Raw genomic sequence first — 56,687 nt, 5'->3', positions numbered from 1 at the left:
TGGCGCGTTCATAGAGGTCGGCGATTTCCGCCAGCCCCGTCATCGGCCAGAGCAGGCGCTGGGTCAGGAAGACGAGCAGGCCATAGGCGCCGACCTGCATCTGCCCCGTCAGCGTCAGCCAGCCGCCGATCAGGAAGGTGGCGAGGAAGCCGGACAGGATCGCCATGCGGATGATCGGGATGAAAGCCGAGGAGACGCGGATCGCCGCCCGGTTCGCCTCGACATAACCGAGGCTTTCCCTCGTCAGCGCCGCCGTCTCACGCACTTCCGCGCCAAAGGCGCGGATGGTCTGGAGGCCCTGCAGGTTGGTGGTGAGCCGTGCGCCGAGGCCGCCGGCGCGTGCGCGCACCGCGTCGTAACGCGCCTGTGCGCGGCGCTGGAACCAGAAGGCGCCAGCAATGATCGCCGGCACCGGCGTAAAGGCGATGACCGCTATCAGCGGGCTGACGATGAAGAAGACCGCGCCGACGAGAATGACGGCGGCAAAGGTCTGGATCAGCTCGTTGGCGCCGCGATCGAGGAACCGTTCGAGCTGGTTGATGTCGTCGTTCAGCACCGCGACGAGATCGCCGGAGCGGTTTTCTTCGTAAAAACTCGTCGGCAGGTGCTGGGCGTGGTCATAACAGAGGATACGCAGGCGGTGCTGCACGTCCTGCGCCAGGCCGCGCCAGAGGACCTGGTAAAAATATTCGAAGAGTGATTCGCCAAACCAGATCAGAAAGGTCGCGATACCGAGCAGGGTGAGCTGCTGCACAGGATCGGTGATGCCGATCTGCGCCACGAAGGAATCCTTGCCGCGCACCACCACGTCGAGCGCGGTGCCGATCAGGATTTCCGGCATGACGTCGAAGATCTTGTTGATGACCGACGAGGCGACCGCTCGCACCACGCGGCCCTTTTCCTCGCTGACAAGCGACAGCAACACCCGGAGCGGATGACGTTGGCCGGAGGAGAGCGGGGCAGAAACTGGCGAGGCAGTCATGGGATCGGAACCTGTTTTTGGGGGGCGTAGCGCGCCCGAACGCCAGAGCTGGCGACGTTCACGCCTCTAGCCGGGAGAACCGGCGCTTGCAATCTCTTAATCCTGTTCGCCAAAGAAGCGCCGCCCAAAGCCTGCCTTAACGTCACCTTAAGGTTGCCCGCGCCTTGATCGGCGCGAAAGGGCGGATGACGCCGCCCGGCATCGCCCGAACCATGTGCGGGTGCAGCGTTTCAGCCCTTTGCGACGGATGACCGGAATGAGCCCAGCAACCATCACCTCCTCCGCCAATGCCTCGGCCCCGCTCGCCGTGCAGGTCGTGCGCCAGTACATCCCGAACCGCGGCGGGCTGGAGGATGTTGTCGCACAGCTTTCCCGCCAGCTTTTGTCGCGCGGCTTTCGCGTGCGGGTCGTCACGCTCGACCGGCTGTTTTCCGCTCCGGACAAGGCCCTGCCCGCCCGCGAGATGATCGACGGCGTCGAGGTCGTGCGCATTCCCTTCTCCGGCAGCACGCGGTATCCGATCGCGCCAAAAGTCTTCCGCCATCTCGCTGACGCCGACCTCGTGCATGTGCATGCGATCGACTTCTTCTACGATGCGCTGGCTTGGGGCTGGCTCCTGCATCGCAAGCCGCTCGTCGCCACCACCCATGGCGGCTTCTTCCACACGGCGAAGTTCTCCGGCCTCAAGACGCTGTGGTTCAACACGACGACCCGTTTTTCCTCCTTCGCCTATCGCCGGATCATCGGGTGCAGCGCGCAGGATACCCGCACGTTCCAGCGCATCGCCGGCCGCCGTGTCACCCGCATCGACAACGGTGCCGACACGCAGAAATTCGCCGATGCGGGCGCGCGCGAACCGCGCCGCCGGCTGATCACGATCGGTCGCTTCTCCGTCAACAAGCGCCTTGACCGGCTGATGGACGCCATGGTGCCGCTGGTGGCTGATAATCCCGAATGGCATCTGGAGATCGCCGGCGTGCCGGGCGATCATTCCGGAGACGATCTTGCCGCCATGGTGCGCGCCCGCGGGCTCGAGAAGAATGTCGATGTGCATGTCGGCCTGTCGAACGGCGCCGTGCGCCACCTGATCGGCGATACCTCGCTGTTTGTCTCGGCCTCGGAATATGAAGGTTTTGGCCTTGTCGCCATCGAGGCGATGACGGCGGGGCTGGTGCCGGTGCTGCACCCGAACGTCGCCTATACGGACCTTGCGGCCAGCCACCCCGAAATCCGGCTTTGCGATTTTGCCGATGCACGGCTTGCCGCCGAAGGTCTTGGCGATGCCTATACGATGCTTTCGCGCGACCCGGCCGGCTATCGCCGCGCCGCAATCGACGCGGCTGCGGCCTATTCGTGGGACCGGGTGGCGGATCGCTATGTCGACGTCTATCGTGCCGCCCTTGGCGACGGCCGGCGCGAGGAACCACGTGGCTTGCTCACGGAGCGGACCGGCGCCTGAGCCGAACGGAGACAGGCATGCGATCCTCATCCCGGAGCGGAACACTCTTTCGACTGGTGGCAGCCATGGTGGCCTTTTCGGTTCCCCTCCAGGCGAGTGCGGGATGCCTGCGCGGCATCAATCTCGCCGGCGCCGAATTCGGCGAAGGACGTGGGACCTACAACAAGGACTATGCCTACCCTTCGGAAAAGACGATCGCCTATTTCGCCGGCAAGGGCTTCAATGCCGTACGGCTGCCCTTCAAGTGGGAGCGGTTGCAACCGCGGCTCGGCCGCGGCTTCGACAAGGCGGAAAGGAAGCGGCTTGCCGAAACGGTCAAGGCGCTGCGCGGTGCCGGCATGACCGTCATCCTCGACCCGCACAACTACGCCTATTACGGCGACAAGCAGATCGGCTCGACCGAGGTGCCCAACAGCGCCTTTGCCGATTTCTGGAAGCGCCTTGCGGAGGACTACAAGGATGACGACGGCGTGCAGTTCGGCCTGATGAACGAGCCGCACGACGTGCCGGCCGACCAATGGCTCGCCTCCGCCAATGCGGCCATCGCCGGAATTCGCGAAACGGGTGCCAAAAACCTCATCCTGATCCCCGGCACGATCTGGACCGGTGCGCACAGCTGGGAGGACGACCGGCCGGGCGGCGCGAACGGCGCCGTCATGCTCGGTATCGAGGATCCTGCCGACAACAATGCCTACGAGGTCCACCAATATCTCGACAAGGATTTTTCCGGCACGACCGACACCTGCGAACGGGCGGATGACGCGGTCGGTGCTCTCCAGCATTTCACCGATTGGCTGAAGCGCAACGGCAAGCGCGGCTTTCTCGGTGAGTTCGGTGCATCGGCCAATCCCGCCTGCCTGGACGGGCTAACCCGCATGACGGCGCTGATCGGCAAGGAAGCGGATGTCTGGACCGGCTGGACCTACTGGGCGGCGGGTGACTGGTGGCCGGCGACGGAACCGCTCAACATCCAGCCGACCGCCGAGGGCGACCGGCCGCAGCTCGCAGCCCTCGTTTCAGGCGGCAACCTGCCGGCCCGGCCCGGCAGCTGCCTTGCGCTTCGCCGCTAGAAGCGTCGCCAGTTCCTTGCCATGGTCGAAGGCATTGGAACTGCCGAGGATGAACCACATCAATGCGGCCGTCTTGATCGAATAGAACGAATCGCTGATCAGCATCAGAAGCAGCATGTAGACGATGACCATCGAGTGGAATTTCCACGCCTTCGCATGGGCGACCGGTGCATGCACGAACAGGCTCCAGAGCATGATGAAGCCAAAGAGGCCGAACGCCACCAGCGAATAGGCAAGGCCTGAATCCGAGACGAACTGGCTGGTCGTTTCGATGCCGAGTACGACGCCGATCGTCAGCTGCGTCAGGATATGCGCCGTCACCGCAAAACGCCCGGCAAGATCGTTCGGCCCGCCACCCTCCACCGAGGTCACGCCATAGACCGCCAGCACCGCCAGAAGCAAGAAGGGCAGCACGCTCCAGACGATGCGCGGCAGGAGCTGGTAGAACGGATAGAGCAGCGTGATGAGCACGCAGGTGTAGAGGCCGAAACGCGCATCCGCCAGCGCCACCACAGTGAAGGCGAGCAGGAAGGTGAGCCAGCGCCCCTTGAAGGCCCGGCCGCGAAACAGCGCCCAAGAATAGATGATCACCGCGAAATTGCCCATGGAAACCGGCTCCAGGAACACCGAGGAGACGCGGTGCTGGCCGAGGAAAGGCAGGATGGTGCGCGCTTCCGGGCGCTGGCCGGAGATGAACAGGCCCTTGGTCTGGCCGAAGGTCTGGTCGAGCGTCACGGAACCACGCGCGAGGTAGTACCCGATCACGTTGAAATATTCGAGGAAGGTTTCGAGGAAGAGATATTCGAACAGGCCGAAGACGACGACGATGACGGCGCTTGCCACCACCAGCCGGTCGCAGAGTTTGAGGTCGGCGATGCGCCGGCCCATGAAATAGAACACCAGCGGGATCAGGATGTCGCGGATCGGCTTCGGGTTGACCGCGCCGCCGCGCAGCATGAACAGGAAGACCATGTAGGTGAAGAACACGGCGAGGAAGATGTAGAGGCCGGACTTGCGCGTCATCGCGGCGATGAAGGTGCAGCCGACGATCGCCAGTTCGGCGAGCATCACATGGCTGTCGGCCACGCCCATGATGCGCGTGTTGACGAAGGCGAGGAACGGATTGAACACCAGCGCGCCGAGCACGGTGATGATCGCGAGAAACCGGTAGAGCCGCATGGCGAGCGGCATGCCGCCGTCCGCCGTGTCGGGCGCCGGCACGGCATGGTGGACGAAACCGCCGGAGCCGGAATGTCCTGCATAGGCCTGCCGCGCCGCCATCTCGCTCTCCTCAGGCGGCCCGGTCGCCGATAAGGATATTGCCGACCAGCTTGTCGCGCCAAGGCGCGATTTCAGCGATGAGCGCCGACAGCGCCTCGCTGCCCGTTGCACCGATGGCGGAAACCACCAGGATGCCGTCGACATGGCGCAGCACGGCGGGAAGGATCGCCTCGGCCGGCGTGCCGCAGCAGTCGATGATCGTGAAATCGACAGCCTCGTCACGGAAGGACGTGCTGACGCGGGCGGACGAGAGGGCCGCGACCTTGCGCAGCCCGCCGGAGCCGAGGCGGCGGAAATGCAGCATGTCTTCCAGCGTCTGGGCGTGGCCACGCGAATGCCGCTCGCCGGAGGGCCGTGCGAAATCGGTGCGGATCTTCACCGAACCGGCGGCGCGCAGCGGGCTCTGCGCCACGCGGCGAAGCTCGCCGTCGGAAAACAGCACGTCCTGGCCGAGCACCTGCAATTCGCGGGCGATGCCGAGGGCGGCATTGTCGTAACTGGCATTGCCGGCGGAGAGTACGGCGATGGTGACCGGTACGCCCGGCTCGAACTGGGCGTCGAGCAGGTGTGCCGCGCGCGTCAGGCCGGAGACGCGCGGTGTCGCATCGTGCCGTGCCGCCTCGCGGCCGAACGGCACCACGCGGGCGAACTTGTCGCTCCAGCGGCTTTCACTGCGGCCGGCATTCTCGTTTTCGATGACGGCGATGACGGGTGCGCCGGTCTTCGTGACGAGGTCCTTTTCCGAACGCACGGTGCCGCCGAACAGCTCGCGCACCACGGCAAGCGCCGCACCGGCAGCCGTGCCGAAGAGAATGGCGGCGATGAGCACCAGCAGTTTTGGCGCCTGGATGGCCTTGCCGGATGGTGTGGCGGCCGAGATGATTCGCGAATTGCCGTTGCCGAGACCCTGCTGGCGGCTCAGTTCCTCGGCGCGCGTCAGGAACGACCGATAGACGGTGTCGATCGCGTCGGCCTCGCTGATGAGCTGCGCCAGGCGGTAACGGACGTTGCCATTGTCGCCCGTCGCCGTCGACTGTTCATCGAAACGTCTCTGCACCGAGGCGAGGTTCGTCTGCGCCCGCTGATAGGTGTTGGCCGAGAGCTGGCGAATGCGCACGAGCTCTTTTTCGATCGCGCCACGGATGCTGGCGATCTGCGAGCGCACGGCCTTCATCTGCGGGTGGCCGTTGCCGAGATTGGCCGAAAGCTCCGCCTGACGGTCGAGCATCTGCGAATAGCGGCTGCGCAGCCCCGTCAGCGCGGTGGATTGCAGCGCTTCCGGAATGGCGCCCGATTCGACGTCGGACATGTTGAGCTGTTGCGCCTGGTCATAGGCCGTCTTCTGCTGTTCGACCTGCTGGCGGGCGGCGATCAACTGCTGATTGAGCGCGGCAAGCTGCTGGTCGGCGATGAGCCCCTGCTCACCGGTCGTCAACAGGCCGTTCTCGCCCCGGAAGTTTTCCACCTTGGCGCGGGCATCGAGCACGCGTTGGCGCAGCTCTTCCGTCTGCTCCTCGATGGTCTTGGAGGTGCGCAGGTTGACGTCGAGACGCGACGTGTCGGCGATGCGCAGGTAGCTCTCGGCGATGGCGTTGGCGATCTTCGCGGCCATTTCGCTGTCGCGGTGCTTCATCTGGATGGTGAAAACGAAGGTGTCGCCGTTGCGGGCGACCAGCAGGTTTTCCAGGATGGCATCGACGGCACCGTCCGTCGCGTCACCCGTCGGCGGCTTGCGCCCGAGGATCTTCGAGACCAGGCCACCGCCCCCACCCGTGAGATACGGATCCTTCTCGAGATCGAGGCGCTTGACGACGTCGCGCAGCACTTCACGCGACTGGAACAGGAAAAGCTGGCTGCCGATCAGCTGCTGCATGTTCATCGTGCCGCCGGTATCGGTACCGACGACGGGGCCGCGCTGGATATCGACGAAAACCTCCGCCGTGGAGCGATAGAACGGCTTCTGCGTCATCACGAAGCCGAGTGCGAGCACGGCACAGGCAAGCGCGCAGAGAATCACATAGTGAATTCTCTTCAGCACAATTCCCGGCAACTGAAAAATATCTATGTCCATGGAACGCCTGAACGGCCGCCTCTGGCAACCAGCCTGCTGCAATGATGCTCTGCCACGACGCAATGGCTACGCGATGGCTAGGTCGCACAGTCTCAGGATATGGTTAACAAAGCCTCAACTTTGCCGGTGCGTATCAGCACGAGACAGCTGCAATCGCGCGCAACCCATTGAAAAACAAGCGCCGGTCAGACTTTCTTCAGCGCGCTGCGTAAAACAGCGTCCCGCACCCGGCCAGGTTGCCGAAGCGCTTCACCGAATCTTATCCATGTCCCTTCAGCCGATCTTATCAACCGTCGGTTATGTCTTGCAGGAAGAATACGACGACGGCCCGCTGTCCGGCCGTGAACGACAAACAAAGCGATGGAGAACAACATGAAGCAGAAGATCCGTGACATTCTGGGCAAACACGGCGGTCTCCCGGTGCCGGTCGAGACGTTGGCCGACGATGCCGATCTCTATGCGGCGGGCCTGTCGTCCTTCGCCTCCGTACAGGTGATGCTCGGCCTCGAGGAGGCCTTCGACGTCGAGTTTCCCGACAATCTCCTGAACCGCAAGTCCTTCCAGAGCATCGCCGCAATCACGCGGGCGGTCGAAGGTCTGACCGGCAGCGCGGAGGCGGCCGAATGACCATGACCGTCGGTACGAGCTTCGCGGAACGCGCTCAGCGCGTGTCCGCCGTGGCCGCAGTGCATGCCGACGACGTGGACGCCAAAGGCCGTTTCCCCCGGGAAGCTGTCGATGCGATGATCGCTGAACGGCTGCTCTCCATCCAGATCCCCAAAAGCCTCGGTGGCGAGGATGCCTCGGTCTCCGAGATCGCGGAAGCCTGCTCGCTGCTCGGCCAGAGCTGCTCGGCCGCCGCCATGGTCTTCGCCATGCACCACATCAAGCTGTCGAGCCTCGTCTCGCACGGCGCGGGTGATACTTGGCATTCGGCCTTCATGCGCCGGGTTTCCGACGAACAGCTGCTGCTTGCCTCTGCGACGACTGAAGGCGGTATCGGCGGCAATCTGCGCAACAGCATCTGCGCCATCGAGGTCGACGGCGACACCTGCCGCCTCACCAAGGACGCGACCGTCATCTCCTACGGCGCGCATGCCGACGCGATCCTCATCACGTCGCGGGCGCATGCCGACGCCGCCTCGACCGACCAGGTCATGACCGTCTTCACCAGGGACCAGTACACGCTGGAGCAGACCCATGTCTGGGATACGCTCGGCATGCGCGGCACCTGCTCGGACGGCTGGCTGTTCAAGGGCGAAGCGCCGAAGGAACAGATCCTTCCCAAACCCTTCGCCGAGATCGCCGCCCAGTCGATGCTCGCCACCTCGCACCTGCTGTGGAGCGCTGTCTGGTACGGCATCGCCGTCAACGCGGTTTCCCGCGCTCAGGCCTTCGTACGAGCCGCCGCGCGCAAGAGCCCCGGTGTCGCACCGCCCGGCGCACTGCGCCTCGCGGAAGCCTCGAACCTGCTGCAGCTCGTCAAGTCGAACACCATCGCCGGTCTTCGCGAATACGAGGCCGCCAAGGCGGATCCGGACAAGCTGTCCTCGATGGGCTTTGCGGTCGCGATGAACAACGTGAAGATCGCCTCCTCGGAAACGATCCTCGCCATCATCAACCAGGCGATGCTGATCGTCGGCATCATGGGCTACAAGAACGGCACGCCGTTCAGCATCGGCCGGCACCTGCGCGATGCCCATTCCGCCCAGCTGATGATTTCCAACGACCGCATCCTCGGCAACACGTCAAACCTCCTGCTTGTCCACAAGCAGGACACCAGCCTGATCGGGTGACACCATGGATATGCAGACCTCCCTTCTCGACAGGCTCTTCGATTCGGGCCTGCTCATCGATACCGGCGTCGAAGGCCTCTATGGCCGCAGCGGCGCCTTCGAGGATGTCATCGCCCGCTTCGAGCGGCTGATCGACGTCTATGGCGGCCCCGACGGCGCGGAAGCCATGCGCTTTCCGCCCGGCATGAACCGCGCGCATTTCGAGACCTCCGGCTACATGAAGAGCTTTCCGCAGCTCGCCGGCACCGTGCACGCCTTCTGCGGCGCCGATCTCGACCATATGAGCCTGCTGCAATGCATGGAAGTCGGTGGCGACTGGACGAAGGACCAGAAGGCGACCGACATCGTGCTGACGCCGGCGGCCTGCTATCCGCTCTACCCGACGATCGCCAAGCGCGGCCGCCTGCCGGCCAAGGGCGGTCTCTACGACCTGCAGTCCTACTGCTTCCGCCATGAGCCCTCCAACGACCCGGCCCGCCAGCAGCTTTTCCGCATGCGCGAATATGTCTGCATGGGCACGCAGGAGCATGTGACCGAGTTTCGCCAGACCTGGATGGACCGCGGCCTGGAGATGATGGCCAAGGTCGGCCTCGACGTGACGATGGACGTGGCGAACGACCCGTTCTTCGGCCGCGCCGGCCGCATGATGGCCAACAACCAGCGTGACCAGAACCTCAAGTTCGAACTGCTCATTCCGGTGACGTCTGCCGCCAAGCCGACCGCCTGCATGAGCTTCAACTACCACCAGGACGCCTTTGGCACGAAGTGGGGGCTGAACCTCGAAAACGGCGACGTCGCGCACACCGCCTGCGTCGGCTTCGGCCTGGAGCGCATCGCGCTCGCGCTCTTTGCCCGCCACGGCATGGATATTGCGACCTGGCCGGCGGATGTCCGCAAGGTTCTGGGATATCAGGACTGAGCATGGCTGCCGTCTTCGCCGGGGCCAATCCCGAGACCTATAGGCCGCACGCGCTGCACGATGCGGAGCGCATGTGGCCGGAGACGAATTGTTACGTCGACCTCTGGATCGAGGTGCTGAATGCGTTCGGCACTCACCCGGAGGCGATGCTCGGCTTTTCGCTGACCCAGGATTTCGAGGGCGACCAGTTCACCTTCTTCAAGGTGCCGCTGGAAGACCTCGAAACGCTCTACGGCATCCGCGCGACGGAACTCGCCATCTTCGACAAGCTGGAAAGCCACGTCGCGACCCAGATCGCGCGCGGCCGCCTCTGCCTCGTCGAGATGGACAGTTTTTACATGCCGGACACCCGCGGCGTCGCCTACCGTCAGGAGCACGGCAAGACGACGGTCGCGATCAACCGGCTGGATCTCGAAAACAAGCAGCTCGACTATTTCCACAATGCCGGCTTCTTCCGGCTGGCAGGCGAGGATTTCGACGGCCTGTTCCAGCTGAACAACGGCCCGGACGATCTGCCCTTCCTGCCCTATACGGAATTCGCCAAGTTCCCGGAAAAGCGGGCCGACGAAGCGCATCTGCGCCGTGAGGCAAAACGCCTGCTCGCCTTCCATTTCGGCCGGCGTCCAACGGAAAACCCGGTTGCGGCCTTCGCGAAGGTGTTTCCAAAGCAGGTCGAGGCCGTGGCGGAGCGCCCCTTCGGCTTCTTCCACAAATATGCCTTCAACACGCTGCGCCAGCTCGGTGCCAATTTCGAGCTGGCCGGAAGCCATCTCGACTGGCTGGGCCTTGATGGCGGCGATGCCGCGCGAAAAATTTCGGAGACGGCGAAGTCCGTGCAGTTCCTGCTCGCCCGCGCGGTAACGCGCCGGAAATTCGATCCGCTGGCGACGGCGCTCGACCCGGCGATCGAGGCATGGGATACTTTGATGTCGAGCCTTGCTGCCCGCATCGACTGAAGGAAGACGGAATGTCCGAGATCGGAAAGGCGCTTTCCACCGGCTGGCGCATGGCCCTGACAGCGGCCAACGCCGCCGCTGACCCCGCCGCGCTGCAAGACCTTTCCGATGTCCTCGATGCCCCCGTGCCCGGCACGGTTGCCGGCGCCCTCGAACGCGCCGGCCGCTTCGACCGCACCGCGCCCGAACCGCTCGACCATCTCGACGCCTGGTACGTGCTCGACCTCTCGGGTGACGAGCCGGGTGACGCCGTGCTGCATTTCGATGGTCTCGCGACGATCACCGAGATCTGGTGGAACGGGGCGCTTGTGCTTTCCTCCGACAGCATGTTCGTGCGCCATGCGCTTCCCGTCACGCTCACTGGTAACGACCGGCTCGCCCTCTGCTTCCGTGCACTGAAACCGCATCTCGAAAAACGCGGTCCCCGTGCCCGCTGGCGGCCGCAGATGATCACGCCGCAGGGCCTGCGCCTCGTGCGCACCACGCTGCTTGGCCGCATGCCGGGCTGGTGCCCGGAGGTTCATGCCGCCGGCCCCTGGCGGCCGGTGCGCCTGTCGCGGCCGACGCCCGCTATTGCCTCCGATATCCGTCTCTCCGCACGCCTTCACGAAAACGGCAAGGGCCAGTTGGAGATCGGCTTCACGCTCGATGGCGCCACGGCGCCTATGGTGGAATGCGCCGGCGTTGCCGTCGAAGCGATCGCGAACGGAGAGCGCAGTTTCAGCGCCAGCCTCACCATTCCCGACGTCGAAGCCTGGTGGCCGCGCACGCATGGCACGCCGGCTCTGCACGATATCTCGCTCGTGGTGGATGGCGTGCGGCAAAAGCTCGGCCGCACCGGTTTTCGCCGCATCGAGATCGACCGCGGCGCGGACGGCCGGGATTTTGCGCTGCGCGTCAACGGCACCAAAATCTTCTGCCGCGGCGCCGTCTGGACCACTGCCGATATCGTCGACCTGCCGGGCACGCGCGACCGCTACGCGCCGCTGCTGAAACTTGCTGCCGACGCCAACATGAACATGCTGCGCATCGGTGGCACGATGGTCTATGAGACGCCGGATTTCTTCGCGTTGTGCGACGAATTCGGCCTGATGGTCTGGCAGGATTTCCAGTTCGCCAATTTTGATTACCCGGCGAACGATCCGGCCTTTGTCGAAAATGTCCGCACCGAGGTCGCGCAGTTCCTCGACGCGACCGCCGCCTCGCCGTCGCTTGCCGTGCTCTGCGGCGGCAGTGAGATCGACCAGCAGGCGGCGATGCTCGGCCTGCCGGAAACGGCCTGGGCCGGGCCGCTGACGCTCGACATCCTGCCCGCCCTCGTCGCGGCGCACCGCCCGGATGTGCCCTATGTCGAAAATTCGCCTGTTGGTGGGGCGATGCCCTTCTCGCCCAATGTCGGCGTCACGCACTATTACGGCGTCGGCGCTTACTGCCGGCCGCTGGAGGATGCGCGTCGCGCCGAGGTGCGCTTTGCCACCGAAAGCCTTGCCTTTGCCAACGTGCCGGAACAGCAGACGCTCGATGCGCACCTGCCGGTACCGCCTGTGCATGATCCGCGCTGGAAGGCGCGTGTTCCGCGCGACCGCGGTGCCTCCTGGGACTTCGAGGATGTGCGCGACCACTATCTCGGCCTGCTTTACGGCCACGACCCGGCGCGTCTGCGGCGCGAGGAGCCTGCCCGCTATCTCGATCTTTCCCGCGCTGTCGTCGCCGAGGTGATGGAGGCCACCTTTGCCGAATGGCGCCGCGAAAAATCCACCTGCAACGGCGCGCTCGTCTGGACGTTTCAGGACCTGCTGCCAGGCGCCGGCTGGGGTATCGTGGATGCCACGGGCCTGCCGAAATCCGCCTGGCATGCGTTGCGCCGCGCCTTCCGGCCGGTGCAGGTCATGCTGTCCGACGAGGGCACGAACGGGCTCGACGTGCACGCGATCAACGACAGCGCACGCGAACAATCCCTGACGCTGGAGCTCTCCTGCCTGCGGCACGGCCGCCAGCCGGTCGTCAGCGGCCGGCGGGAGATCACGCTCGCCCCGCATTCGGCGCAGACCATGCCAGCAACGGCACTGTTTGGCGCCTTCTTCGACACGACCTATGCCTTCCGTTTCGGCCCGCCCTCCCATGACGTGACGGTCGGCCGGCTGATCGATGCGGCGGGAACGGTTGTCGCCGATGCCTTCCATTTTCCGCGCGGCCGGGCGGAGGCGATGACCTCCCCGGCGATCAGCGCCACACTCCTCGAAAGCCTTGAAGGCTGGAGCCTCGAGCTTTCAACGGACCGTTTCGCCCAGTCCGTCGCAATCGACGTCGACGGTTTTCTGCCCTCGGACAACTGGTTCCATCTGGCACCGGGTGGCGTGAAGACCATCCGGCTTATGCCGCTCACCGGTGCCGATTCAACTAAAAAACCCTCCGGCACGGTCGGTGGTGTCGGCGTCGAGGCCCTGCTTTCGTTCTGAAAAATCAGCCGATCTTGAGGGCAGCTTTCAGCAGCAGCGCGCGATAGGCAGCCTGGGCGTGCGGCGGCGAGAGATTGTGATCCGCATCGGGGATCATCTCGACCGCCACGTTGTGATAGCCATCCAGCCCGGTGCGGCCGAAATCGAGCTTTAGCCGCTCCAACCCGACGTCACCCTCGCTATAGACCAGCAGCACGGGCACCTCGCGTTTCGCAAGCAGGCGGAAATCCGCCTGCGTATCGCCCCGCAACCGGCCGAAGCGGGAGAAACGACCGAGCGTGCGGGGTGCGATGACGGCAAGGCGGCGCGCGATCTGCACGCCGACATTGGCCGCCGCGCGACGCAGGTCGATATCCCCGGAAATCAGACGCCGGAAGGTGGCGGGGTCGAAGGCGCGCTGGCGATAATCGTCGAGAGAGCGCGGATTGGCCCTGAGCGCCTCGTCGACGGACATGTCCGGATCCCAGCGGAAGGTGAAGGGATTGACCGACACGACGCCGGCCGCGCGTTCGTCCGTGACGGCGGCGCGGAAGGCAAGATAGGCGCCGCTGCACCGGCCCGAAAGAAGGACTGGCGCGAGATCACGCGACACGAGAAAATCCATCGCCGCCCGCACGTCGGCAAGCTGCGTCTCGCTGTACTGCACCTGTTCGGGCGCGTTTGGTGCTGGCGGGCTGTCGGCGACATTGGCGGCATCGAAGCGCAGGGACACGATACCGTGCTGCGCGAGATAGCGGGCGGTCTCCGTCGTGCCCCGCGCCCAGCCGGCCTGCCGGTCGTAAGCGGTGCCGAGCAGCAACACGGTCGCGCCATGGCGCTGCCCCCGCGGGCCGCAAAGCGTTCCAAACAGCCGGTTGTTCTCGCCGAAACGCAACGGCTCTTCGACGAAGCCATCGCCCGTCAGCAGCGCCGAAGCGACGTGGTCCGTCGCGGCCCGCGCGCGTCCACTCGCCTTGGCCACGCCGGCGATCCAATGGACAACGCCATCGATGACCGCTTGCGGTTGATGCGCCAATGTGGGGTTGGAGACGAGATCGTCGTAGCCGGCGTAGTCCATGCTGGCGACGACGGTGCCGAGGCTGGAAAGATGAGCGGCAATGGCCGCATCCTTTTCGCGGGCGGGTCGCGCTACCACCAGGGCTTTTGCAAACGGCAGCGCATCCAGCCGGTCGATGCTGAGGCTCTTGACGGCTTCGGCGACCTGTTCCGGCATGACCAGCCCGGCGACGGCGACGCGGCCGGCAATGCGCTGCTCCGATCGCAGGCCGAGGCCCTCATCCACCATCTTCGACCAGGCGGCCAGTTCGCGCAGATAGAAGCGGCCGCTGACCACCGGGGCCATCAGCACGGCCGCCTCAGTATCGAGCGCCTTGCCGAGCTTTGCCGCAAGCGTCGCGCCAAGGCCGTGGCCGACCAGCACCAGGCGAGCGGCGCCGGAAAGCCGGCGCAGCTTGCGCGCGGCCGCCAGGATGGCCTGCGACCAGGTCTCGAGGCTCTGCTCGTCAGGCGTATCGAGCGCGTCGCCCGTGCCGGGATAATCGAAGCGCAGGCTGGCGACGCCGTGGGCGGCGACGCGCTCGGCGATGATCCGCCAGAGTTTTCGCGTGCACATTTCCTCAAAACCCCAGGGGCTGAGAAAGAGCACGGCGACATCCGCGGGCGGTGTGGAGGCGGCAGCGGGCGTGTAGAGGCCGACCGTGCCCTCGAAGGTCACGGGAAGGGCTGCCTCCCCGGCGCGCCAGCGGGGCGCGGGGTCATGCTGCTCGATATCGTCTTGCCTGGTCTCCCCGCGCAGCATGGTGTCTCACTCTCCGACCGGCTGGGACAGCGGCGGCGGCACCACGAGGGCGAGCAGCCGGCGCGCGATCCGGCCGGGTTTCATCGGCAGGCGCTCCAGCATCTTGTCGATGACGGCTCCATCCTCCGCCGGCACCGCCTTCAGCAGGCGCAGCAGAACCCCGTAGGCGACAGCCCCCGCCAGGATACCGACGATAACGCCGGTAAATCCGCCGATCTTTTCGGCAATCGGCCAGGCCGCAAGGCCGCAGCCGGCGGCGGCAACGCCCACCTTCAGCACGATGACCGACAGGCCGGCCGACATCGCGCCGCGGCCGACGCCCGTCAGCAGCAGTACGACCATGATGGCGAAGACGACGCCACGCACCGCCGCGGCCCCGGCACCACCGGCAACCGGCACGACGAAAAACAGGCCGATGACCATCAGGGCCGCGCCGACGCCGCTTGCCACCAGGCGGATTTTTACCCGGTCCATGGAGTAGAGATATTGCGTGACGAGCTGGCCGAAGACATAGGCCGGCGAGCCGGCGGCGAGGATCGCAACGATCAGCCCGGCCTCGGCGAAGGGTGCGCCGTAGACGGCGGTCACCAGCGGATGGGCAATGGCCGCAAGCCCGAAGCAGAGCGGGAAGGTGATATAGGCGAAACTGCGCACCACGCCATCGAAAATGCTGGCATGCACGCTGCCGCCCGATGCCTCCCGCCGCTCCGCATAGAACGGCAGCAGGCTTCCGGTCAGCTGCACGGGAAGCTGGAGCGCGAGATTGGCGAGCGACAGGGCGACGGCGTAGTAGCCGACTTCGCCGAGCGTCTGGAAATGCTGCAGGAAGAACAGTTCCGGCCGATTGAGGAAGACCGCGCTGACGGCGAATTCGAAGAACAGCACGGCGGAATTGGCCAGCAGATAACGCCGGCGATAGCCGGCATTGTCGCGGCGGACCCCGAACAGGCCGAGCGTGTAGACGAACTGCACACATTGCCCGGCAATGTAGCCGACGAGCGCGCCGGGGATGCCGTAACCGATCGCGCCCACGACGACGAAGACGAACTGGAGGAGCGAGGACAGCGCGGTGATGCGGAAGAAGGTGCCGAGGCGCTGTTCGCCGATCAGGAAATTCTTCGAGAAGGAGCCGACCGACTGGATGAACAGCAGCACCGCCGTCAAGACGATGATGCCGGTGGTGACATCGGTGCCGTAGAGCAGCTCGGTCTTGAAGGAAACGCCGAAATAGAGCGCCACGAGAATGATGGTGGAGGCGATGACCGGCAGCGCCAGATAGGCGGCAAAACCACGCCGCCCCGCATCGTCGACGCCGCGTGCCTTCAGCTGCGGCAGGAGGCGCAGCAGCAGCACGCCGGTGCCGAGTTCGGCGACGAGCGAACCCGTCGCGCCGATCCACAGGGCAAAGGCAATGGTGCCGTTGGCTTCCGGCCCGAGCAGGCGCGCGACAAGGATCGAGCAGGCGAATCCGGTCACCAGCAGCAGCATGCCCGCCGCCGCATTCATGATCGAATTGGACATGATGCCCTTGCTCATCGGCCGTTCCATTCACCGTACGCGGCCGGCGATTTTTCGCGGCCATACAGCGGGCACCCTAGGACGAAACCCTTAAGATATCGTCGTTCCGGCAGGGGCGGCGCGCCAGCCGGACCAGCGGCCGGCCAGGATTTCCCGCGAGCGGCGGGCAAGTGCGGGACGCCCCGTCAGCGTGTAGACGGCAATGCCGGCAAGCGGGCGCAGAAGATGCGGAAGGTAGTCGGTGAAACGATAGCCGTGTTTGCGCATGACATAGCCAAGGCCGGCGCCGTAGACGCGCATCTTGTGCGCGCCGTCGGGTGTTGCCGCCTGGAGGCGATCATCCGGGTGGTGGCCGGTGAGCGACGGGTCGTAGTGACCGCGGGCACCTGATGACAGCAGGTTCAAGGCGAGGTCCTGCACCTCGTAGGCCCCCCAGGGTGTGCCGGAGCCGGGGCCGATGCGATCATCGAAGCCGCCGGCCTTCTCGAAGGCGGAGCGCCGAACGAACAGCATCCATTCGATCAGCGTCGTCCAGATGTTTTCGCGCTCGATCGGGCTTGGCGAGAGTTCGAAGCGGCCCATGATGGTTTCGCCTTCGGCATTGACCGCCCGACCGCAATAGAAATCGGCCGGCACCGTCTGCGATATCGCTTCGAAACGCTGGAGAAGGTCGGCCGGATACCAGCAGTCGTCATCCGGAAAGAGCAGCCAGGTGCCCGAGGCCTTGGACGCTCCGAGATTGCGCGCCCGGCAGACACCCGCACGGTCGGTCCTGACATGCTGGATGTGGAGACGGTCCTGCCATTGCGAGACGATCGGCGCAAGGCGCTCGTCGGCATTCTGATCGACGAGGATGACTTCGAAATCACGGCGACCGAGCGCGGCAAGCGACGCAAACAGCAACTCGAGCTCGCTTGAACGGCCGAGCGTGGCGACAACCATCGATATCAGGAAAACCGGATCATCCGGAAACATGGAGAAGGCCTTGCAACAATCGATGGCGGCGGCGACCCTTCGGTCTTCTGCTCGTTCCTGCAATTTGTCTACGAAACCTTAATGCAGGATGAATGCCCCCAAGAAAGCCGTCCCATCGTGCAAATCCGCGTGGCCTATCCACGAATGCCTACAGGAAATCATCGATGATTTCCTGTAGGCGCAGCAAGCGCCTGGGTCAGAAGAAGACGTGAAGCGGCCACTGAACGGGGCGGCGCGAAGAGGAGAGGCGGCTGCCTTCGAGCGGCAGGCGGTCTTCCGTCACGGTACCTACGACCCTGTCGTCACGTTGCGCCTGCTCATCCTTCGGCTGAAAGCCGACCGGATAGAGGTTGAAGTAACCAAGCGTCACGCCACCGAGATAGATCATGCGTTGCTCCCATTCCGTTTAACGTCCCGGCAAACATCATGGCGAAATCGTGGCCGCTGTCAATAGTCTATAGAATTAGTGCTCTATTCGCCGCTTGATGCACCGGGCGTGGAAGGGATACGAGACGGGTTCACGCCAATGGAAACCGCCCCTTGTACACGCTGGACCGCACCGAGATTTTCGAGCAGGACATCCGCAAGAGCCGTTTTCTTGCGACCGCCTGCCCGCTCGACAGCGAAGCGGACGCGAAGGCGCTGCTGGCGGACCTGTCCGACCCCTCGGCGAACCACAATTGCTGGGCCTGGCGCGTCGGCCAGGCCTACCGGTTCAGCGACGATGGCGAGCCGAGCGGCACGGCGGGAAAGCCCATTCTCCAGGCAATCGACGGTCAGGCGCTCGACCGCACGCTCGTCGTGGTCACGCGCTGGTTCGGCGGCATTCTCCTGGGCAGCGGCGGGCTCATGCGCGCCTATGGCGGCACCGCGGCCGCGTGCCTGCGCGCCGCGGCCAAGACGGAATATGTGGAACGGGCGGCACTGTCCGTCTCGCTCGGCTTTTCCGATCTGGCGCTGGTCAAGGCGCGGCTTGGCGCTTTTGCCGGTCTGGTGCTGGACGAGGAGACCTATCACGAGACGGGGGCAAGGCTGTCCTTTCGCGTGCCCGCGGAGAAGGCGGAGGAGATCGGCCGGATGATCGTCGACCTCACCAGCGGGCGCGCCGAAATCGGCAATTGACGCGCACGCTGCTCGCCCGACGAAAAGAAAATCACCTTCCACTGCGCGGCGACTTCGGAGAACGGTTTGGCGCAGGCGCAGCGAACCGCCGAACGCCTTCGTCCAACCGGCGGTAAAAGCGCAAAGATGCGCTCGTCCCCGACCCGGCAGCGACGGCGTGCCGCTATAGGCAAGCCAAATTTTTCGGTCTATCTACCGCCCGGATATATTCTCGCGGGCTTTTCGCCTGCGACCCCGCACGAGAGAGGACGAGACCCATGAGCCTGCGCATCAACGACATCGCTCCGGACTTCACCGCCGAAACCACGGCCGGCACGATCGGCTTCCATGAGTGGATCGGCGACGGCTGGGCCGTGCTCTTCTCGCACCCGAAGAACTTTACCCCGGTCTGCACCACCGAGCTTGGCGCGATGGCCGGCCTCGAAGGTGAATTCCGCAAGCGCGGCGTCAAGATCATCGGCATCTCGGTCGACCCGGTTGAAAGCCACGCCAAGTGGAAGAACGACATTCGCACCGCCACCGGCTTCGACGTCGAATATCCACTGATCGGCGACAAGGACCTCGCGGTCGCAAAGCTCTATGACATGCTGCCGGCCGGCGCGGGCGAGACCTCGGAAGGCCGCACGCCAGCCGACAATGCCACCGTGCGCTCCGTCTTCGTCATCGGCCCGGACAAGAAGATCAAGCTGATCCTCACCTACCCAATGACCACGGGCCGCAATTTCGCGGAAATCCTGCGCTCGATCGATTCGATCCAGCTCACCAGCAAGCACCAGGTGGCAACGCCCGCCAACTGGCAGCAGGGCGAGGACGTCATCATCACCGCCGCCGTCTCGAACGAAGACGCCATCGCCCGCTTCGGCGCCTTCGATACGGTGCTGCCATACCTGCGCAAGACCAAGCAGCCGGCCGCCTGATCACGACCAACCGGTGACGGGCAGGGTTTTGACGCCTTGCCCGCCCATTCAATCTGCCATCGTCTTCTCTCCATGGGGAGAAGATTCCGCCAGGCGGGGAGGGGCCTTGTTTCCCCTCAGTGCGCCTCGTCCCAATTGCGCGCGGCCCGCGCATCCACCTTCAGCGGGACTTTCATCGACAGTGCGGGCATGGAGGCATTCTCCATGGTGTCGACGATGATCGGGATCGCCTTTTCGACTTCACCATCCTCGACCTCGAAGATCAGTTCGTCGTGCACCTGAAGCAGCATGCGGGCGGACAGGCCGGCGGCAGCGAGCGCCGGTTCCATCTTGATCATGGCACGGCGGATGACGTCTGCCGCAGATCCCTGGATCGGGGCGTTGATCGAGGCGCGTTCATTGAAGGCGCGTACCGACGGGTTGGATGACTTGATTTCCGGGTAATGCGCGCGCCGGCCGAAGATCGTCTCGACATAGCCGTTCTCGCGGGCGAAGGCCTTGGTCGAATCCATGTAGTCCTTGATGCCGGGAAAACGCTCGAAATACTTCTTGATGTAGTCGCCCGCTTCAGACCGCTCGATCGACAGCTGGTTGGCAAGGCCGAAGGCCGAGATGCCGTAGATGATGCCGAAGTTGATCGCCTTGGCACGGCGGCGCACTTCGGACGGCATGCCCTCGACCGGTACGCCGAACATTTCCGACGCCGTCATCGCATGAATATCGATGCCGTCGGCAAAGGCCTGCTTCAGCTGCGGAATGTCCGCCACATGGGCCAGCACACGCAGCTCGATCTGGCTGTAGTCGGCCGAGACCAGCTTGTTGCCGGGCGTCGAGATGAAAGCCGTGCGGATCTTCCGGCCTTCCGCGGTTCGCACCGGAATGTTCTGCAGGTTCGGATCGGAAGAGGAGAGGCGGCCGGTCGTCGTCGAGGCGAGCGCGTAGGACGTGTGCACCCGCTTGGTTTCGGGATGCACGAAGCCCGGCAGCGCGTCGGTATAGGTGGATTTCAGCTTGGTGAGCTGGCGCCAGTCGACGATCTTGCGCGGCAGCGGAATGCCCTGCGCGGCCAGGTCTTCCAGCACCTGCGCGGAGGTCGACCACTGGCCGGTCTTGGTCTTCGAGGCACCGGAAAGGCCCATCTTGCCGAACAGGATGTCGCCGAGCTGTTTTGGCGAACCGATGTTGAAGCGCTCGCCGGCAAGCTCGTAGATTTCCTCTTCGAACCGGGCAGCACCCTGCGCCAGTTCGCCGGACAGGCGCGACAGCACCTGCCGGTCGATGGTGATGCCGCGCTCTTCCATGCGCGCGAGCACGGGCACGAGCGGGCGTTCCAGCCGCTCGTAGACGGTGGTCATGCGCTCGGCGGCGAGGCGCGGCTTCAGCACGTGCCAGAGGCGCAGCGTCACATCGGCATCTTCCGCCGCATAGGCCGTGGCGCGGGAAATATCGACCATGTCGAAGGTCTGCGCACCCTTGCCGGAGCCGGCGACGTCCTTGTAGGCGATCGGCTTGTGGCCGAGCCAGCGTTCCGACAGCGTGTCCATGCCATGCGTGCCGGCGCCCGCGTCGAGCGCGTAGGACATCAGCATCGTATCGTCGAAACCCGCGACGGTGATGCCGTGGCGGCGCATGACGAGGTAATCGTATTTGAGGTTCTGCGCGACCTTGAGGACCGACGGGTCCTCCAGCAGGCCTTTCAGCCGCTCGAGCGCTGCGCGGATGGGGATCTGCCCCTCGGCAATCCCACCGCCCAGGAGATCGCCGACGCCGGTCTTGTGGTTGAGCGGAACATAGCAGGCGCGGATCGTCGTGCCCGTCGGGTCCTTGGCATTGTCGGCAATCGCCAGCGAGAAGCCGCAAAGCTCGGCCTGCATGGCATCAAGCGAGGTGGTTTCCGTGTCGAAACCGACAAGGCCGGTTTCGCGCGCGGCGGCGATCCAGCGGTCGAGCGCCTCGAGGTCGCGCACCGTCTCATAGGTGGAATGGTCGATCGGGGCGGCGGAAAAACGTTCCGCGCGCGCCCTGGCAAGCGCCGAAGGCGTCGCATCGCCGTTGCCGGCGGAGGGCAGCAGCGTTGCGGCGGCCTCGGCGGCCGTCTCGTTGCCGTCCAGCACCAGCGCGGGGCCGGCCACGTCGCCCTTGTCGAGGTCCGGGCCGCGCGCTTCCGCGCCCCATTCGACCGGTACGACCGCCGGCTCGATGGCGCTGACGTCGCAGGCGCAATCCTCCGCGACACGACGTGTCAGCGTGGTGAACTCCATGGTCTTGAGGAAGGCGATCAGCTTCGGGCCGTCCTGCGGATGCAGCACAAGTTCGTCCAGCGTCGTGTCGAGCGGCGTATCCGTCTTCAGCGTGACGAGCTGGCGGGACAGCAGCACGAGCTCGCGGTTCGCCACGATGTTCTCGCGGCGTTTCACCTGCTTGATCTCCTCGGCACGGGCGAGCAGCGTGTCGAGATCGCCATACTCTTCGAGAAGCTGGGCGGCGGTCTTCGGGCCGATGCCGGGAACGCCCGGCACGTTGTCGGTCGAATCGCCCGTCAGCGACTGGAGATCGATCATCTTCTCCGGCGGCACGCCCCATTTCTCGATGACCTCGGGAATGGAGATCTGCTTGTCCTTCATGCTGTCATACATCGAGACGTTTTGCGTCACGAGCTGCATGAGGTCCTTGTCGGAGGAGACGATGGTGACGCCGGCGCCATCGGCTTCGGCGAGGCGCGCATAGGTGGCGATCAGGTCGTCGGCCTCGAACCCTTCCTTCTCGATGCAGGGAAGGTTGAAGGCGCGGGTCGCGTGGCGGATCAGGCCGAACTGCGGGATCAGGTCTTCCGGCGGCGCGGTGCGGTTCGCCTTGTACTGGTCGTAAAGCTCGTTGCGGAAGGTTTTCGACGAATAGTCGAAGATGACGGCGAAATGGGTCGGCGTCACGCCCACGTCGGTGTTGCGCGCATCCTTCAATAGCTTCCACAACATGTTGCAGAAGCCCGAGACGGCATTGACCGGCAGCCCGTCCGATTTGCGGTTGAGCGGCGGGATGGCGTGGAAGGCGCGGAAGATGAAACCGGAGCCGTCGACGAGGAAGAGATGATCACCTTTTTTCATGGGGGAATGGATAGCGCGGGCGGCTTTCCGCGTCCATCTCTCATTGAGGGTTTGCCACCCGATCAAGCGGCCGGAAAGCCTCACACGAACGTTACCAATTTGTAATTTCCGCGCGCGTTCGAATCCCTTGAAAAGCCACATTCGAACCCACAAATATTCATCAACGGCACCTGATCAAGCCGTTGTCTGGCATCCCGGCCTGTCCCCCGCCGCGCCAGACAAGGACAAAGGCCTCATCCCCCTCTCCGGGCCTTTGTCCATCATTCGAAGAAGCCGCCGCGACAAGCCTCCTGTCGTCGGCGGCTTCTCGCATTTGGGCGATTGCATCGTCTGCGATCCATTGTCTTCGGTTGCAAACCGGCATAGCTTCTCCGCCATGGACTTTGACCGGAAGGAGTCGGCCGCATACCTCGCCAATCTCCTGGCGAAGGGGGCCTCCCGCGCGTTGCAGGCGCGGGCGGACGGGGCCGGCTTTGCGCCCGGCCAGTTCCCGGTTCTGGTGGAACTGTGGAGCGGCGACGGCCTCACCCAGCGCGAACTTCTCGACCGGCTCGATATCGAACAGGCGACGATGGCCAACACGCTTGCCCGCATGCAGCGCGACGGCCTGATCTCGCGCCGCCGCCACCCGAAGGACAAGCGGGCGCAGCTGGTTTTCCTCACGGTGCGCGGCAAGGCGCTGCGCGAGGCCGCACTTGCTGCGGCGTCTGCGACCGAAGACGCTCTCTTCCAGGGTTTCCGGCAATTCGAGCGGGAGCTGTTGCTCGAATATATGCGCATGGCGCTGACCAATCTCGGCCGCGATCCGCGCGTGTGATCATCGTGGAACCGTCATACGATTTGCCCTTCCCGACGCGATCGGTCTAATGTCGCGCCGAAATTTTGATTTGCCGCATGTCGTCATCGCAAAACCGCTGACACAGCTTGGCGCAGCCTGCTTCAGGGATTCGACCATGACCAATATTCTGCCCGTCCTCGATCACGTCAGCGCCGGCATTCCGGCAAGCCTTGAGCGCCTGTTCGAGCTGGTGCGCATCAAGTCCATCTCCACCGATCCGGCCTTCAAGGCGGAATGCCGCCGCGCGGCCGAATGGCTGGTGACGGAACTGCGTTCGCTCGGCTTCGACGCGACGGTGCGCGATACGCCCGGCCATCCCATGGTCGTCGCGCATCATGACGGCGCCAAGCCCGATGCGCCGCACGTGCTGTTCTACGGCCATTATGACGTGCAGCCGGTCGATCCGCTGAATCTCTGGGATCACGACCCCTTCGAGCCGGCCGTGCGCAACACCGGCGACGGCCGCCGCATCATTACCGGTCGCGGCACTTCGGACGACAAGGGCCAGCTCCTGACCTTCGTCGAGGCCTGCCGCTCCTACAAGGAAACGGCGGGCTCGCTGCCCTGCCGCGTGACCATCCTCTTCGAAGGCGAGGAGGAATCCGGTTCGCCATCGCTGAAACCCTTCCTGGAGGCCAATGCCGCCGAACTGACGGCCGACTTCGCCCTCGTCTGCGATACCAGCATGTGGGACGCCGACACGCCGGCGATCTCGGCGGGCCTTCGCGGCCTCGTCGGCGAGGAGGTCGTCATCAAGGCAGCCGATCGCGACCTGCATTCCGGCTATTTCGGCGGTGCGGCGGCAAACCCGATCCACATCCTGTCGCGCATTCTCGCCGGCCTGCATGACGAGACCGGCCGCGTGACGCTCGACGGCTTCTACGAGGGCGTCGAGGAAACCCCGACGCAGATCAAGGCGGCCTGGGAAAAGCTCGGCAGCTCGTCCGAGAGCTTCTTGGGCGAAATCGGCCTGTCGATCCCGTCCGGCGAAAAGGGCCGCTCGGTGCTGGAATTGACCTGGGCACGGCCGACGGCGGAAGTGAACGGCATCACCGGCGGCTACACCGGCGAAGGCTTCAAGACGGTCATTGCCGCCGAAGCCTCGGCAAAGGTCTCCTTCCGCCTCGTCGGCAAGCAGGACCCGGCCAAGATCCGCGACGCCTTCCGCGCCTATGTGCGGTCTAAGATCCCGGCTGACTGCTCGGTGGCGTTCCACGCCCATGGCGGTTCGCCGGCCATCCAGCTTCCTTACGATTCGGAACTGCTCGGCAAGGCGAAGAACGCGCTTTCCGACGAATGGCCGAAGCCGGCCGTGGTCATCGGCATGGGCGGCTCCATCCCCATCGTTGGCGATTTCCAGAAGATGCTCGGCATGGAATCCTTGCTGGTCGGCTTTGCGTTGTCGGATGACCGCATCCATTCGCCGAACGAGAAATACGAGCTGCGCTCCTTCGAGAAGGGCATCCGTTCCTGGGTGCGCATTCTTTCCGCGCTCGCGGCGCGCTGACGCAGATGTGATGACAAAGTTGGTTGGCTTTAACCGAAGGGAACGGAAAAGCTGACCAACTGAATGACAAGGGCCGCATCGCGGACAGGCGATGACAGGCCCGCACGATGGGGAAGGGTTGGGATGGCATCAGGAAAGATTGCGAGACACCCTCGCAGCTCAGGCGATCGCGCGCCGGGCGCAGGGGGCAAGGCAGGATGAAGCGGCTGAAAAAATTCTTCTGGCCGCTCGTCAGCACCGCCGCGATCATTCTATCGGTCTACATCCTCTATAAGGAGCTGCGCGGTCTGTCGCTCGCCGAGTTCATGGCGAGCATCCATGCCATTCCGGTCTCCGGCTGGATCCTTGCCTGCATCGCCACGCTCGTCGCTTACGCAGCCCTCGCGGCCTACGACCATCTGGCGCTCGAGCATCTCGGCCACCGCATCTCGCTGTGGTTCATCACCATCACCTCTTTCACCACCTACGCGCTGTCGCACACGATCGGCGCGTCGGTGTTTTCCGGCGCGCTGGTGCGTTACCGCGCCTATACGTCAAAGGGACTGACCGGATCGGAGGTGGGCGTCCTCGTCGCCTTCTGCTCGTTCACCTTCGCGCTCGGCACCTTCATGCTGTTCGGCCTGGTTCTGGTGCTGGAGCCGACAATCATCGAGCGTTTTGCCGGCTTCCTACCGATCGAGGCGGCGCTGTCGACCGGCTGGCTCATTCTCGCGCTCGTGGCGCTCTACGTGGTCGGCAGCCTCGTCGGTTTCCGGCCGATCAACACGCGCTGGCTGAAGCTCGAATATCCAAAACCCTCGCTGGTCTTCCGCCAGCTGTTCATCGCGCCGATCGAGCTCATCGCGGCGGCGGCGATCATCTATTTCGTGCTGCCGGCAGAGGGCAATCCGGGTTTCTTCGTGGTGCTCGGCATCTTCCTCGCCTCCTTCTCGGTGGCGCTGCTGTCGCATGCGCCGGGAGGCATCGGCGTTCTGGAACTGGTCTTCATCGCCGGTTTGCCGGACATGGACCCGGCAACCGTGCTTGCGGCCCTTGCCGTCTTCCGGCTGTTCTACCTGATCATCCCGTTCATCATGGCGCTGGTGGTCATTCTGATCTTCGAACGGCAGCGTTTTCTTGCCCGTCCGGGCCATGGCGAAGATTGAAGGGCGGCTCGTTTTGGTTCATCTCGGGTTCAGCCGAATTCTTTCATGGTATGATCCGTCTTGATCACTGTGCAACAGTGACAATCCAAGGGAGACCGACATGAAGACAACGTTCAAGGGCGGCATTGCCGCGGCCATGGCCGTCGCCATGTTCGCCACGACATTCGTCCCGGCAGAGGCCTTCGCCATGCCGATGCCGAAGGTCGGCGCTTCTCAGTCCAGCGATATCCAGCAGGTGCAGTGGCGCGAACGTCGCGAACGTCGCGGCTGGCATGGCGGGCATCGCGGCTATCGTTATGAGCGCCACGGCTATCGCCGTCATTCGGATGGCTGGTGGTATCCGCTGGCTGCCTTCGGCGCCGGTGCGATCATCGGCGGCGCGATCGCCAATGACAGCTATTCCCGGCCGCGTTACGAAGGCATCAATCCGCGCCACACCGATTGGTGCTATGCGCGCTACCGGTCGTACCGGGACTACGACAACACGTTCCAACCCAATTATGGCGGTCGCCGTCAGTGCTACTCGCCTTACTATTGAGGCAAACCATCGGGCGGCCCAAAAGGCCGCCCGAAGTCTTTGAGGCCACAAGCGTACGTCGAGCGCCTCACGACTTGTCGCGGAAGTGATTGAGAAATTGGAGCTTTCCGTTTCCGGTTTCTTAACCACCCCTTAAATCGCCGCATTTAAGGTTCAACCGACGGCGACATTCACGAGGGCATATCCGACCGCTTATGGCAGGCAACCGCAAATCCGAGCGTATTGAGCCGTCCTTCCAGGGATCGAGAGGGCGCGACGACGACGATTTTCACGTCGGCGCGGCTGATCGCGTGGTGGGCGGCGGTGGTCGCAAGGGGCGTGGCAAGCCGCCGAAGGCCGAGCGGCCGCAGCGCGGCTCCAGGGCGCGCCGGCAATCGTCCGGCGGCGGCGTCTTCGGTTTCTTCCACAGGCTCGTCTACTGGTGCTTCGTGCTCGGCCTGTGGGGCGCCATCGGCGTCGGCGGGCTGGTGCTCTACTACGGCGCGCGCATGCCGAGCGCCACGAGCTGGTCGATCCCCGACCGGCCGCCGAACGTCAAGATCCTGGCCGTCAGCGGCGAGGCGATCGCCAATCGCGGCCTGACCGGCGGCGAGGCGCTGAACCTCGAAAACATGTCGCCCTATATTCCGCAGGCCGTCATCGCCATCGAGGATCGCCGCTTCTATTCGCATTTCGGTGTCGATCCGCTCGGCCTTGCCCGCGCGATGCTCACCAACATCACGACCGGTCGCATGGTGCAGGGCGGCTCGACGCTGACCCAGCAGCTGGCAAAAAACATGTTCCTGTCGCCGGAGCGCACGCTGGAGCGCAAGGTGCAGGAAGTGCTGCTCGCCTTCTGGCTCGAGCACAAATATTCCAAGGACCAGATCCTTGCGATGTATCTCAACCGCGTGTTCTTCGGCTCCAACTCCTATGGTGTCGAAGCCGCCTCTCGGCGTTACTTCAACAAGTCGGCGCGGGACGTGAATCTCGGCGAGGCAGCCCTTCTCGCCGGCCTGCTGAAGGCGCCGTCGCGCCTGTCGCCGGCGCGTGATCCGGAAGCGGCGGAAGCCCGCGCCCAGGTCGTGCTCGGCGCCATGCGGGAAGAAGGTTTCGTCACCGACACCGAAATTACCACCGCGATGTCGCAGACGCCAGCGCGCGCAAAAAGCTACTGGTCCGGCGCGCAGCATTATGCCGCTGACATGGTGATGGCGCAGCTTCCCGGCATGATCGGCGACGTTACCGAAGACCTCATCATCGACACGACGATCGACCTCGACCTCGAAAAGAAGGCCGACGAGACGATCTCCGCGATCATCGACAAGGAAGGCGCCAAGTCGAACGCCTCGCAGGCCGCCCTCGTCTCGATCGACGGCACGGGCGCCATCCGCGCGCTGGTCGGCGGTCGCGACTATGCGGAAAGCCAGTTCGACCGCGCCTCCAAGGCAAAGCGCCAGCCGGGTTCCGCCTTCAAGCCCTTCGTCTATGCCGCAGCGCTCGAAGCCGGCCGCTCGCCGCTTTCGGTGCGCAACGATGCGCCGGTGAAGATTGGCAAGTGGACGCCTGAGAATTACGACCAGAAATACCGCGGCGAGGTTACGCTCTCCTCCGCGCTTGCCAATTCGCTGAACACGATTGCCGCCCAGCTCGTCATGGAAGTGGGGCCAGACGAGGTGGTCAAGCTTGCGCGCCGGCTCGGCATCGAATCGGAAATGCAGTCGAATGCCTCGATCGCGCTCGGCACGTCCGAGGTGACGCTGGTCGAGCTGACGGCCGCCTATGCGCCCTTCATGAATGGCGGCTACAAGGCGACGCCGCACATCATCCGCCGCATTTCGACGGCCGAGGGCCGGGTGCTCTACGAAAACACCTACGATAATCCGCCCCGGGTGCTGGAGCCGAACATCGTTTCCATGATGAACGGCATGATGATGCGCGTCATCACCGATGGCACCGGCAAGAACGCCCGCATTCCCGGCTGGCCGGCCGCTGGAAAATCCGGCACGACGCAATCCTTCCGCGACGCGCTCTTCGTCGGCTTCACCAGCAACCTGACGACCGGCGTGTGGTTCGGCAATGACGACGGCAAGTCGATGAAGAAGGTGACGGGCGGCGGGCTTCCCGCAAAGGCCTGGAGCCAGTTCATGATCGCCGCCCATGCCGGCCTCAACCCGTCGCCGCTGTTCGGTACGGCCGGCGGCGACCAGCCGGTGGTCGAGGGAGCGCAGCCGGTGCCGGAAGAGGGCGGCGACCAGCTGTTCGACATCATCTCCCGCACGCTCGGCACCGATGGCGGCAACACCCGCGATGGTCAGGCCGTCGCCGCCGAGCAGACAGGCGCGGTGCCGCTCGACGACGGTCTCGTTCCGCCCGCCGACGTGGGCGAGCAGCGGCAGACCGGCACGCGGCGCACGACCTTGCTGGATGTGCTTCTGGGGGGCTGAGGACGTCGGCGCGATGTCACCGTTCGTCATAGGCGGCGGGCAACCCTGTTCGAGCCGCCTCTATCCCCAAGCGATAACCACGTTCGACGGCTCGATCGGATGATCCACCCACCGTCGGGATTGCCGGCGGGACGCGCGGTTGGTCGGCGCGAAAGCCGACCTACAACCGGAGGGATAGGGCGAGCGCATGGATTTCGACGGCTATCGCTGCATGCCGATAGCTCAACTGTAAAATGCCAGCGTCAGTCGATTCTTCGAAATCATTGCCACACAATCCACAGCTGCTTCAGCGGACAAGTGTGCACGCGGTTATGGTGACGGGGACAATTGGTGTTAGAAAATTGGACGGGCCTGTTGTAAGCCGTTGAATACGCGAATTTGTTCGATCTGTTTTCGCGCCGCGGCATTCTCGTTGATACCGGAGTGCAGACCGGAGGCTCGATATTTTTCGGGTCGGCGCGCCGTCTCCAGATCAGCCGCTGTGCGCCCAAGCACGCGGCGGGGCTGCAAGAATATCCGCGCAATGACGCCGCCTGATCGCACTGTTCGGCTTGACGCCCGTCGGGAACCTCACCACATTGCGCCTGCTAGACGGTTCACCCTTCTCATAGCGCTGATTTTGCGAGCTTTGCGGCCGCACGATGTCTTGCAGTCGCATAGAGTGCTCCTTATATACGCCGCAAGGCTTCGGCTCACGCTCAAGCTTTCGAGAAGACCATACCATTAGGGGCTGCCAACAGAATGCCTGAATGGGTTCCGGCAGTTCGCTTCAAGGAGAGAATGACATGGCTAAAGTAATCGGTATCGACCTCGGGACGACCAATTCCTGCGTATCCGTCATGGACGGCAAGGACGCGAAGGTCATTGAAAATGCCGAAGGCGCGCGCACGACCCCGTCGATCGTCGCCTTCAACGATGATGGCGAGCGCCTGACCGGCCAGCCGGCGAAGCGCCAGGCCGTCACCAATCCGGAAAACACCCTGTTCGCAGTGAAGCGCCTCATCGGCCGCCGCTACGACGACAAGCTCGTCGAGAAGGACAAGGGTCTCGTTCCCTACAAGATCGTCAAGGGCGACAATGGCGACGCCTGGGTCGAAGCCCACGGCACGGGTTATTCCCCGTCGCAGGTCTCCGCGATGATCCTTCAGAAGATGAAGGAAACCGCCGAATCCTATCTCGGTGAGAAGGTCACGCAGGCCGTCATCACGGTTCCCGCCTACTTCAACGACGCGCAGCGCCAGGCGACCAAGGATGCCGGCAGGATTGCTGGCCTTGAAGTTCTGCGCATCATCAACGAGCCGACGGCTGCGGCCCTCGCTTACGGCCTCGACAAGAAGGACGGCAAGACCATCGCCGTCTACGACCTTGGCGGCGGCACGTTCGACATCTCGGTGCTCGAAATCGGCGACGGCGTCTTCGAAGTGAAGTCGACCAACGGCGACACCTTCCTCGGTGGTGAAGATTTTGACATGCGCCTCGTCGAGTACCTGGCGGCCGAGTTCAAGAAGGACCAGGGCATCGACCTGAAGAACGACAAGCTCGCCCTTCAGCGCCTCAAGGAAGCTGCCGAAAAGGCCAAGATCGAACTCTCGTCCTCGCAGCAGACCGAAATCAACCTGCCGTTCATCACGGCGGACGCTTCCGGTCCGAAGCACCTGACGATGAAGCTGACCCGCGCCAAGTTCGAAGCGCTGGTCGACGACCTCATCCAGCGCACCGTCGCTCCGTGCAAGGCAGCCCTCAAGGATGCCGGCGTCACGGCGGCCGAGATCGACGAAGTCGTTCTGGTCGGCGGCATGAGCCGCATGCCGAAGGTGCAGGAAGTCGTCAAGCAGCTGTTCGGCAAGGAGCCGCACAAGGGCGTGAACCCGGATGAAGTGGTCGCCATGGGCGCCGCCATCCAGGCCGGCGTTCTGCAGGGCGACGTCAAGGACGTTCTGCTCCTCGACGTGACCCCGCTGTCGCTCGGCATCGAAACGCTGGGTGGCGTCTTCACCCGTCTGATCGAGCGCAACACGACGATCCCGACGAAGAAGAGCCAGACCTTCTCGACCGCCGAAGACAACCAGTCGGCCGTGACGATCCGCGTTTCGCAGGGCGAGCGCGAAATGGCGGCAGACAACAAGCTGCTCGGCCAGTTCGACCTCGTCGGCATTCCGCCGGCTCCGCGCGGCATGCCGCAGATCGAAGTCACCTTCGACATCGACGCCAACGGCATCGTGCAGGTTTCGGCCAAGGACAAGGGCACCGGCAAGGAACACCAGATCCGCATCCAGGCTTCTGGTGGCCTCTCCGACGCCGACATCGAGAAGATGGTGAAGGACGCCGAAGCCAACGCCGAGAACGACAAGAAGCGCCGTGAGGGCGTCGAGGCGAAGAACCAGGCCGAAAGCCTCGTGCATTCGTCGGAAAAGTCGCTCAAGGAATATGGCGACAAGGTCACGGAAGACGACCGCAAGTCCATCGAGGACGCGATTGCCGCCCTCAAGAGCGCGATCGAAGCTTCCGAGCCGGACGCAGACGACATCAAGGCCAAGACCAACACGCTCATGGAAGTGTCCATGAAGCTCGGTCAGGCGATCTATGAGGCCCAGCAGGCCGAAGAGGCTGCCTCCTCGGGTGACGCCGGCGACAACGTCGTCGATGCCGACTACGAGGAAGTCAAGGACGAGGACGACCGTAAGAAGTCGGCCTAAGCCTCTGGAATGCCGGCCGCCACAAGCGGCCGGCGCAACGGATAGCAAAAGGGCGGAAGTCAGCGCGAAGGGAACAAGGCCAAGATGATCACGCCCGTTCTAAGCGGTGACGATGTCCTGGCCTTTCCTTCGCCCCGGCTTCCGCCCTTTTGCGTGTGCGCTTTTCAAGCGCAGGCCAAGGCAAGCTTGCTCATCCATAACGACAAGACCAGTCCATGAAACGGACCTGACCGAATGGCAAAAGCTGATTTTTACGAGACGCTGGGTGTCTCCAAGACCGCCGACGAGAAGGAGCTGAAGAGCGCCTTCCGCAAGATGGCGATGAAGTATCACCCGGACAAGAATCCGGGCGATGCCACGGCCGAGCAGACGTTCAAGAACGTCAACGAGGCATACGAAACGCTGAAGGACCCGCAGAAACGCGCGGCCTACGACCGTTATGGCCACGCTGCCTTCGAGCAGGGCGGCATGGGCGGCGGTGGCGGCGGCTTCCAGGGCGGCGGCTTCTCCGACATTTTCGAAGATATCTTCGGCGAGATGATGGGCGGCGGGCGCCAGCGGCGTTCCGCCGGTGGGCGCGAGCGCGGCGGCGATCTGCGCTACAACATGGAAATCTCGCTGGAAGAGGCCTATGCCGGCAAGACCGCGCAGATCCGCGTGCCGACGTCGATCACCTGTGACGTCTGTACCGGGACCGGCGCCAAGCCCGGCACGAGCCCGAAGACCTGCGCCACCTGCCAGGGCTCCGGCCGCGTGCGGGCAGCCCAGGGCTTCTTCTCGATCGAACGCACCTGCCCGACCTGCCACGGCCGCGGCCAGACCATCAGCGACCCCTGCACCAAGTGCCACGGCCATGGCCGCGTCACGGAAGAGCGCTCGCTGTCGGTCAACATCCCGGCCGGCATCGAGGACGGCACGCGCATCCGGCTCTCCGGCGAAGGCGAGGCGGGCGCACGCGGCGGTCCTGCGGGCGATCTCTACATCTTCCTGTCGGTGAAGCCGCACGAGTTCTTCCAGCGCGACGGGGCGGATCTCTACTGCACCGTGCCGATCTCGATGACGACGGCAGCCCTTGGCGGCACGTTCGACGTGGCGACGCTCGACAGCACGAAGTCCCGTGTTACCGTGCCGGAAGGCACGCAGGCCGGAAAGCAGTTCCGGCTGAAGGGCAAGGGCATGCCGGTTCTGCGTTCCGCGCAGGTCGGTGATCTCTACATCCAGATCCAGATCGAGACGCCGCAGAAGCTGACCAAGCGCCAGCGCGAGCTGCTCAAGGAATTCGAGGAGATTTCCTCGAAGGACAACAACCCGGAATCCGCCGGTTTCTTCGCGCGGATGAAGGAGTTCTTCGAAGGCTGATCGTCTTTGGAGCATTCAAACGAAAGCCGGGGTGGAAGCACCCCGGCTTTTTTCATGCGGCGCGCAGGATGAAATTCGAAAAGCGCTTCTGCACGAAGGGCGAGACGACGAAGACCATGGCGAACACCATGATTGGCGCGATGACCGCCGTGCGCTGCCAGATCGTCCAGCCTTCGGTGAGCGGCAGGACGATATAGAGGATCGTGGTGATCAGGGGGTAGACGGGCACCAGCATGGCAAGTGCGAGGTGGAGTTTCGAAAGTTTGCGGTTTGGCGTCGAAGCGGTCATGGGAGGAGCCTTTATAGAACGGAACGTTTCGTTTATATAGAAACGAAACGTTCCGTTCAAGTGCTCGGCGTGCTAAAGCAATGAAAAAGGAAATGTCATGACCGAGGCAGACAGCAAGCCGGCACGCCGCTCGATCGGCGCCACGCGCAATCCGGACAGCCAGGCGGCCATTCTCGCGGCGGCCGAGGCCGTGCTGGTGGAAAACGGGCTCGGGGGCTTCTCTATCGAGGCGGTGGCGCGCCGCGCCCGCGCCGGCAAGCCGACGATCTATCGTTGGTGGCCCTCGCAGGCCGCGCTGCTGCTTGACGTCTATCACAGCCAGAAGCGCATCAATTTCATCTTTCCTGATAAAGGCAATGTGCGCGAAGACCTGCGCGCCTATCTTTCCGGCCTCATGCAGACGTGGCGGGAAGGTGCCAGCGGCGAACTTTTCCGCAGCGTGGTGGCCAAGGCCCAGGGCGAGCCTGCCGCACTCGCAGCCCTTTCCGCCTATATGGCGGTCCGTCGCAGCCAGAGCGGCAGGATCATCGAGAAGGCGCAGGCGCGCGGCGAGGTGCGCCCGGACGTGCAGCCTGAACTGATCACCGAAATCCTGTCGAGCTTCGCCTGGGGCCGGTTGCTGACCGAGCGGCTTGATGTCTCCGACGCGGAAATCGACGCCGTGGTCGATGCGGTTCTCTGCGGCATTGTCACAAAGCCGGCCGCCTGAGCCGGCGTCAGGCCTTGCCCGATTCCCAGCCCAGCATGGCGCGCTTGCGCGTCAGGCCCCAATGGTAGCCGGTAAGCGCCCCACTCTTGCCGAGCGCCCGGTGGCACGGCACAACGAAGGAAATGGGGTTTCGCCCGACGGCGGCGCCCACGGCGCGCGAAGCGGTCGGCTGGCCGAGCTTTTGGGCGATCGACGAATAGGTGACGGCGCAGCCCATCGGAATGCGTAGCAGCGCCTCCCAGACCCGGACCTGAAAGTCCGAGCCGATCAAAACGACGCGCAACGGTTCTTCCGCGTTCCAGCGTTCCGGATCGAAGATGCGCTCCGCATAGGGGGCCGTTGCCTCGCTGTCCTCGACATAGATGGCGTTCGGCCAGCGCGAGGACATGTCCTCGAAGGCGTCCATGCCGTCCGCCTCGTCGGTGAAGGCGAGGCCGGCAAGGCCGCGATCGGTGATCATGACGAGCGCGCCGCCGAAGGGCGAGGGGTGCAGGCCGTAGCGGATCGTAAGACCCGCGCCGCGCGCCTTCCACTCGCCGGGCGACATGGCCTCGTGCGTGACGAACAGATCGTGCAACCGGCTCGGGCCGGAGAGACCGACCTCGAAACTCGTTTCGAGCAGCGGCAGGTCCTCCTGGCGCAGCAGGCGCTTGGCGTGGTCGAGCGTCACGGCCTGCAGGAACGCCTTTGGCGAAAGCCCGGCCCAGCGGGTAAACGTCTTCTGCAACTGCGTCGGTGACTGATCGAGCCGGCCGGCAATGTCTTCCAGGCCTGGCTGGTCGCGATAATCCTCGGTGATCATCTCGATGACCCGGCGGACGGTCGCATAGTCGTCGCCCTCGGGCGTGATGTCGGTTTGCAAAGTCGCGGCAATGTTCATTGGTCTTCTCCTGTGCCGCCAGAAAAGCACGCTTGGAGCATGCTCGCCACCCGATTCCTGCCGGACTCGCTAGTAGCCGCGTTTGACCCGGGCAAGCGCGCCGGAAAAGGCGGAGGCGAAGCGTTCGCGATCGTCAAGGGGCAGGAATGTACCGACATCGGTCTCGCGGCCGTCGCCGCTGACATGCATGGCGGTGATGCCGATCTTCGGCTTGCGCGAGACAAGGAAGCGCGCCCAGAACGGATTGAAGACGTGTTCGGTCTCGCGGCCCGACGGACTGATCTTGCGGATCGAGATGTTGGTGCGCGAGAGCGACACGACCTCGCGCGCCTTTGCCGCCCGGTTGTTCAGCCAGAAGGCGCCGATCAGGATGCCGAAATCGAGGCCGAAGAACAGCATGACGGGCCAGGCGCCGGAAATCAGGAAGACGGCCATATGGGCAAGGGTGAGCGCGCCCGCGATGATGAAGAATATGCGATGCCCGTTCCGCCCCAGCGAGCGGTAGGGGTGGAGTTCCGCGGAGAAGACCGGCAGGTCGTTCATCGTCATGTCGGCGTTGCCTTGCGTCATGACTGACGATTATAGAGCATGTTGCGCAAAAGTGTGCAGCGGTTTTGCGATAACAACATGCGGCGATAGAGCATCATGGAAAACGGGACGATCAAAAAGAAGCCGAGCTCCGCCTCGCCCCGTCGCAAGGCGCCGGCGCGGCCGAAGAGCCTCTATTCGCAGGACGAGCTGAAGGAGGTTTTCCGGCGCTTCTCCATCCAGCGGCCTGAGCCGAAGGGCGAGCTGGAACACGTCAATCCCTTCACGCTGGTCGTCGCCGTGGCACTCTCCGCGCAGGCGACGGATGCCGGCGTCAACAAGGCGACGCGCGCGCTCTTTGCCATTGCCGACACGCCGGAAAAGATGCTGGCTCTCGGCGAAGAGAAGGTTCGCGACTACATCAAGACGATCGGGCTCTACCGCAACAAGGCGAAGAACGTCATCGCGCTCAGCCAGATGCTGATTGAGCGCTTCGGCGGCGAGGTGCCGCGCACGCGGGAAGAGCTCATTATGTTGCCGGGCGTTGGGCGCAAGACGGCGAATGTCGTGCTCTCCATGGCCTTCGGGCAGGCGACGATGGCGGTCGACACGCATATTTTCCGCATCGCCAACCGGCTGCTGCTGGCGCCCGGGAAAACGCCGGACGAGGTGGAGGATCGGCTGATCCGCATCATTCCCGACGAATATCTCTATCATGCGCACCACTGGCTGATCCTGCACGGGCGCTACTGTTGCAAGGCGCGCAGGCCGGAATGCGAGCACTGCGTCATCGCCGATCTCTGTCGATCGCCGGAAAAGTCCTGCGACGTGCCGGCGCCCCTGGTGGAACTGCCGGCGCAGCTCTACGGCCCTACGCCCTGACGAGACCGTCGAGCAGGTCGGCGATCGCGCTTTCATAGGTCGTGCGGTCGGCGCCGGTCTCGATGGCGATCGCCGCGCGGTCGAAGGCGGCGGAGAGCATTTCCGTCAGTGCCTGGAGTGTTGCGGTATTCGCTCCTGCTCCAAGGAAGTCCGATAGGCCTGCCTTCAGCGTCGCTTCGGCATTCTGCCGATCGATCGCAACGACGCTTTCCAGCCCGAGCACCGCCGGCGCTTCGAGCAGGAGCAGGCGTGTGCGGCCGGGCTTGATCATGGCGTCGAAATAGGCGGACGCCCCGTGCAAGAGTGCCTCCCGCGGTGATTTGCTCCGCACCGCTCTCTCTTCGATGTGGGCTGCCACGGCTTCACCTTCACGTTCGAGCACCGCGCGAAACAGCGCTTTCTTGTCCTCGAAATGATGGTAGAGCGCGCCGCGCGTCACCCCGGCCTCCGCCACAATGTCCGGCGTCGCCGTCTCTGCGTAACCCTTTTCCACGAAAAGCCGCCGCGCCGCCTCGATCAACGCGAGGCGTGTTGCCTCGGTGCGTTCCTTGTTGCTGCGAGCCATTTTCCCTCTTTACATACAAACTGCACGTATGTTAATTGATAAAAACATACAGATTGTATGTTTATTTTCACGAAAGGGAAAGAGATGAAAACGACCAGCTACTATCCCGTGATCATGACTGACGACGTGGCCGGTACCGCCGCCTTCTACGAGACCCATTTCAAATTCGAATCTCTCTTCGACAGCGGCTGGTACAACCATCTCCAGTCCAGGGAAGACGAGAAGGTGACGCTCGCCGTGCTCGACGGCGCGCATTCGACGATCCCCGCCGTCGGCCGCGGCAAGGTCTCAGGCCTGCTGTTGAACTTCGAGGTGGAGGATGTCGATGCCGTCTACGATGCCCTGCGCGCCGCGCGCCTTCCGATCCTGCTCGATCTCCGCGACGAGGATTTTGGCCAGCGCCATTTCATCACGGCCGATCCGAACGGCGTGCTGATCGACGTCATAAAGCCGATCCCGCCGAAGGGCGAGTATGTCGCGCTCTACGAAGCGTCAGTTCTGCCGCAGTGAGAAGCCCGGATCCTTGCGGCTCAAGGCCTTGTGGAGATGCACCATGAGGCCGGCGGCGAAGAGCGGCGTCAGCAGGTTGACGATCGGGACCGCGAGGAACGCGGCGATAAGCAGGCCGGCGAGAAGAACGGTGGAGGCGTGTTTGGCCCGAAACAGCCGCGCCTCCGCAGGGGTCCGGTAGCGCATCGCCGCGAACTCGAAAAATTCCCGGCCGAGCAGGTAGCCGTTGACCAGGAAGAAGGCGACGAGATTGACGCCGGGAATGAACAGCAGGAACAGTGCGATGAGGTTGCCGAGGATGACGACGCCGAGGAACTTGATCGAGCCTGCAATCGCCTGGCCGAGCGGCAATGCCGTGCCCGGTGTTTCCGTCGGGTAATCGCGCTTCTCGATGACCTCGGCGACGTCGTCGAGGAAGAAGCCGGCGATGATGGCCGTCACGGGCGCCAGCAGCAACGCGAGGCCAAGCGCCAGGCCAAGGCTTGCGATGATGCCGAAGACGAAGGTGAGCCAGCCGGCCCATTCCGGCAGGTCGGGCATGACAGCCCCTTGCAGCCATGGCCAGGCGAAGGCGACAAAACTCTCCCGCAGGCCGAACCAGATGACGACGAGGGCGAGAAGCGTGAGCCCGATGACCTTCCAGAAGACGCCGCGCGTCTCGGGAGCGAAGAGATTGCTAAGCGAGAGCCGGGCAGCGTTGAAGATCATCGGAAACTCCTGTTCGCCTACAGCGACCTTTGCGCGCCATTCATGATGCGCAAAGGCCGCTGTCGTGCTTTTTACTGCGTGCAGACCCCCGTAAATCGTTTCCGGTTTCCGGGGGTCTGCGGCAGGCATGTAGGGTGTGGAAAAGCGCCCGGCAAGGCAGGAGGTTATGGCCGCCTATTAAGCCTGCGTTAAATGACCCAACCTAGACTTTCGCGTACACGCACGACGCCGTGCGACCCAAGAAAATCAGGGAACTGTCATGCGTAATGTCCGGATCAGCAGGCTCCTGCCCGCGCTCTTCGTCCTCATGGTCGTGTTGGGTGCCCTGCAAGGCGCCGTCGCCTTCCGCTCGCTGTCGACGATGACCGGCCATATCGAGCGTATCGGCGCGGAACGCATGCCGCAGATGAGCAGCATCCTGCAGCTGAGCCACGCCTTCTCCGAGCTCAACGCGACCTATTCCGAACACCTGCTGTCGATGGACCCGGACGAGATTGGCCGCATCGAGGCGCGCATCAAGGAACGCGCCGATGCCTTTGCCGGTATGGTCGACAGCTATGGTGCCGCCAACAGCGGCGATGCGGCGACGGTAACGGAAGTCGACAGCATCAAGGCGACGCTGAAGACCTATATCGACGAGTCGGCAAAGCTCATCCAGTTTTCCGCCATCGCCGCCAAGGGGCCGGCACTGGAAGTCTACAAGGGGCCGATGCAGGCGAGTGCCGACGCGATCACCGCCTCGCTCAACGATCTCGTCGCCCGCACGCAGAAGGTCACCGAAGAGACGATCCTTGCCGCCCATAGCGAGGAAGGCTCTGCCTTCGCCCTGACCTGGGCGTCGCTTGCCGTCGCGATGGGCATCGCGATCGCCGCCATCTTCCTGGTCAACCGCCGCGTTGTGAAGCCGCTGAATGGCCTCGGGGCCGCGATGAAGCGCTTGGCCGGCGGCGATACGACCGTTACGATCCCGCACGCCGACCGCACGGACGAAATCGGCGAGATGGCCGGCACCGTTGCCATCTTCCGCGACAATGCCGCCGAGCGCCAGCGCCTGGAACGCCAGAGCGAGGACGACCGCCGCCGGGCGGACGGCGAACGCCAGGCCCGCGAGGCCGAGCGCACCCGCGACAGCGGCCGCGTGCAGGAAGCCGTCGCAAGCCTCGCCGACGCGCTCGGCAAGCTTGCTGCCGGCGACATGACGTGCCGCATCGAACAGCCGTTCGATGGTGATCTCGACCGGCTGCGCGAGGATTTCAACGCCTCGGTCTCTCGCCTCAGCGATGCGCTGCGCGAAGTCGGCGAAAATGCCCGGGCGATCGATGCCGGTGCCAGCCAGATCCGCGCCGCTGCCGATGACCTGTCGCGCCGCACCGAGCAGCAGGCCGCCTCCGTCGAGGAGACGGCCGCAGCACTCGAACAGATCACGACGACAGTCCGGGATTCGACCAAGCGGGCGGAAGAGGCGGGCGCGCTCGTCGGCCGCACCCGCTCGGGCGCCGAAAAATCCGGCGAGATCGTGCGCCGTGCCGTTGCTGCGATGCAGGAAATTGAAAAGTCCTCGAGCGAAATCACCAGCATCATCGGCGTCATCGACGACATCGCCTTCCAGACCAATCTGCTCGCCCTGAACGCGGGCGTCGAAGCGGCCCGCGCGGGCGAGGCCGGCAAGGGTTTTGCCGTCGTGGCGCAGGAAGTCCGCGAGCTTGCCCAGCGCTCGGCCAAGGCCGCCAAGGAAATCAAGACGCTGATCAACACGTCCGGCGAGCAGGTGCGCACCGGCGTGTCGCTCGTCGGCGATACGGGCCGCTCGCTCCAGACCATCGTCACCGAGGTGCAGGAGATCAACAGCCACGTGCAGGCGATCGTCGAGGCTGCGCGCGAACAATCGACCGGCCTTCAGGAAATCAACACCGCCGTCAACGCGATGGATCAGGGCACGCAGAAGAATGCCGCGATGGTCGAGGAAACGACAGCGGCAAGCCACGGCCTCGCCTCGGAAGTGCAGGCGCTGAACGCGCTGATCGGCCGCTTCAACGTCGGCGGCAGCACGGCGGCGGGCCACAGCAGGCAGGCCCCCCATCTCCACGTTGTGCCGTCCACTCCGGCGGCACCACCCATTGCCCCGGCGCCCACGCTCGTCCGCAAGTCGCCCGGCCAGTGGAACGTCAAGCCGGCCGGCAGCGGTGCGCGCCCGGTCAGTTCGCCGGCGCTCGCGCTCAGTGAAAAGCTGGCCGGAGCACTCGGCGTCCGCCAGGACAAGGGGCCGGATGGCGATTGGGAAGAGTTTTGATAAATCGGCAGGCTAAGCGCTACGCCCCGCCGTCTTCTGGCGGATAGGCGTGCGTCTCGCCGCGGAAATCGCGCACGCGGAAACAGCCGTCATCCGCCTCTTCGACGGCAAGCGAATCCGCCCTTACCTTGCCGTGTCCGCCGGGAATGTCGAGGATGTAGGTCGGCTGGCAGAGGCCGGAGACGCGGCCGCGCAGGCTTTCCACCAGTGCCCGGCCTTCGGCGAGCGTCAGGCGGAAATGCGACGTGCCGGGCGCAAGGTCGGGGTGGTGCAGGTAGTAGGGTTTGACGCGGTTCTCGACGAAGGTGCGCATCAACTCCGCCAGCACCGCCGCGTCGTCGTTGATGCCCTTCAAAAGCACCGTCTGGCTGATCATAACGATGCCGGCATCGACGATACGGGCGATGGCGTCGCGGGCATCCGGCGTGAATTCACGCGGATGGTTGGCGTGGAGCGCGACATAGGTCGTCTTGCCGGAGGCTTTCAGCGCCTCAATGAGGGCGGCATCGATGCGCGCGGGATCGACAACGGGCACGCGGGTATGGAAACGCACGATCTTCACATGCGGGATCGTCGCCAGGCGCTCCATGATGGCATGCAAGCGGCGCGGGGAGAGCACGAACGGATCGCCGCCGGTCAGGATCACCTCCCAGATTTCCGGCCGTTCGGCGATATAGGCGATGGCCGTATCGAGCGCCTTGGCGGACAGGGTGCCGAGGCCATCCGGCCCGACCATTTCGCGACGGAAGCAGAAGCGGCAATAGACCGGGCAGACATGCACCGCCTTCAGCAGCACGCGGTCGGGATAGCGGTGCACGATGCCCTCGACGGGGCTGTGCGCGAGGTCGCCGATCGGGTCGGCGCGCTCCTCCGGCAGCGTCACGAGTTCGGCGGCATCGGGGATGAATTGCCGGGCGATCGGGTCGAGCGGATCGGTGGCATCCATCAGCGAGACGAGCGGCGGCGTGACGGCGACGGCATAACGCTCGGCAACGGCGGTGGCATCGGCACGCTTCGCCTCGGCAATGAGGCCGGCGTCAACGAGTTCGGCGACCGTCGTCAGGCTGCGCGCCGCCGTCATGGCGCCGTCTCCGCAACGGGCGCCCAGATCACCTGGTCGATGCGCGCTGCCCCCGTCGCCAGCATGACCAGCCGGTCGAAGCCGAGCGCGATGCCGCTCGCCTCCGGCATGATGGCAAGGGCGGCCAAAAAGTCCTCGTCGAGCGGATAGGTTTCGCCGTAGACACGCGCCTTCTCCGCCATTTCCAGCTCGAAGCGGCGACGCTGTTCGGCGGCGTCCGTCAGTTCGCCGAAGGCGTTGGCCAGTTCGACGCCGCAGGCATAGAGTTCGAACCGTTCGGCAACGCGGCGGTCATGCGGCGCGGGGCGGGCAAGGGCGGCTTCCGCAACCGGATATTCGCACAGGATGGTGGCGCGGCCGAAGCCGAGTTCCGGCTCCACCTTCTCCACCAGCACGCGGCTGAACAGGTCCGCCCAGATGTCGTCGTCCGCAACGCGCAGGCCGGCTACCTGCATGGCCGTGGCGAGGCGCTGCCGGTCCGTCGAACCATCGGGATCGATCGAGGCGAGCAGGTCGATGCCGGCATGGCGTTGGAAGGCGTCCGCCACGGTCAGCCGCTCCGGGGTCAGGGTAGGGTCGCAGGTCGCGCCGCGGTATGTCAGCAACACAGCCCCCGCGATATCGGCGGCAAGCGCCAGCATCTCCGCGCAATCCGCCATCAGCGCGTCATAGGTTTCGCCCGCCCGGTACCATTCCAGCATGGCGAATTCCGGGTGGTGCAGCGGCCCGCGCTCGCGGTTGCGGTAGACATGGGCGAAGCAGGCGATGCGCGGCTCGCCGGCCGCCAGAATCTTCTTGCAGGCGAATTCCGGCGAGGTGTGCAGGTAGAGCGGCGTTTCGGCACCGGAATGACCGATCGCGGCGGTCTGGAAGGCGTGCAGATGCGCCTCATTGCCGGGCGAGACCTGCAGCGTCGCGGTATCCACCTCGACAAAATCGTGGCTGGCAAACCAGCCGCGCAACGCCGCCTGGATGCGGTTTCGCGCCATCAGGAACGGCCGGCGATCGGCATGGACGTCGGGCGTCCACCAGGGCGAGGGTTTTTGGCTTGTGGCGCGCATGTGACAGGTTTCTTCGGCCATACCGGCGGACAGACTGGTCTTTTGCCGGAATATAGGATAGTTGCGGCCCCGAATACGCTTTTTCAGCGTCCGGGAAGGCGTCTCAAGACGGTCCTCTACGACGCGATCCATCCACTTACAAGGAAGACTTATGGTAAAGATCATCGCCTCTTCCGTCCGCAAGGGCAATGTCCTCGAGGTCGAAGGCAAGCTCTATGTCGTGCTGACGGCGCAGAACTTCCACCCGGGCAAGGGCACGCCGGTCACCCAGGTCGACATGCGCCGCATTTCCGACGGCGTGAAGGTTTCCGAACGCTACCGCACGACCGAGCAGGTCGAGCGCGCTTTCGTCGAGGACAGCGAGCACAACTTCCTCTACCAGGACGGCGACGGCTTCCATTTCATGAACCCGCAGAGCTACGATCAGCTCACCATGTCCGTCGAGGATATCGGCGACCTGAAGGCCTATCTGCAGGAAGGCATGACGGTCGTGCTGTCGGTTTACGAAGGCGTGGCGATCGCCATCGACCTGCCGCGCCACGTCACGCTCGAGATCATGGAGACCGAGCCGGTCGTCAAGGGCCAGACCGCATCGTCCTCCTACAAGCCGGCGATCCTGTCGAACGGCATCCGCACGCTGGTACCGCCGCACATCTCGGCCGGCACGCGCGTCGTCATCGCGACGGAAGACGGTTCCTACGTGGAACGCGCCAAGGATTGATTTGCCGAACGGCAAATTTTCAAGCCGCCTGCCGGAAACGGTGAGGCGGCTTTTTTCTTTCAACTTGCGGAAAATCCGTTAAGACCAAACCCCGGCTCTTACTAACGGATACGGGAATCCCGCATGACCAAATTCGACGTGCTGACGGTTGGCAACGCCATCGTCGACATCATTGCGCGCTGCGACGAAAACTTCATCACGGACAATGGCATCATCAAGGGCGCGATTAACCTCATCGACGCCGAGCGCGCCGAACTGCTCTATTCCCGCATGGGCCCGGCGCTCGAAGCCTCCGGCGGCAGCGCCGGCAACACCGCTTCCGGTGTCGCGAGCTTCGGTGGCCGCGCCGCCTATTTCGGCAAGATCGCCAAGGATCAGCTCGGCGATATCTTCATCCACGACATCCGCGCCCAGGGCGTGCATTTCGAAACGAAGCCGCTGGCCGGCCCGCCGCCGACCGCCCGCTCGATGATTTTCGTCACGCCCGACGGCGAGCGCTCGATGAACACCTATCTCGGCGCCTGCGTCGAGCTCGGCCCGGAAGACGTCGAAGAAGATGTCGTGGCCGAAGCCAAGGTCACCTATTTCGAGGGTTATCTGTGGGATCCGCCGCGTGCCAAGGATGCGATCCGTGAATGCGCCCGCATCGCGCATGCCCATGGCCGCGAAGTCTCGATGACGCTCTCCGACAGTTTCTGCGTGCACCGCTACCGCAGCGAATTCCTGGATCTCATGCGCTCCGGCACGATCGACATCGTGTTCGCCAACAAGGCGGAAGCCTTGGCGCTCTATGAGACCGAGGATTTCGAGGAGGCGCTGACGCGCATCGCTCAGGATTGCCGCCTGGCCGCCGTGACGATGAGCGAGGAAGGTTCGGTCATCCTGACGAAGGGCGAGCGCACCAAGGTGGAGGCGATCAGCATTCCGAGCGTCGTCGATACGACGGGTGCTGGCGATCTCTATGCCGCCGGCTTCCTCTACGGCTACACGGCCGGGCGCACGCTTGCCGATTGCGGCAAGCTCGGCAGCCTTGCCGCCGGCCTGGTCATCCAGCAGGTCGGACCCCGTCCGCTGCTGTCGCTGGCGGACGAGGCGAAGAAGGTCGGCCTTATTTAAAGGCCTCGCCCGGATAGGCGCCCCAGATCTCGTTCTGCGAGACCCAGCCCGCCGTGCCGTCCACTTCGGCACGGCACCAGTCGCCGTTGCATTCGCCGACCTTGACGACGACGCCAGGCTGGATTTTGGCGATGAGCGTCGAGTTCGGCATGCCTTCGCGGCGCATGTTCACATAGATGTCTTCGCCCTTGCCGCGCATCCATGGCGCGGTCACGGCGGTGCGCTCGCCGGAGAGCAGCGCCTGGTTGACCCAGCCCTCCGTGCCGTCGGCATCGCGAATGCGGCGCCAATTGTCATATTCCTGGATGATTTCGACCGGCACGCCGGACTTGAGATAACGCCAGGCCACGGCATAATCGACGCTCGGGCCGACGCGCAGGTTGACGCTCTTTGCCTTGAGGCTGACGAAGCGCGGCAGCGGCAGGCCGCTTGGCCCCTTGGCTGCCTGGGCATGGGCGGACTGCAGGCCCGCGACCGAAACGAGGATGCCCGCAAGGGCGACAAGACTGAGACGAACGACAAGGTTACGCATGGAGAACCCGCACAAACTGAAGAGGGCATCGGGCTGCCGAACCGGTGCGGAGTGGCAAATCGCGGGAACCGCTGTTTGGGCGGATTGTCTTCGCGACCGGGTCTGGTAGAAAATGCCCCTGATGAAGCAATCCTTGCCCAACTTGGTTAAGGACCCGTCAACAGGACGCCGGAACATCCCATGACCCAGAAGAAAAAACCGAAGGTCTATATCACCCGCCGCCTGCCCGAGGTCGTGGAGACCCGGATGCGCGAACTGTTCGACGCGGAACTCAACATCGACGACACGCCGCGCAGCCAGCCCGAGCTCGTCGCCGCGGTCAAATCGGCGGACGTCCTGGTGCCGACGCTGACCGACCGGATCGACGCCGCGCTCATCGAGCAGGCCGGGCCGCAGCTGAAACTGATCGCCTGCTTTTCCAACGGCGTCGACAATGTCGACGTGGAGGCGGCCGCCCGGCGCGGCATTACCGTCACCAACACGCCGAACGTCCTGACCGAAGACACGGCCGACATGACGATGGCGCTCATCCTCGCAGCCCCCCGCAGGCTTGCGGAAGGTGCGCGCATCCTGACGGACCGCAAGGGCGAATGGGCCGGCTGGTCGCCGACCTGGATGCTCGGCCGGCGCATCTGGGGCAAGCGTCTCGGCATCGTCGGCATGGGCCGTATCGGCACCGCGGTCGCCAAGCGCGCCAAGGCCTTCGGCCTGTCCATCCACTACCACAACCGCCACCGCGTGCGTCCGGACACCGAAGATGCGCTGGAAGCGACCTATTGGGACAGCCTCGACCAGATGCTCGCCCGTGTCGATATCGTCTCGGTCAATTGCCCCTCGACGCCGGCGACCTACCACCTGCTCTCCGCCCGCCGGCTCGAACTGATGCAACCGTCGAGCTACATCGTCAACACGGCGCGCGGCGGGATCATCGACGAGACGGCGCTGATCAAGTGCCTGCGCGAGGGCAAGATTGCCGGCGCCGGCCTCGACGTGTTCGAGAACGAGCCGGCGGTCAATCCGAAGCTCTTGAAGCTCGCCACCGAGGGCAAGGTCGTGCTGTTGCCGCATATGAGCTCGGCGACGCTCGAAGGCCGCATCGATATGGGCGAGAAGGTGGTGATCAACATCCGTACCTTCTTCGACGGTCACCGCCCGCCGGATCGCGTGCTGCCGAGCCGCGTTTAAGCGACTGTCTTGCGCATCTCGATCGAGGTGGGCCGGGTAAAACCGGGATGGGCATTTTCAGCCGTCCTGACGAAGCCCCACCGCGCAAAGGCGGCATGATTTTCGACAAGTTCGATGCGCGTCTCCAGGCGAAGCACCGGCAGATGCCGTTCGCGGGCGAGCGCCTCCGCTGTTTCCAGCAACAGCCGCCCGACGCCCGTGCCTTGAAAGGCCGGCCTGACCGCAAGCTTGCCGATGTAGAGCGATCCGGCCTCCGGACGACGAAGATGCAGCCGAGCAGCGTTTCGCCCTGCAGAGCCACGGAGGCGATTTCCGCGCGCTTTGGCGGCGAGCGAGGCTGCTGTCATCCGGTGTGCGGAAGACGGCGGATCGATGATGCCATCCATGTAGGCGAAGGCGTCAAGGACGAGCGACAGCAGATCATCCCAGCGGCCGAAATCAGGATCGATCGGGATGACGTCCGTCATGTGCCGGTGGTTCGCCGCCGGGCATATTTCAGCGTCTCGAACCTTGCTGCCAGCCCGTCATAGAGCATCAGGCGGCCGACCAGCGGCTCTCCGGCGCCGGTGACGAGCTTGATCACCTCCATTGCCATCAGCGTGCCGATGACGCCCGTCAGCGCGCCGACGATGCCGGCTTCCGCGCAGGCCGGCACGACGCCCGGCGGCGGGGCGGACGGGAAAAGATCGCGGTAACCGGGGTTAAGGCGGCCATCCGCGGATTGTTCATAGGGTTTCAGCACGGTCAGCGAGCCATCGAACCGGCCGACGGCGCCGGTGACGAGCGGAATGCGCGCGGCTTCGGCCGCGTCGGCGGAGGCATAGCGCGTGTCGAAATTGTCCGAACCGTCGACAAGGATGTCGTATCCGGCAAGCAGCGAGGCAGCGTTGTCCGCCGTCAGGCGCTCGGCGATACCGCTAAAGCGCACATGCGGATTGAGGCGGGTGACGGCGGTCTCGGCGCTGGCAATCTTCGCCATGCCGATGCCGGCGGTGTCGTGGATGATCTGGCGCTGGAGATTGGAGAGCGACACCGTATCGTCGTCGAGCACGCCGATATGGCCGATGCCGGCGGCGGCGAGGTACTGGATGACGGGTGCGCCGAGACCGCCGGCGCCGATGATCAGCACGTTCGCCTGCTTGAGCTTCTGCTGGCCGGCGCCGCCGATTTCGGCGAGTACGATATGGCGGCGGTAGCGGTCGATCTCTGCCGCACTCAGGGGATCGGTCATGTCACAATGCCTCCATTCGAGACGGTGAGAAACTGCGCGCGCTCGCCGAGCGCATCGAACATCGACCGGTCGGTGCCGGTCATGAAGGCCTGGCCGCCGAGTGCGTCGACCCGGTCGAACAGGGCGGCGCGCCGGCCCTCGTCGAGATGGGCGGCGATCTCGTCGAGCAGCAGCACCGGGGCATGGCCGGTCATGCCGCCGACGAGGCCGGCATGGGCGAGGATGAGGCCGACGAGCAGCGCCTTCTGCTCGCCCGTTGAGCAGCGCTCGGCCTCCATGTCTTTCTCGCGGTGGCGGATGAGGAGGTCGGCGCGGTGCGGGCCGTCCAGCGTGCGGCCGGCGGCGGCATCGCGGTAGCGCCCGCTTCGCAGCATGTCGAGATAGATGTCTTCGATCTCGTAGGCCGGCCGCTGCCATTCTTCGTCGAGAAAGCCGGAAAGCCGCATCGTTGCGGAAGGGAATGGCCCGTCGTCGCGCGCCGCCTCCACCAGACCGGACAGCAGGCCGACGAGTTCGTAGCGGGCATGCGCCATGGCGATGCCGAGTTCGGCCATCTGCTTTTCCAGCGCCGTCAGCCAGGCAGGGTCGGGCCGTGGCTCGGAGAGCAGCCGGTTGCGGCCGCGCATGGCCTTTTCGAAATCCGCCGCGCGCCGGCCGTGTTCGGGATCGAGCGACAGCACGAGCCGGTCGAGGAAGCGGCGGCGGTCGGCGGAGGGGCCGGTGAACAGGCCGTCCATGGAGGGCGTCAGCCACAGGACGCGCAGATGATCGAGCAACTCGTCGACGGTGCGGGCCGGCGTGCCGTTCAGCCGGAGTTTTCGCGCCTGCCCCTCGTCGCCGCCTTCCGTGCCCGTGCCGATATCCACCTCGTCCATCATGCCGTCGAGCGTCGCGAAGATGGAGAAGCCGGCCTCGGCACCAGCACGCACGACATCGCCATAGGCGGCGCGCCGCAGGCCGCGACCGGGGGAGAGCAGCGAGACCGCTTCCATCAGGTTGGTCTTGCCGGCACCGTTCTGCCCGGTCAGCACGACATGCCGGCCGTCGAGCGGCAGCGACAGGCCCGCATAATTGCGGAAATCCGTGAGCTTGAGGCGGGAGAGCGAAACCTTGTGCGGCATGGGGCCAGAGCTAGAGCATTTTTCCGCCAAGGGGAATCACCTCCCGGCGCATAAATCGGGCAACACAGAAAGATGCGGCAACCTGTCGAGCCGCGTCAGGGCCATAGATGGGTGTTGTGCACGGCGAAGGCAAATGCCGGTCGACGGACACGATGGCGTGAGAGCGGTTGCCTGTGCGGCCGGGAGGGGGTAATCGAAAGATCCCGCCCGCGCGTTCCGCATCCTCCCCTTCCAGTTCGCAGGTCATCCCTTGTCTTCTTCCGCTCGCCCCGTTTTCGACCGCACCTTCTCCGCCTTCCTTTTCGACATGGACGGCACGATCATCAACTCCATTCCGGCAACGGAGCGGGTGTGGAGCAACTGGGCGCGCAAGCACGGTCTCGACGTCGCGACCTTCCTGCCGACCATGCACGGCGTGCGCGGCATCGACACGATCACGCGGCTTGGCCTGCCGGGCGTCGACCCGGTCGCGGAAGCAAAGGAGGTCGAGCAGCAGGAGATGGACGACGTCGAGGGTATTGTGCCGATTTCCGGCGCGATCGATTTTCTGAAATCGCTTCCGGCCGGCCGCTGGGGCATCGTCACCTCCGCGCCGGTGGCGCTCGCCCGCCGCCGCCTCACGGCAACCGGCATCCCGTTGCCCGAGGTCATCGTGACGGCGGACGATGTGACGAAGGGCAAGCCGGCGCCGGATGGCTACCGGCTTGGCGCACAAAAGCTCGGATTTGATTCGGCCGATTGCCTGGTTTTCGAAGACGTGCCGGCCGGGATTCTTGCGGGCGAAGGGGCCGGCGCCCATGTCGTCGTCATGACGGCGACGCACCATCACCCGATCGAAACGGGCCATCCGCTGCTGCAAAACTACGATGGCGTGAGCGTCGAGCAGGACGCCGACGGCAAGCTCAGGCTGCTGCGCGCCGCAGGCTGAGCCACGGCGCGCGAGGTTTGAAGGTTTAGTGCGCGCCCGACATGTCGCCGAGCACGTCCTTCGATGCGACGGTGGAGTCGGCATTCAGCGTGTAGACCATCGGCACGCCGGTCGCGAGGTTGAGCTTCAGGATCTCTTCCTTCGTCAGCTTGTCGAGCACCATGACGAGCGAACGCAGCGAGTTGCCGTGCGCGGCAACGAGCACCTTTTCGCCGCGCAGTACGCGGGGCAGGATTTCCGTGAGATAGTAGGGCCAGACGCGGGCGCCGGTGTCGCGCAGGCTCTCGCCGCCCGGCGGCGGTACGTCGTAGGAACGGCGCCAGATATGGACCTGCTCCTCACCCCACTTTTCGCGGGCATCGTCCTTGTTCAGGCCGGAAAGGTCGCCGTAGTCGCGCTCGTTCAGCGCCTGGTCGCGGATCGTCTCCAGGCCCTGCTGGCCGATCTCGTCGAGAATGAGCGTCAGCGTCTTCTGGGCGCGGGAGAGGTCCGACGTGAATGCGATATCGAACTTGATGCCGGTCTCGGCGATCGCCTTGCCGCCGGTCTTGGCCTCTTCGACGCCGAGCGCCGTCAGGTCCGGATCACGCCAGCCGGTGAAGAGATTTTTCAGGTTCCATTCGCTCTGGCCGTGGCGAACGAGGACGAGGGTTCCGCTCATATGGTCTGTCTCCCGAGTGTTGGATTTCAGTTGAGCCCGAGCACGTCGAGCATGGAATAGAGGCCGGGTTTCCTGTCGCGCGCCCAGAGGGCCGCCTGCACCGCGCCGCGCGCAAAAATCGAGCGGTCGGTCGCGCTGTGCGACAGCGTCACCATCTCGCCTTCGCCGGCTATCATCACCGAGTGGTCGCCGATGACCGAGCCGCCGCGCAGCGTCGCAAAGCCGATCGTGCCGGCAGGGCGCGGGCCGGTATGGCCGTCGCGCACGCGCACGGAATTCTCGGCAAGCGAAATGCCGCGGCCCTTGGCGGCGGCATTGCCGAGCAGCAGGGCGGTGCCGGAGGGTGCATCGACCTTGTACTTGTGGTGCATTTCCAGCACTTCGATGTCCCAGTCGGTGGGGCCAAGCGCCCGTGCGGCGGTTTCCGTCAGCACGCCGAGCAGGTTGACGCCGAGGCTCATATTGCCGGATTTGACGATGCGGGCATGGCGGGCGGCGGCCTTGATCTTCTCGTCATCCGCGGCCGAGCAGCCGGTGGTGCCGATCACATGCACGATGCGCGCCTGGGCGGCGAGACCGGAAAATTCGATGGATGCAGCCGGTGCAGTGAAGTCGAGCACGCCTTCTGCCGCGACGAAGGCTTCCAGCGGCTTGTCGGTGATCTTGACGCCGATCGGGCCGAGGCCGGCGAGTTCGCCGGCATCACGGCCGATGAAGGGCGATCCCTCGCGTTCGATCGCGGCAAACACCTCCGCGCCCTCGATGGCGTGGATCGTCCGGATCAGCGTCTGGCCCATGCGGCCCGCAGCGCCCACGACGACCAGCTTCATTGCGTTGCCGCTCATTGTCCCGTCCCTACTGTCTGGAGCGCTTACACGCTCCTTACTTTTGTTTTCACGCAATCCCGAACGCAAAACCGCGCAACGCTTTTGCTGGAACTGCTCTACTTGCCGGTGATGCCCGCCGGTGCCTGGAGGCTGTTGAGGCGAGCGTAGAGGCCGTTGTCGCGGCCTGCAAGCGCCTCATGCGAGCCCTCTTCGGCGACCTTGCCGTCCTGCATCACGATGATCTTGTCGGCGCGCACGACCGTCGACAGCCGGTGCGCGATGACGACGACAGTGCGCCCGCTCATCGCTTCGTCCAGCGCCTTCTGCACGGCCTGTTCCGATTCGGTGTCGAGCGCCGAGGTTGCCTCGTCGAGCAGCAGGATCGGCGCATTGCGCACCAGCGCGCGGGCGATCGACAGCCGCTGGCGCTGGCCGCCGGAAAGCGTCACGCCATTTTCGCCGACGGGCGTCTCGTAGCCGAGCGGCTGGGCGAGAATGAAATCGTGCGCATAGGCGTGGCGCGCGGCTTCCTCGATGTCCGCATCCGTCGCGTCCGGGCGGCCGTAGCGGATGTTGTCGCGGATCGTGCCTTCGAACAGATAGGGCTGCTGCGAAACGTAGGCGATGGCGTTCCTGAGCGACTGCTTGGTGACATGGGCGATGTCCTGGCCGTCGATTAGGATCTCGCCCTCTACCGGATCGTAGAAGCGCGGAATGAGGCTGATCACCGTCGACTTGCCGGCGCCGGACGGGCCGACGAGCGCGGTCGTCTTGCCGCCCTCGGCGGTGAAGGTCACGCCCTTCAGGATCGTCTCGGTCTCCGAATAGCCGAAGCGCACATTCTGGAAGGTGATCGTGGCGTCGGAGATGTCGAGCGGCTTGGCATCCGGCCGGTCGGCCTGGCGCGGTTGCAGATCGAGGATCTCGTAGATCATCCGGGCGTTCACGACTGCGCGCTCCATCGAGACCTGCAGGCGGGCAAGGCGCTTGGCCGGGTCATAGGCCATCAGCAGGGCCGTCACGAAGGAGAAGAAGGCACCCGGCAGCACGCCGCCATAGATCGAGCGGTAGGCCGCATAGGCGAGCACGCCGGAAATGGCAAAGCCGGCGAAGGTTTCGGTCATCGGCGCGGTGCGCTCGGTCAGCCGCGCGATGCGGTTGGAGCGGCTCTCGGCCCGGTCGATGATGCCCTCGACCTTCGTCCTGAGCTGGCCCTCCATGGTGAAGGCCTTGACGATGGCGATGCCCTGGATGGTTTCCTGCATGGCGCCGAGAACGTGGCTGTTGAGCTCGACGGATTCGCGTGTCGCGCTGCGCAGGCGCCTGGAAACATAACGCAGGCCGAGGATCAGCGGCGGCGCGATGACGAAGACGATCAGCGTCAGCAGCCAGTCCTTGGAGATCATCACGCCGATGAGGGCGACGAGGGTCAGGAAATCGCGGGCGACGGAGGTCACCGTCATATTGAGCACGTCGCGGATGCCCGTGACGTTCTGGCTGATCTGGGCGGCAAGGTAGGCCGAGCGCGACTCGTTGAAAAAGCCGACGCTGAGCGCCATCAGATGCGAATAGAGGCGTCGCTGGTAACGCGCGACGATGTTGTTGCCGATCTTCGACAGGATGACGGCCTGGAAATAGGTGGCAAAGCCGCGCAGCACGAAGGCAATGAAGATCGAGACGCAGATGATGGCGACGAGGTCGGCGCGCTTGTTGGCGAAGGCCTCGTTGACCACCGCTTCCATGATCCAGGCGGTAAAGCCGGTCGTACCGGCCACCACGGCCAGGCAAAGAATGGCGATCACATAGCCGCGGACGTGCTCGCGGCCATTTTCGGCGATGATGCGCTTGAGCACGGTGGCGACGGTGTCGGAGCTGACATGGGGGCGCTCGGTTCGACTCTTATCGGCCAATAATCTGACTTTCCTGCACGGTCTCGACCGGCCTGAGCCGATCTGTTGGCCGCTCTATAGGACGCCGGCCCCCCTTTGGCGAGTCCGCGACGCCTCGAAGCGCCGTCCGGTGCCTCACCTTTTCCAGTGGCGTCCCTCGGTTGCAACACCAAAACGGTCCGGCATGCGCGCGAAAGCGGCAAGACCGGCAAGGGCCGCGACCGGGTGGGTGACCACATAGGTCGGGATCGATTTCAAGAGCGCGCTGTGCGGTGCTTTGTCCTCGAAAGCGGCGCGGAACTCCGGTCCGCGCAATGCGGGCAGGATTTTTTGCGAGATGCCGCCGGCGAGGAACACGCCGCCTTTCGCCATGAAGATCATCGCCATGTCGCCGGCGACGCGGCCGAGATAGGTCGAAAACAGCGAGACGGTCTCGATCGCCGCGCGGCCCTCTTGTGCCAGCGCCTTGGATGTCACGTCGGCAGGCGTGGCGAGCGGCGCGTCGACGCCGTCGGCGGCGGAGATGGCGCGGTAGATGTTCATGATGCCACGGCCGCACAGCAGTTGTTCGGCGGAGATGCGGCCCTCGATCGGCTCCAGGAACGGCCAGATCTGGTAGTCGCGCTCGCTGCGCGGGCCGACATCGACATGGCCGCCTTCGCCGGGAACCGGGAACCAGGTGTGGCGGGCGTGGACGAGGCCGGCAACGCCGAGCCCGGTGCCGGGGCCGAGCACGGCGCGCGAGGCGGCGTTGCGCTCGATCCCGGGGCCGATTTTTTCGCGGTCGCCCTCGCCGAGCGAGGCAGTAGCGAGCGCCTGCGCCTCGAAATCGTTGACGAGCAACACATCCTCGAAGCCGAGATTGGCGATCATGTCACGCGGCCGCACCACCCAGGGGCAGTTGGTCAAGGGCACTTCGTCGCCCTCGATCGGGCCGGCGAGCGCCAGGATCGCCGAGCGCGGCTGGACCGAGCTCTTGTCGAGGATGCACTGCTGGAGCGCATCGTCGATATTGGCAAAGTCGGCAGTCTGGACGATCGGAAACTGTTTCGGCTCGGCGAAGACGTCGACCAGCAGCGCGAAACGCGCATTGGTGCCGCCGATATCGCCGACGAGGATGGGGAAGGGGAGGTTCGTTTCGTTGTCGCTCGGCCTTGCCATCAAGCTGTCCCGTTCTTTTCGCGTGGATGTGCTGCTTTTCGCCTATCTGCGGCAGAGGTTGCCGTCAATCGCCGGCAAAGTCGAGCAGGTGTTCGGCCGTCGCCCGGTTCAGCGCCATCGGAATGTCGTAGACGATGGCAAGCCGCATCAACGCCTTGACGTCCACGTCATGCGGCATGGGGGTGAGCGGATCGACGAAGAAGATCAGGAGATCGACCTCGCCGGTCGCAATCAGTGCGCCGATCTGCTGGTCGCCACCGAGCGGGCCGCTCTTCAGCCGGGTCACGTCGAGGCTGGGGCAGGCTTCCAGCACCCGGCCGCCGGTCGTGCCGGTGGCGACGATTCTTGCCTGCGCCAGCACCTTTTCGTTCTGCAGCGCGAAGGCCGCCATGTCGTCCTTCTTTTCATCATGGGCGATGAGCGCGATGCATTTCTGGCGCGACATGGGCGTTCCCCGAAGGTTTTAAATCGATTTGAACGCCTTATACAAAAGCGGCGGAGCCTTGAAAAGCCCCACCGCCGGATCGCCTATTGAAGCGGGCGCGGAATCGGGATCGGCACGATGGCGGGCAGCGCGGTGTCGGCGGCAATGACCGATTCGATCGTGCGGCCTGCACTTCCGCCGCCGCTCGAGAAGGCGAGCGCCGTCGAGTTGCCGCCATTGCCCTGATAGGTCACCTCCTGCTCGGAGGCCGGCGAGGCGCCGGCGAGCACCGTGCCGCACGCCTTCGGCAGGTCCGAGAGCTTGAGGTACCAGGGCTTGACGGGCTTGGCGTCCTTCTTCGGTTTGGGCTTTGCCCATGGCTCCTTGGTGAACCACCAGTCAAGCGAGGCATCGCAGCCGTCGCCGGCTGCCACCTTCGCCTGCGGCTTGCAGCCCGCGACCCCTTCCGGGCACTTGATACGGATGTGGAAGTGCTCGTCATGGCCGTAGATCGGCCGCACCTTGCCGAGCAGCGAACGGTCGCCCTGCCAGGTGTCGCAGAGCTTCTTCTTGATCGCCGGATTGACGAAGACGCGCTCGACCTGTGGATAGCTCGCCGCCTTCATGACGAGACGGGCATGGGTGGAGGTCCAGCGCCGCGAATCGACCGTCAGGAACTTGCTCTTGTCGAGCATGGAGGTGAAGGGCAGTTCGTCGCGCTCCTGTGCGGACAGTCGCCGGTCAGGCATCGGCGTGAACCAGATGTCGGCATCGAGACCGACCTGATGCGAGGCATGGCCCGACAGCATCGGTCCGCCGCGCGGCTGCGAAATATCGCCGAGCAAAAGCCCCGGCCAGCCGAGTTGCTGGGCGTCCTGGGAGAACTCTTCCAGAAGCGCGATCATCTGCGGATGGCCCCAGCGCCGGTTGCGCGACAGGCGCATCGCCTGCCAGGCCGGGCCGTCCGTCGGGATCGCCACCGCGCCGGCAATGCAGCCCTTGGCATAGGAGCCATAGGAGGCCGTCGCCATCTTGGCCGGCAGCCGTTTTGATCCGAAAAGCTCCTTGGCGGGGCGTTCTTCGGCAGCCAGTGGCTGGGCAAGTGCGGTCAGCGCAAGGCCGGCGGCGATCAGGCAGGTGGTCAGGCGGGAAATCAGGGTATGCACGGGCATTGTCCGGTCTCGAAGTCGCAATCGTTGCGAAAGGTTAAAGGATCATCCTTTCGCGGAAGTGAATCGGTGCCCCGAATAGGCGCGGCAAAAACAGCCGCTTTGATGGCAGGCCTGTCATTTGCCCGGATTTTGCCTATTCTCTGCTGCAAGCTCCGGCGAAATCACGGAAAGGGAATTGGCATGCACTCAGCCTTCGGGAGAACCTTGTTCACAGCGGCGCTGGCTTTGTCACTGGCGGTCGCGACCGGCGCGAAGGCCCAGGAAACGAAAGAACCGGTCTGGCGCAGCGGCATCTCGACGATCGGCGAGCTGAAGCACCCGAACGGTTTTGAGCGCTTCGATTACGTCAATCCCGATGCGCCGAAGGGCGGCGAACTGAAACTCTCCGAAAGCGGCACCTACGACACGTTCAACCCGGTCCTTTCGAAGGGCGAACCGGCGACTGCTGTTACATCACTCGTCTTCGATACGCTGCTAAAATCCGCCGAGGACGAGATCACCGCCTCCTACGGCCTGCTGGCCGAGGGCGTTTCTTATCCGGACGACATTTCGTCTGCCACCTTTCGGCTTCGCGCGGAGGCGAAGTGGGCGGACGGCAAGCCGGTGGCGCCGGAGGATGTGGTCTATTCCTTCGACATGGTGAAGGAGCACCATCCGCTGTTCGCCAACTACTATCGCCATGTAGTGTCAGCCGAAAAAACCGGCGAGCGTGATATTACCTTCCACTTCGACGAGAAGAACAACCGCGAACTGCCGAACATTCTTGGCCAGTTTCCGATCATTCCCAAGCATTGGTGGGAAGGTCAGGACGGCAAGGGCAACAAGCGTGATATCAGCAAGACAACGCTGGAGCCGGTTATGGGCTCCGGGCCGTACAAGATAGCGTCATTTCAGGCCGGCGGTTCCATCCGCTTCGAGCGACGAGACGATTACTGGGGCAAGGACCTCAACGTGAATGTCGGTCAGCACAATTTCGGCACGATCACCTACACGTTCTTCAACGACAAGACCGTTGAGTTCGAGGCTTTCCGCGGCGGCAACGTCGACTTCTACCGAGACAACAGCGCTAGCAATTGGGCGACTCGCTATGATTTTCCGGCCGTGAAGGATGGCCGCGTGGTGCGCGAGGCGATCGAGAATCCGCTACGTGCCACCGGCATCATGCAGGCCTTCGTGCCGAACCTGCGCCGCGACAAATTCAAGGACCAGAGGGTGCGTGAGGCACTGAACTACGCCTTCGACTTCGAAGATCTGAACCGCAACCTCGCCCACAATGCCTA

50 protein-coding genes (2 of these 50 cut by a window edge) are annotated in these 56,687 nt (G+C 64.4%); 25 read left to right on the top strand and 25 right to left on the bottom strand.

Going from position 1 to position 56,687, the window contains the following annotated elements:
* Positions 1-982 carry the 5' portion of an ABC transporter ATP-binding protein gene (locus BSY16_RS15280; RefSeq protein ID WP_069060457.1) on the bottom strand. The gene continues 818 nt to the left of window position 1, outside the view, so only the first 982 of its 1,800 coding nucleotides appear in the window; the start codon lies at positions 980-982; its stop codon lies beyond the left edge, outside the window.
* A 256-nt stretch (positions 983-1,238) separates the two neighbouring features.
* Between BSY16_RS15280 and BSY16_RS15275 the strand changes: the two genes are divergently transcribed.
* Entirely contained in the window at positions 1,239-2,441 is a 1,203-nt protein-coding gene (locus BSY16_RS15275) for a glycosyltransferase family 4 protein (protein WP_069060456.1), read from the top strand.
* A gap of 17 nt (positions 2,442-2,458) precedes the next feature.
* Entirely contained in the window at positions 2,459-3,511 is a 1,053-nt protein-coding gene (locus BSY16_RS15270) for a glycoside hydrolase family 5 protein (protein WP_069060455.1), read from the top strand.
* On the opposite strand, the gene BSY16_RS15265 is transcribed toward BSY16_RS15270, so the two are convergent.
* Positions 3,458-4,792 carry a hypothetical protein gene (locus BSY16_RS15265; protein ID WP_069060454.1) on the bottom strand — a complete coding sequence of 445 codons (1,335 nt, stop codon included), beginning with the start codon at positions 4,790-4,792 and terminating at the stop codon, positions 3,458-3,460. The two genes, BSY16_RS15270 and BSY16_RS15265, sit on opposite strands and share 54 nt — an antisense overlap.
* Positions 4,793-4,802: 10 nt before the next feature.
* Entirely contained in the window at positions 4,803-6,863 is a 2,061-nt protein-coding gene (locus BSY16_RS15260) for a GumC family protein (protein ID WP_083242922.1), read from the bottom strand.
* A 372-nt stretch (positions 6,864-7,235) separates the two neighbouring features.
* Here BSY16_RS15260 and BSY16_RS15255 point away from each other — a divergent pair, with 372 nt between their 5' ends.
* Genes BSY16_RS15255 through BSY16_RS15235 form a run of 5 tightly spaced genes read left to right on the top strand, consistent with a single transcriptional unit; the run spans position 7,236 to position 12,993 of the window.
* Entirely contained in the window at positions 7,236-7,490 is a 255-nt protein-coding gene (locus tag BSY16_RS15255) for an acyl carrier protein (protein WP_069060452.1), read from the top strand.
* Positions 7,487-8,659, top strand: a complete 1,173-nt coding sequence (locus tag BSY16_RS15250) for an acyl-CoA dehydrogenase family protein (protein WP_069060451.1) — start codon at positions 7,487-7,489, stop codon at positions 8,657-8,659. Before BSY16_RS15255 ends, BSY16_RS15250 begins: the two co-directional genes overlap by 4 nt.
* A gap of 4 nt (positions 8,660-8,663) precedes the next feature.
* On the top strand, positions 8,664-9,578 hold the full coding sequence (locus BSY16_RS15245) for an amino acid--[acyl-carrier-protein] ligase (protein WP_069060450.1): 915 nt from the start codon (positions 8,664-8,666) through the stop codon (positions 9,576-9,578).
* A 2-nt stretch (positions 9,579-9,580) separates the two neighbouring features.
* Entirely contained in the window at positions 9,581-10,534 is a 954-nt protein-coding gene (locus tag BSY16_RS15240) for a DUF1839 family protein (RefSeq protein ID WP_069060449.1), read from the top strand.
* Between the two features lie 11 nt (positions 10,535-10,545).
* The gene (locus tag BSY16_RS15235) at positions 10,546-12,993 is read left to right on the top strand and encodes a beta-mannosidase (RefSeq protein ID WP_069060448.1); all 2,448 of its coding nucleotides are present in this window, start codon (positions 10,546-10,548) and stop codon (positions 12,991-12,993) included.
* Positions 12,994-12,997: 4 nt separating this feature from the next.
* On the opposite strand, the gene BSY16_RS15230 is transcribed toward BSY16_RS15235, so the two are convergent.
* The 4 genes from BSY16_RS15230 to BSY16_RS15215 form a co-directional block, all read right to left on the bottom strand.
* Complete coding sequence (locus BSY16_RS15230; protein WP_083242921.1) at positions 12,998-14,791, bottom strand: alpha/beta fold hydrolase; 1,794 nt, start codon at positions 14,789-14,791, stop codon at positions 12,998-13,000.
* Positions 14,792-14,797: 6 nt separating this feature from the next.
* On the bottom strand, positions 14,798-16,327 hold the full coding sequence (locus BSY16_RS15225) for a lipopolysaccharide biosynthesis protein (RefSeq protein WP_069061565.1): 1,530 nt from the start codon (positions 16,325-16,327) through the stop codon (positions 14,798-14,800).
* 72 nt (positions 16,328-16,399) lie between these two features.
* Positions 16,400-17,284, bottom strand: a complete 885-nt coding sequence (locus tag BSY16_RS15220; RefSeq protein ID WP_069060447.1) for a glycosyltransferase family 2 protein — start codon at positions 17,282-17,284, stop codon at positions 16,400-16,402.
* A gap of 196 nt (positions 17,285-17,480) precedes the next feature.
* The gene (locus tag BSY16_RS15215) at positions 17,481-17,672 is read right to left on the bottom strand and encodes a hypothetical protein (RefSeq protein ID WP_069060446.1); all 192 of its coding nucleotides are present in this window, start codon (positions 17,670-17,672) and stop codon (positions 17,481-17,483) included.
* A gap of 152 nt (positions 17,673-17,824) precedes the next feature.
* On the opposite strand from BSY16_RS15215, the gene BSY16_RS15210 reads away from it, so the two are divergent.
* Together BSY16_RS15210 and BSY16_RS15205 are read left to right on the top strand one after the other, a co-directional pair.
* Entirely contained in the window at positions 17,825-18,406 is a 582-nt protein-coding gene (locus BSY16_RS15210; RefSeq protein WP_069060445.1) for an IMPACT family protein, read from the top strand.
* Between the two features lie 257 nt (positions 18,407-18,663).
* Positions 18,664-19,323 (top strand): peroxiredoxin, encoded by a 660-nt coding sequence (locus BSY16_RS15205; protein WP_069060444.1) that lies wholly within the window; start codon positions 18,664-18,666, stop codon positions 19,321-19,323.
* A 116-nt stretch (positions 19,324-19,439) separates the two neighbouring features.
* Here BSY16_RS15205 and polA read toward each other — a convergent pair whose 3' ends face one another.
* Complete coding sequence (gene polA, locus BSY16_RS15200) at positions 19,440-22,427, bottom strand: DNA polymerase I (protein ID WP_069060443.1); 2,988 nt, start codon at positions 22,425-22,427, stop codon at positions 19,440-19,442.
* Between the two features lie 376 nt (positions 22,428-22,803).
* Here polA and BSY16_RS15190 point away from each other — a divergent pair, with 376 nt between their 5' ends.
* The 7 genes from BSY16_RS15190 to dnaJ all read left to right on the top strand — a co-directional run bounded on the left by BSY16_RS15190 (position 22,804) and on the right by dnaJ (position 32,936).
* On the top strand, positions 22,804-23,244 hold the full coding sequence (locus BSY16_RS15190) for a MarR family winged helix-turn-helix transcriptional regulator (protein WP_069060441.1): 441 nt from the start codon (positions 22,804-22,806) through the stop codon (positions 23,242-23,244).
* A gap of 136 nt (positions 23,245-23,380) precedes the next feature.
* Positions 23,381-24,772 (top strand): M20/M25/M40 family metallo-hydrolase, encoded by a 1,392-nt coding sequence (locus BSY16_RS15185; RefSeq protein ID WP_069061564.1) that lies wholly within the window; start codon positions 23,381-23,383, stop codon positions 24,770-24,772.
* Positions 24,773-24,969: 197 nt separating this feature from the next.
* Positions 24,970-25,917: a lysylphosphatidylglycerol synthase domain-containing protein gene (locus tag BSY16_RS15180; RefSeq protein ID WP_069060440.1), complete on the top strand. Its 948-nt coding sequence runs from the start codon at positions 24,970-24,972 to the stop codon at positions 25,915-25,917.
* A gap of 100 nt (positions 25,918-26,017) precedes the next feature.
* Entirely contained in the window at positions 26,018-26,455 is a 438-nt protein-coding gene (locus tag BSY16_RS15175; protein ID WP_069060439.1) for a BA14K family protein, read from the top strand.
* A gap of 194 nt (positions 26,456-26,649) precedes the next feature.
* Positions 26,650-28,881 (top strand): transglycosylase domain-containing protein, encoded by a 2,232-nt coding sequence (locus BSY16_RS15170; protein WP_069060438.1) that lies wholly within the window; start codon positions 26,650-26,652, stop codon positions 28,879-28,881.
* A 785-nt stretch (positions 28,882-29,666) separates the two neighbouring features.
* Positions 29,667-31,577: a molecular chaperone DnaK gene (gene dnaK / locus BSY16_RS15165; RefSeq protein WP_069060437.1), complete on the top strand. Its 1,911-nt coding sequence runs from the start codon at positions 29,667-29,669 to the stop codon at positions 31,575-31,577.
* A gap of 234 nt (positions 31,578-31,811) precedes the next feature.
* Positions 31,812-32,936 carry a molecular chaperone DnaJ gene (dnaJ, locus tag BSY16_RS15160; RefSeq protein ID WP_069060436.1) on the top strand — a complete coding sequence of 375 codons (1,125 nt, stop codon included), beginning with the start codon at positions 31,812-31,814 and terminating at the stop codon, positions 32,934-32,936.
* A 52-nt stretch (positions 32,937-32,988) separates the two neighbouring features.
* Here the strand turns inward: dnaJ and BSY16_RS15155 are convergent, their stop codons facing one another.
* Positions 32,989-33,225: a putative antibiotic biosynthesis monooxygenase gene (locus BSY16_RS15155; protein ID WP_069060435.1), complete on the bottom strand. Its 237-nt coding sequence runs from the start codon at positions 33,223-33,225 to the stop codon at positions 32,989-32,991.
* A gap of 97 nt (positions 33,226-33,322) precedes the next feature.
* Here BSY16_RS15155 and BSY16_RS15150 point away from each other — a divergent pair, with 97 nt between their 5' ends.
* On the top strand, positions 33,323-33,934 hold the full coding sequence (locus tag BSY16_RS15150; protein ID WP_069060434.1) for a TetR/AcrR family transcriptional regulator: 612 nt from the start codon (positions 33,323-33,325) through the stop codon (positions 33,932-33,934).
* A 7-nt stretch (positions 33,935-33,941) separates the two neighbouring features.
* Here the strand turns inward: BSY16_RS15150 and BSY16_RS15145 are convergent, their stop codons facing one another.
* Together BSY16_RS15145 and BSY16_RS15140 are read right to left on the bottom strand one after the other, a co-directional pair.
* Positions 33,942-34,814: a methylated-DNA--[protein]-cysteine S-methyltransferase gene (locus BSY16_RS15145; protein ID WP_069060433.1), complete on the bottom strand. Its 873-nt coding sequence runs from the start codon at positions 34,812-34,814 to the stop codon at positions 33,942-33,944.
* Between the two features lie 69 nt (positions 34,815-34,883).
* The gene (locus BSY16_RS15140; RefSeq protein ID WP_069060432.1) at positions 34,884-35,384 is read right to left on the bottom strand and encodes a DUF2244 domain-containing protein; all 501 of its coding nucleotides are present in this window, start codon (positions 35,382-35,384) and stop codon (positions 34,884-34,886) included.
* Positions 35,385-35,459: 75 nt separating this feature from the next.
* Between BSY16_RS15140 and nth the strand changes: the two genes are divergently transcribed.
* Entirely contained in the window at positions 35,460-36,224 is a 765-nt protein-coding gene (gene nth / locus BSY16_RS15135; protein ID WP_069060431.1) for an endonuclease III, read from the top strand.
* Here the strand turns inward: nth and BSY16_RS15130 are convergent.
* Positions 36,214-36,789 carry a TetR/AcrR family transcriptional regulator gene (locus tag BSY16_RS15130; RefSeq protein ID WP_069060430.1) on the bottom strand — a complete coding sequence of 192 codons (576 nt, stop codon included), beginning with the start codon at positions 36,787-36,789 and terminating at the stop codon, positions 36,214-36,216. The two genes, nth and BSY16_RS15130, sit on opposite strands and share 11 nt — an antisense overlap.
* Positions 36,790-36,873: 84 nt before the next feature.
* On the opposite strand from BSY16_RS15130, the gene BSY16_RS15125 reads away from it, so the two are divergent.
* Positions 36,874-37,299, top strand: coding sequence for a VOC family protein (locus tag BSY16_RS15125; protein ID WP_069060429.1), 426 nt, complete (start codon positions 36,874-36,876; stop codon positions 37,297-37,299).
* Here BSY16_RS15125 and BSY16_RS15120 read toward each other — a convergent pair.
* Complete coding sequence (locus BSY16_RS15120) at positions 37,282-38,007, bottom strand: sulfate transporter family protein (protein WP_069060428.1); 726 nt, start codon at positions 38,005-38,007, stop codon at positions 37,282-37,284. The two genes, BSY16_RS15125 and BSY16_RS15120, sit on opposite strands and share 18 nt — an antisense overlap.
* Positions 38,008-38,266: 259 nt before the next feature.
* Between BSY16_RS15120 and BSY16_RS15115 the strand changes: the two genes are divergently transcribed.
* Positions 38,267-40,297, top strand: coding sequence for a HAMP domain-containing methyl-accepting chemotaxis protein (locus tag BSY16_RS15115; RefSeq protein ID WP_069060427.1), 2,031 nt, complete (start codon positions 38,267-38,269; stop codon positions 40,295-40,297).
* A 19-nt stretch (positions 40,298-40,316) separates the two neighbouring features.
* Here the strand turns inward: BSY16_RS15115 and BSY16_RS15110 are convergent, their stop codons facing one another.
* On the bottom strand, positions 40,317-41,378 hold the full coding sequence (locus BSY16_RS15110; RefSeq protein ID WP_069060426.1) for a lysine-2,3-aminomutase-like protein: 1,062 nt from the start codon (positions 41,376-41,378) through the stop codon (positions 40,317-40,319).
* Positions 41,375-42,439, bottom strand: a complete 1,065-nt coding sequence (gene epmA / locus BSY16_RS15105) for an EF-P lysine aminoacylase EpmA (RefSeq protein ID WP_069061563.1) — start codon at positions 42,437-42,439, stop codon at positions 41,375-41,377. Before epmA ends, BSY16_RS15110 begins: the two co-directional genes overlap by 4 nt.
* Positions 42,440-42,590: 151 nt before the next feature.
* Between epmA and efp the strand changes: the two genes are divergently transcribed.
* Both efp and BSY16_RS15095 read left to right on the top strand, forming a co-directional pair.
* Positions 42,591-43,160, top strand: a complete 570-nt coding sequence (gene efp, locus BSY16_RS15100; RefSeq protein WP_069060425.1) for an elongation factor P — start codon at positions 42,591-42,593, stop codon at positions 43,158-43,160.
* Positions 43,161-43,283: 123 nt separating this feature from the next.
* On the top strand, positions 43,284-44,276 hold the full coding sequence (locus BSY16_RS15095; RefSeq protein ID WP_069060424.1) for an adenosine kinase: 993 nt from the start codon (positions 43,284-43,286) through the stop codon (positions 44,274-44,276).
* On the opposite strand, the gene BSY16_RS15090 is transcribed toward BSY16_RS15095, so the two are convergent.
* On the bottom strand, positions 44,269-44,808 hold the full coding sequence (locus tag BSY16_RS15090) for an SH3 domain-containing protein (protein ID WP_069060423.1): 540 nt from the start codon (positions 44,806-44,808) through the stop codon (positions 44,269-44,271). The genes BSY16_RS15095 and BSY16_RS15090 overlap by 8 nt on opposite strands.
* Positions 44,809-44,988: 180 nt before the next feature.
* Here BSY16_RS15090 and BSY16_RS15085 point away from each other — a divergent pair, with 180 nt between their 5' ends.
* Entirely contained in the window at positions 44,989-45,993 is a 1,005-nt protein-coding gene (locus BSY16_RS15085; protein ID WP_069060422.1) for a 2-hydroxyacid dehydrogenase, read from the top strand.
* Here BSY16_RS15085 and BSY16_RS15080 read toward each other — a convergent pair.
* From BSY16_RS15080 to recF, 3 genes are read right to left on the bottom strand one after another with little or no spacing between them, the layout of a single operon-like run.
* The gene (locus BSY16_RS15080; protein WP_353652367.1) at positions 45,990-46,460 is read right to left on the bottom strand and encodes a GNAT family N-acetyltransferase; all 471 of its coding nucleotides are present in this window, start codon (positions 46,458-46,460) and stop codon (positions 45,990-45,992) included. The two genes, BSY16_RS15085 and BSY16_RS15080, sit on opposite strands and share 4 nt — an antisense overlap.
* Positions 46,457-47,224, bottom strand: coding sequence for a molybdopterin-synthase adenylyltransferase MoeB (moeB, locus tag BSY16_RS15075; protein ID WP_069060421.1), 768 nt, complete (start codon positions 47,222-47,224; stop codon positions 46,457-46,459). Before moeB ends, BSY16_RS15080 begins: the two co-directional genes overlap by 4 nt.
* A complete protein-coding gene (gene recF, locus BSY16_RS15070; RefSeq protein ID WP_069060420.1) occupies positions 47,221-48,345 on the bottom strand; it encodes a DNA replication/repair protein RecF in 1,125 nt (374 codons plus the stop codon). Before recF ends, moeB begins: the two co-directional genes overlap by 4 nt.
* Before the next feature lie 250 nt (positions 48,346-48,595).
* Between recF and BSY16_RS15065 the strand changes: the two genes are divergently transcribed.
* On the top strand, positions 48,596-49,273 hold the full coding sequence (locus BSY16_RS15065) for an HAD family hydrolase (RefSeq protein WP_286157140.1): 678 nt from the start codon (positions 48,596-48,598) through the stop codon (positions 49,271-49,273).
* A 25-nt stretch (positions 49,274-49,298) separates the two neighbouring features.
* Here the strand turns inward: BSY16_RS15065 and BSY16_RS15060 are convergent, their stop codons facing one another.
* The 6 genes from BSY16_RS15060 to mepA all read right to left on the bottom strand — a co-directional run bounded on the left by BSY16_RS15060 (position 49,299) and on the right by mepA (position 55,407).
* Positions 49,299-49,934, bottom strand: coding sequence for a 2,3-bisphosphoglycerate-dependent phosphoglycerate mutase (locus BSY16_RS15060; protein ID WP_069060419.1), 636 nt, complete (start codon positions 49,932-49,934; stop codon positions 49,299-49,301).
* A 26-nt stretch (positions 49,935-49,960) separates the two neighbouring features.
* The gene (dapB, locus tag BSY16_RS15055; protein ID WP_069060418.1) at positions 49,961-50,779 is read right to left on the bottom strand and encodes a 4-hydroxy-tetrahydrodipicolinate reductase; all 819 of its coding nucleotides are present in this window, start codon (positions 50,777-50,779) and stop codon (positions 49,961-49,963) included.
* A 98-nt stretch (positions 50,780-50,877) separates the two neighbouring features.
* Positions 50,878-52,671, bottom strand: coding sequence for an ABC transporter ATP-binding protein (locus BSY16_RS15050; RefSeq protein ID WP_069060417.1), 1,794 nt, complete (start codon positions 52,669-52,671; stop codon positions 50,878-50,880).
* A gap of 114 nt (positions 52,672-52,785) precedes the next feature.
* On the bottom strand, positions 52,786-53,811 hold the full coding sequence (locus BSY16_RS15045; protein WP_069060416.1) for a glucokinase: 1,026 nt from the start codon (positions 53,809-53,811) through the stop codon (positions 52,786-52,788).
* A gap of 64 nt (positions 53,812-53,875) precedes the next feature.
* Positions 53,876-54,256: a methylglyoxal synthase gene (locus BSY16_RS15040; protein ID WP_069060415.1), complete on the bottom strand. Its 381-nt coding sequence runs from the start codon at positions 54,254-54,256 to the stop codon at positions 53,876-53,878.
* Positions 54,257-54,339: 83 nt separating this feature from the next.
* Positions 54,340-55,407: a penicillin-insensitive murein endopeptidase gene (mepA, locus tag BSY16_RS15035; RefSeq protein WP_069060414.1), complete on the bottom strand. Its 1,068-nt coding sequence runs from the start codon at positions 55,405-55,407 to the stop codon at positions 54,340-54,342.
* 180 nt (positions 55,408-55,587) lie between these two features.
* Between mepA and BSY16_RS15030 the strand changes: the two genes are divergently transcribed.
* Positions 55,588-56,687, top strand: partial view of an extracellular solute-binding protein gene (locus tag BSY16_RS15030; protein WP_069060413.1) — the 5' portion only. Its footprint extends 751 nt past the window's final position; 1,100 of the gene's 1,851 nt are visible here — the first part of the coding sequence; the start codon lies at positions 55,588-55,590; the stop codon falls past the right edge of the window.

It is taken from the genome of Sinorhizobium sp. RAC02 (assembly GCF_001713395.1).
Lineage (GTDB): Bacteria > Pseudomonadota > Alphaproteobacteria > Rhizobiales > Rhizobiaceae > Shinella.
This window is presented reverse-complemented; position numbering and strand designations above follow the sequence as displayed.

Bases quoted from the DNA above. Each gene is read 5' to 3' on its own strand.
- BSY16_RS15245 (WP_069060450.1), top strand. From the start codon at position 8,664: ATGGATATGCAGACCTCCCTTCTCGACAGGCTCTTCGATTCGGGCCTG.
- BSY16_RS15090 (WP_069060423.1), bottom strand. From the start codon at position 44,808: ATGCGTAACCTTGTCGTTCGTCTCAGTCTTGTCGCCCTTGCGGGCATC.
- BSY16_RS15175 (WP_069060439.1), top strand. From the start codon at position 26,018: ATGAAGACAACGTTCAAGGGCGGCATTGCCGCGGCCATGGCCGTCGCC.
- BSY16_RS15235 (WP_069060448.1), top strand. From the start codon at position 10,546: ATGTCCGAGATCGGAAAGGCGCTTTCCACCGGCTGGCGCATGGCCCTG.
- BSY16_RS15220 (WP_069060447.1), bottom strand. From the start codon at position 17,284: ATGTTTCCGGATGATCCGGTTTTCCTGATATCGATGGTTGTCGCCACG.
- polA (WP_069060443.1), bottom strand. From the start codon at position 22,427: ATGAAAAAAGGTGATCATCTCTTCCTCGTCGACGGCTCCGGTTTCATC.
- dapB (WP_069060418.1), bottom strand. From the start codon at position 50,779: ATGAGCGGCAACGCAATGAAGCTGGTCGTCGTGGGCGCTGCGGGCCGC.
- BSY16_RS15095 (WP_069060424.1), top strand. From the start codon at position 43,284: ATGACCAAATTCGACGTGCTGACGGTTGGCAACGCCATCGTCGACATC.
- BSY16_RS15085 (WP_069060422.1), top strand. From the start codon at position 44,989: ATGACCCAGAAGAAAAAACCGAAGGTCTATATCACCCGCCGCCTGCCC.
- BSY16_RS15150 (WP_069060434.1), top strand. From the start codon at position 33,323: ATGACCGAGGCAGACAGCAAGCCGGCACGCCGCTCGATCGGCGCCACG.
- BSY16_RS15115 (WP_069060427.1), top strand. From the start codon at position 38,267: ATGCGTAATGTCCGGATCAGCAGGCTCCTGCCCGCGCTCTTCGTCCTC.
- BSY16_RS15185 (WP_069061564.1), top strand. From the start codon at position 23,381: ATGACCAATATTCTGCCCGTCCTCGATCACGTCAGCGCCGGCATTCCG.
- moeB (WP_069060421.1), bottom strand. From the start codon at position 47,224: ATGACCGATCCCCTGAGTGCGGCAGAGATCGACCGCTACCGCCGCCAT.
- BSY16_RS15190 (WP_069060441.1), top strand. From the start codon at position 22,804: ATGGACTTTGACCGGAAGGAGTCGGCCGCATACCTCGCCAATCTCCTG.
- BSY16_RS15170 (WP_069060438.1), top strand. From the start codon at position 26,650: ATGGCAGGCAACCGCAAATCCGAGCGTATTGAGCCGTCCTTCCAGGGA.
- BSY16_RS15145 (WP_069060433.1), bottom strand. From the start codon at position 34,814: ATGAACATTGCCGCGACTTTGCAAACCGACATCACGCCCGAGGGCGAC.
- dnaK (WP_069060437.1), top strand. From the start codon at position 29,667: ATGGCTAAAGTAATCGGTATCGACCTCGGGACGACCAATTCCTGCGTA.
- recF (WP_069060420.1), bottom strand. From the start codon at position 48,345: ATGCCGCACAAGGTTTCGCTCTCCCGCCTCAAGCTCACGGATTTCCGC.
- BSY16_RS15260 (WP_083242922.1), bottom strand. From the start codon at position 6,863: ATGGACATAGATATTTTTCAGTTGCCGGGAATTGTGCTGAAGAGAATT.
- BSY16_RS15255 (WP_069060452.1), top strand. From the start codon at position 7,236: ATGAAGCAGAAGATCCGTGACATTCTGGGCAAACACGGCGGTCTCCCG.
- mepA (WP_069060414.1), bottom strand. From the start codon at position 55,407: ATGCCCGTGCATACCCTGATTTCCCGCCTGACCACCTGCCTGATCGCC.
- dnaJ (WP_069060436.1), top strand. From the start codon at position 31,812: ATGGCAAAAGCTGATTTTTACGAGACGCTGGGTGTCTCCAAGACCGCC.
- BSY16_RS15040 (WP_069060415.1), bottom strand. From the start codon at position 54,256: ATGTCGCGCCAGAAATGCATCGCGCTCATCGCCCATGATGAAAAGAAG.
- BSY16_RS15230 (WP_083242921.1), bottom strand. From the start codon at position 14,791: ATGCTGCGCGGGGAGACCAGGCAAGACGATATCGAGCAGCATGACCCC.
- BSY16_RS15080 (WP_353652367.1), bottom strand. From the start codon at position 46,460: ATGACGGACGTCATCCCGATCGATCCTGATTTCGGCCGCTGGGATGAT.
- BSY16_RS15130 (WP_069060430.1), bottom strand. From the start codon at position 36,789: ATGGCTCGCAGCAACAAGGAACGCACCGAGGCAACACGCCTCGCGTTG.
- BSY16_RS15120 (WP_069060428.1), bottom strand. From the start codon at position 38,007: ATGATCTTCAACGCTGCCCGGCTCTCGCTTAGCAATCTCTTCGCTCCC.
- BSY16_RS15125 (WP_069060429.1), top strand. From the start codon at position 36,874: ATGAAAACGACCAGCTACTATCCCGTGATCATGACTGACGACGTGGCC.
- BSY16_RS15045 (WP_069060416.1), bottom strand. From the start codon at position 53,811: ATGGCAAGGCCGAGCGACAACGAAACGAACCTCCCCTTCCCCATCCTC.
- BSY16_RS15275 (WP_069060456.1), top strand. From the start codon at position 1,239: ATGAGCCCAGCAACCATCACCTCCTCCGCCAATGCCTCGGCCCCGCTC.
- BSY16_RS15225 (WP_069061565.1), bottom strand. From the start codon at position 16,327: ATGAGCAAGGGCATCATGTCCAATTCGATCATGAATGCGGCGGCGGGC.
- BSY16_RS15265 (WP_069060454.1), bottom strand. From the start codon at position 4,792: ATGGCGGCGCGGCAGGCCTATGCAGGACATTCCGGCTCCGGCGGTTTC.
- epmA (WP_069061563.1), bottom strand. From the start codon at position 42,439: ATGCGCGCCACAAGCCAAAAACCCTCGCCCTGGTGGACGCCCGACGTC.
- efp (WP_069060425.1), top strand. From the start codon at position 42,591: ATGGTAAAGATCATCGCCTCTTCCGTCCGCAAGGGCAATGTCCTCGAG.
- BSY16_RS15240 (WP_069060449.1), top strand. From the start codon at position 9,581: ATGGCTGCCGTCTTCGCCGGGGCCAATCCCGAGACCTATAGGCCGCAC.
- BSY16_RS15140 (WP_069060432.1), bottom strand. From the start codon at position 35,384: ATGACGCAAGGCAACGCCGACATGACGATGAACGACCTGCCGGTCTTC.
- BSY16_RS15215 (WP_069060446.1), bottom strand. From the start codon at position 17,672: ATGATCTATCTCGGTGGCGTGACGCTTGGTTACTTCAACCTCTATCCG.
- BSY16_RS15155 (WP_069060435.1), bottom strand. From the start codon at position 33,225: ATGACCGCTTCGACGCCAAACCGCAAACTTTCGAAACTCCACCTCGCA.
- BSY16_RS15180 (WP_069060440.1), top strand. From the start codon at position 24,970: ATGAAGCGGCTGAAAAAATTCTTCTGGCCGCTCGTCAGCACCGCCGCG.
- BSY16_RS15270 (WP_069060455.1), top strand. From the start codon at position 2,459: ATGCGATCCTCATCCCGGAGCGGAACACTCTTTCGACTGGTGGCAGCC.
- BSY16_RS15250 (WP_069060451.1), top strand. From the start codon at position 7,487: ATGACCATGACCGTCGGTACGAGCTTCGCGGAACGCGCTCAGCGCGTG.
- BSY16_RS15110 (WP_069060426.1), bottom strand. From the start codon at position 41,378: ATGACGGCGGCGCGCAGCCTGACGACGGTCGCCGAACTCGTTGACGCC.
- nth (WP_069060431.1), top strand. From the start codon at position 35,460: ATGGAAAACGGGACGATCAAAAAGAAGCCGAGCTCCGCCTCGCCCCGT.
- BSY16_RS15205 (WP_069060444.1), top strand. From the start codon at position 18,664: ATGAGCCTGCGCATCAACGACATCGCTCCGGACTTCACCGCCGAAACC.
- BSY16_RS15060 (WP_069060419.1), bottom strand. From the start codon at position 49,934: ATGAGCGGAACCCTCGTCCTCGTTCGCCACGGCCAGAGCGAATGGAAC.